This window comes from Candidatus Eremiobacteraceae bacterium (assembly GCA_035295225.1).
Taxonomy (GTDB): domain Bacteria; phylum Vulcanimicrobiota; class Vulcanimicrobiia; order Eremiobacterales; family Eremiobacteraceae; genus JABCYQ01.
Map to the genome: position 1 here is coordinate 56823 of DATGJI010000059.1, position 47669 is coordinate 104491.

A 47669-nucleotide genomic window follows, 5' to 3' on the forward strand; every position below is an offset into this window, starting at 1 on the left:
ACGACCAGCGTCAAAACGACAGTTCCAACGGAATCAGCTCATGGAGAATAGTCCCCGCGCCGGGGGCACCGCCTCGCTGCTCGACCGGGCGGAGCTGCTCGCGCTCGCCACCAAGCTCGGATACGCGGAATTCTTCCGCGCGCTGTGCGATGCGTTGCGCGCCCGGTTCGAGGCCGAATACGTCGGCGTCGCGGTCGCCGACGACGGCGAGATCACGCGCTTTCGGATGATCCACGAATCCGGCGGACCTGCGAACGGCACGGTCGCGCCGGTCAGCTCCGGGCTCTTTGCGCGCGCATGCGATGCACCGACGGATCTTGTGATCACGGCTGATTCGATCGATGCCGGACGCCTGCCGTTTCCCGGCGGATCGATGGCGCTCGCTCCGCTCGGCGCGACGGGCCGGCGTTTCGGCGTACTGGCGATCGCGAGCCGCTTGCCGGACGCGTTCGGCGGCGCGGCGGACGACATCGCGGCGGCCGCCGACATCACGGCATTGGTCGCTGGAGCGCTCGTCGCCGCCGGCGAGGCGCAAGATCGTGCGGAGGAACTCGCGCTGCTCCTCGACGCGACTCGCGCGCTCTCGACCGAGCGCGATCTTCCGAAACTCTTCGCGCAGTTCCACGAGCTCGTCGGGGGTGTGATGGATGCGCGCACGTTCCTCATCGCGCTCGGCGCGCCCGACGGCGAACGGATCGAATATCCATACGCTGTGAGCGACGGCAACCCGATCGTCATACCGACTTCTCCGCGCAGCGACACGCTGTGCGGCCACGTCTTCTCGCGAGGCCGGCCGCTGCTGATGCGCACGCTCGAGGACTTCGCAGGCTATCCCGCATCCGCAGCGGGCGAGGGCGACGACGTCCGGTCGGCCGTCTACGTGCCGATGCGGATCAACGACCGGACGATCGGCGTGATCTCGGTGCAGAGCGAACACGACGCCGCATTCACCGAACGAGATCTCGAATTGCTGGTCGCGATCGCGGAACAAGGTGCGATCGCCGTCGAAAATTCTCAATATCTCCAGCGCGCGGAGCAGCGCGCTCGCGAGCTGAAGCTGCTCTCGGAAGTCTCGCGTGCTCTTTCCGCTCAGCTCTCTCTTCGCACGCTCTGTCAGACGGTGTGCCGCGAGGTGCGCCGCGTGATGGATGCGCCGATCTTCCTCGTCAGCCTGCTCGCGGGCGATCGCGACACCATGCACATCGAATTCATCGCTGAAGGCGATGAGGAGATCGAGCTCGCCGATTACCCGCTCGCCGGCACGCTCGCTGAAAAGGTCATCACCTCAAACGAGGCGATCGTCTTGCAGAACCGCGCGGAGCTCACCATTGGGCCGAGCCACATCCTCAAGACCGGCGGTCCGACCGTCCGCTCTCTTGCGATGGCGCCGCTCCGATTGGCCGATCGCTGCATCGGAATATTGACCGCGCAATCATACGCGGAAGGTGCATATAAAGATTCGGATGTCCGTCTGCTCAACGCGATCGCAGAGCAGATGGCGCTCGCCGTGCAGAACGCACAGATGTTCCGCGAGGCGCAGAATCGCGCCGACCGCGATCCCCTCACGAATCTCTACCACCACCGCTATCTCAAGACGCGCCTCGACGAAGAGATCGAGCGGGCGCGCGCCGACGAAAGCGAAGTCGCCGTGCTCATGCTCGACCTCGACGACTTCAAGCTCGTCAACGACACCCACGGGCACCCGGCTGGCGACGAAGCGCTGCGCGTCCTCACCGGCGTTCTCCACGCGACATGCCGAAGCGCGGACATCGTGGGCCGCTACGGCGGGGACGAATTCCTCGTGATCCTGCCCGCCACGGGCGCCGATCGAGCGCACGTCATCGGCGCGCGTATCCGCGACGCCGTGAGCAGCCGTCGCCTACGGCTTCCGAGCGGTGCCGCGGTGCCGCTGCGCGCATCCATCGGCATCGCGACCTACCCCGCCGACGGCGCGAGCGCATCGGATCTGATCCAACGCGCCGATGCTGCGCTCTATCACAGCAAGCGACACGGCCGGCCGGTCCCCGCACTGCAGCGGATCGGCACGACCGAATTGCGGCTCGAGGGCAACTTCTCTCCCGTCGCTGAGCTGCTCGCCGCGCTCCTGACGCGCGATCCGGACTCTCGTATCCGGCTCGAGAACGCGAATCGCCTCGCGAAAGACGTGGCCGCCGCATTTGCGCTTTCGGTTCCAGACGCCGAGGGGCTGTTGCTCGCGAGCGTCCTGCGCGATGTGGGCAAGATCGCGATCCCCGAGCACGTCCTGAGAAAGCCGGGGCCGCTCACGCCCGCCGAATACGAACTGGTCAAGCGCCACGCGACGATCGGCGCCATGCTCGTCGAAAATATTCCGGCGTTTGAAGCGGTGGCTCTCGCCATCCGGCACCATCACGAGCGCTTCGACGGCAGCGGCTACCCTGACGGACTTGCGGGCAGTTCCATACCGCTTCTCGCCAAACTGCTGGCGCTGCTGGACGCTTTCTTGGCGATGACCTGTGACCGTCCTCACATGCCTCGCGTCACGGCGGCCGAAGCTGCGGTTGCCGTGCGCCGCGCTGCGGGCACGCAATTCGATCCGGATCTCGTCGAGCGATTCCTCGGAGTCGCGACCGTGGGGCGCCGTTGAGACACCGATAACTCAACCTAGTGGATACAAACGCCGCCCGTGTCACCCCGTACTATTCGTCCCTGCTCGCGCTGGCGGTCGAGCAGCCGCGTTCGGATTTCTTTCCTGCGCTGAAAGCTGCGCTCGCCGAGCGCATGCCGGTCGATATCTTCGAGCTGACAGCCGTTGACGCGGACGGCGCCCGCCAAGTCATATATCGCCATACTCCCCTTCGCGATGCCGCGGTGGACGAATCGCTCGTCGCGGCCGCTCTAAAAAGCGGCGTCGCGCAGGTGTTTTCGCCTGACCGCCGGGCGCACGGGCATCTCCATGTCGCCGCTTCAAGCCCAGCGTCGTACGTCGTCGCGCCGCTTCGAACCGAATCGGGCATCCGCGGTTACTTGACCGTCGGCGCTCACGTCCAGCAGCCATTCGACCGACTTGGAATCGATGACATCATCGCCGCGGCAGATGTGGCTTCGCTCGTTCTCAATGCGGTGACCTCATCCGAAGCGGCGTCGGCACGCGACGAGGAGCTTCGCGTGCTACTCGACACCGCGCGCGCGCTTTCGTCCGAGCGCGACCTCAAGCGCTTGTTCGAACGTGTCCACGGTCTGGTCGGCGGCATCATGGACGCTTCAACGTTTTTTATCGCGTTGGCGGAATGGGAAAAGTCGACGGTCTCTATTCCGTACTGCGTTGACGGCGGCAAGGTCGTCGAAGCAGGCGAATATCCCATTGACGGCTCGGCGTCTGGTTCGGCACTGCGTCTAGGGCGGCCGCTCATCCTACGCACGGCCGATGACTGGCAGAGCATGCCGTCCGTGCTCTGGGGCGACGGGGATCCGGTGGAAGCCGCGCTCTTCGCGCCGTTGCGGATCGGCGATCGCTTGATCGGCGTCATCTCGGTGCAGAGCGCGATGCAGGACGCGTATAGCGACCGAGACCTCACTCTCCTCGTTGCGATCGCAGAACAGGCCGCGATCGCCGTCGAGCATTCGTATCAGCTCATGCACGCCGAACAGCAGACCCGGGAGCTCACCTTGCTGGCCGAGGTCTCGCGCGCGCTCTCCACACAGCTCAGCCTGCGATCGCTGTATCAGACGGTCTGCCGCGAAGTCCGGCGGGCGATGGACGCGACGGTTTTCTTCGTCGGATTGATCTCATCCGATGGCGTCATGCTGTCTATGGAATATTGCGTGCAGGGCGACGTGGAATTCAGCGTGGATCCCGTGCCGCTTGCGCAATCCATCGCGTTCCGCGTGGTCAGCGCGAGCGCGCCGCTCGTGCTTCAGACGCAGCCCGAGATCTATGCCGCTCCGTTCCGCCGCCTCCACTACGACGGGAAATTCGTCCATTCGATCGCGATGGCGCCGCTGCGTCTCGGCAACCGCTGCTTGGGTGTCCTGTCGGCACAGTCGTACCGCGAGCGAGCATACGATGAAACCGCCGTGCGACTCTTGTCGGCGATCGCGGAACAGATGGCGCTCGCGATACAAAATGCGCAGCTGTTCACCGAAGCGCAAAACCGCGCCGATCGCGACCCATTGACCGGCATCTACCACCATCGCTATCTCAAGACGCGGCTGGATGAAGAGATAAAACGCGCGGAGCGAGCCGGAACCAATCTCTGCGTGCTGATGCTCGACATCGATCGCTTCAAGCTCGTCAACGACAACTATGGCCATCCCGCCGGCGATGAGGCGCTTCGCACCCTCACATCCGTGCTCGTCGCGACGTGCCGTGCGTCGGATATCGTCGGCCGCTACGGCGGCGACGAGTTCCTCATCATTCTCCCCGATGGCGATGAGGCACAGGCGCTGCGCGCCGCGCAGCGCATCCGCGAAGGGCTGAACTCCCGGGTGCTGCAGCTGCGCGGGATGAGCATCCCGCTGACCGCGTCTATCGGCGTCGCCGAATATCCGCGCGACGGGTTACGTGGCAGCGATCTCATCGCGCGTGCGGATGCCGCGCTCTATCAGAGCAAACGTGCCGGCGTGCCGATCGGCAGCGGAAGTGCCGTTTCGCGCAGGACCGTCCATCTGCAGGGCGACTTTGCGCCGGTCCATGAGCTTCTCGAAGCGCTTCTCGCTCGCGACCCGTCGACGCGCGCGCATCTCGAACAGGTGAACCACCTTGCCGCGCTATTCGCCGCGAAGGCCGCACTGTCGTCCGCGCAGACGCAAGCTCTGCTTCGCGCGAGCGTCCTGCACGACGTCGGCAAGATCGCGATTCCGGATCACGTGCTCTGCAAGCCGACGAGCCTCACCCCAGAAGAGCGGCAGCTCGTGCGCCGTCATCCGGAGATCGGGGCCATGCTGCTCGAACATATCCCCGGTTTTGCAGATGTCGCGCAAGCAGTGCTTCACCACCACGAGCGCTACGATGGGCGCGGCTATCCGCGCGGACTCGCCGGCGAAGAGATACCCGCGCTCTCGCGCGCCGTCAGTATCATCGATGCGTTCTCAGCCATGACGGATGACCGGCCGTATCACAAAGGGATGGACAAGCAAGCCGCGCTTGCCGAACTGAGAAAACATGCCGGGCAACAATTCGATCCGGTGATGGTGGACCTGTTCGCATCGTTGGTTTCCTGATTTCTTGATCTGCCGTGGACGCGGCGAACCGACTGCCGCGCGGCATGCCCCGCGAGGACGTTTCTTCGCTCGCATCCGGCTCGCTTCGTCACTCGGTTCACTCGTCGCTCTCGCCATCCATGGCTTCGCTCCTCGCTCAACGCCTCGCTTGGGCATGCCGCGCGGCCGTAGTCGACGCGACTTCGACCGAGCAAAAATAAGAAGGGCCGACTAGCGTCGGCCCCTTCAGAAACGATCTTGCCGATCAGCTCAGTCGGATTCAATGATCCCGTCGCATGAGATGCCGAGCTGGGTCAGCGATACTTGGAAAAAGCGCCGCGTGAGATCGAGCGCTGCAACGCGCATGCGTTCGAATGCTGCGACGTCGCCAGGCGCGTGCAATTCGCCTTCGACCACCAATTCGAAGTACTCTCGTACGCTTTGAACGGCCGCAGTCACCGGACGTTGGTCTGCATCCCACGAACTGACGTCGGACGGCAGGCGCAGTGCCGGCGGCGGAGCGGGGGCGGCGTATGAGAACGCGTAGTCGAGCCGCGCTAAATTGAAGCGATCGGCGGCTTGATTGTATGTGTCAACGAGCGTCTGCAACTGGATCTCCATCTGACATATCTCCGTGAATTCTACCCATATTCGTTATCGGTCAAGCGAGCAGCCGACGTCTCTATCCCGTGCCGCGAAGCGCCTGGAAAGTGATATGAAGCACGCGGTTGGCGGCTCCGCGCTTTGTTATATGGCATTCAGATGAACATTCTGGGTAGTGGTGCCGTTCGGCACGATAAGCAGCTGGCCGCTCCACTGACCGTAGCCATCGCGCGACACAGTGAGTTGCGCGGCGCCTGCGGCGACTTTATCGATTTCGAAATAGCCGTCAGATCCCGAAGTTGTTGCGGACTGCGTTCCATCGCTTGAGACTATGGAGACGGCGGCGCCGGCGATCGGCCCGCTCTGCGATGTGACGACGCCGGTCACCGTACCCGAAGCGGTATTTGGCCCGGGCTCCGTCTTGCCGCCGCAACCGTTTAACGTCAACAGCGCCGCTACAAGCATGCACGCGGCTGCGCCAAACGCGCGGTAACGGCTATCTCGTAAACTGATCACATGCCATCTCCCCTGTGGAACGCTTAACGTTACAATCGGCCGATTCGGCGCACCGAGGCACAAGAGGCCCGCCTCGCAAAGACTAGCGCGTGGACATGCACTTCGCTGTCGAGGCGCTGGCTACAGCGTTCACGATCATCGACCCGTTCGGCATGGCACCGCTTGCCTTGTCGATGACGTCCACCATGCCGCCGGATGTCAGGCCGAGGGTCATCAACCGCGCGGTCTTGGTCGCGGGCTGCATCATCGTCTTCATGGCGGCCGTGGGTCGCCAGCTTCTCGGTTACCTCGGCATCACGCTGCCGGCGTTTTCAATCGCCGGCGGCATATTGCTCTTGCTCGTCTCGATCGATATGCTCTTCGCGCGTCCCCCCGCGGTGAAAAAATCACCCGACGATGACCGCGATATCCGGGAGCACGAGAACGTCGCCGTTTTTCCGCTCGCGATTCCGATGATCTCGGGTCCGGGAACGATCGCGACCGTGCTGCTCCTCGTCGGGCTTGCGAACGGCGACCCGAAACGCCTGGCGATCGTGTATGGAGCCTACGGACTGGCGCTCTTGGTGACGTGGGGCTGCATGCGCGGCGCCGACAAGCTGCTGCGTTTTGCGGGCCGCACCGGCATCCAAGTGGTCACGCGCGTTCTCGGCATCATCCTGTCGGCGCTCGCCGTGCAATTCATGATCAACGGCCTCCTCCAGTCCCCGCTCTTCCATGCCGTCAGGCCTGCCTGAGGTGACCGCGTGATCAACCCGATCTTCGTCCATTTCGTGGTCGCACTCATCGTCATCGCTGCGCTGATCGTCGCCGTGATCACGCCGCTCGGCAGGCGCGTTGCGATGTGGTCTCTTGCGTTGCAGCTGCTCGTCGGACTCTGGCTGATATTTCTGGGCTTTCGCGTGAGCCCATGGCATCCGGCGCTCTGGTTGCTCGCTGCGCTCTTCACGCAGGCTGCGATTTTCGCCGGTAAACGGGAGCGCAAAGCGGGCGCTTTGATCCTCACGCTGCTCGCGCTTGCGAGCGCAGCCGGCGCATTCTATGTCGGGTTGGTCGACCAACCCGCGGATTATTATCTCCGGCGCCCCGTCCAGAAGCCCTCGGGATCGCAATCGCGAACGATTCTCAACTCCTCTGCCGTCGGCGAGATGGTGGTCGAGCACGCCGATCCGATCTGAAGGTCCCAACCCGTCTGCGCGACGACATCCTCCACGGCGAAACCATCGTGCACGGAGGCTAGATACGCCTCACACGTCGCGCTGTCGAAACGAAGCGTCGCACGATCGGTGATGATGGCGCTCGGTCCGCCGCGCGGCAGTCCGACGCTCGCGCGCCAGCCCGGCCCGTCGCCAAAGCCTGGCGACGTCACGTATCCCACGCGACTCGGAAGCCGGCGGGGTGCGTGGTCGATCACGACGACGAATCGTTTGGCGAGCGATGCGATATCGGCGGCACCTCCGCTGCCGGGCAGTTTGACATCGGGATGCTTCGGATCGCCGATGTACGACGTGTTGATGTTGCCGAAGCGGTCTACTTCCGCGCCGCCGAGGAAACCGAGATCGACGTCGCCGCGCTGCAAGAGGCCCATCACCGTCGTCATCCGGCAGCACATGCGCGCGCCCTCGATGTTCGGCGGATCTCCCATCGTGTGCAGCATCGCGCTCGACGGCGTTTCGCGGATGATGCCGTTCTCGAACAAGCCGACGGCGCGCGGCGCGTGCGTGCGTTTCGCGAGCGCGAAAGCGAGCAGCGGTAACCGCATGCCGACGAAGACCACTTCGCCGTCGTGGATCTCCCGCGACGCCGCGGCGATCATCACTTCAGCCGGCGTGGGCGCGAGCGTCACGATGCGCTGTAATTCACGGGCGCGGCCGCGCGTGTCTGTTTGACCGAGAGACCGTCGACCCGCGCCGCACCGAGCTGCGTCAGATAGGAAGCGCGATCGGCGACGCCGTCGATCCATCGCGCGCGCCATCCTTCGAACCCCTCGCGCGAACGGGTCGCGCTGGAGTACTCGAGAAAGAAATCGTGGTCGCGCTGCCAGCAGCCTTGGACTGGCGACGGATGCGCTCCGCCGCGTTCGTGCACCACGGCTGAGATCTTGATCGGCGGCGCGAGCACTCGGTTTGGATCGCTCTCGATCACGGACTGCGCAACGATCTCTTCTGCGACGGCGATGACGCTGCGCGCGGCGAGCGACGCCTCCTCCATCACGCCGAGATTGCCCCACGCGTGACAGCCGCCGAATTCATCTGCCCGCTGCACGTGGACGATCGCGACGTCCGGCGTCAGCGCCGGCACGAACACGAGCGGCTCGTCGGCGAGCGGCGACCGTCCTACAACAAGATGCGAGCCGTCTGCGCGCGCTGCGATGTCGCTCCCCAAGAGCGTGCGCGTGGGGATGAACGGCGCGCCGATCGCACCGCCGAGCAGCGCGAGCGCGATGCTGAAGTTCGAATGATCGGCGATCTCGATCACGCGCGGTACGCCGGATTCAGCGGCTCGGCGATAACAATGCCCGAGTCCCGCACTGACGTTGCCCGCCCAGGCGGCGGCAACACGAGCGACGCAGCCCGCTCCGATCAGTTGATCGAACAGGATGTCTGAGATCGGCCCGATCAGCGTCAGGTCGCGGCGGCGCTGCCGGACGATCTCGTGACCGGCGGCGAACGGGATGAGCGCTTCGAGTCCGAGCCCGAGCGCGACCGACGACCCATCGGGGACAAATCGTCCGATCGCATCGTGCATCGTCATCAATTTGGACTGCATGATATCGGAAGGGCCGGCGTTACGCCGGCCCGCATCCAAGGGCGATCACCGATCTATTCGGCGCTGAACTTCGCCATGCGCTTTTCAACGTACGCGTTGAGGCCTTCTTTCGCGTCCTTGCTCTGGAAGAGCAACTGCTGCAGTTCGCGTTCGATCGCGAGCGCCTCCGAGAACGGCACCTCCGCTCCGGACTGGACGGACCGCTTGATGTTGCCGACTGCTTTCGCGGCTTTGTTCGGCGTGCAGAACTGCTTGGCGTACGTCAGCACGTCGTTCATGAACGATGCTCCATCGCCGTCGTAGATCTCGTTGACGATGCCCATCTCTTGCGCTTCTTCGAACGAGAACGTGCGGCCGGTGACCATGAGCTCGATGGCTTTTGCCTTGCCGACCATGCGCGCGAGGCGCTGCGTTCCGCCGGTTCCGGGCAGCACGCCCAGCGCCACTTCCGGCAGGCCGATCTTGCCGGCGCTGCGCCGCGCGACGCGGATGTCGCAGGCCATCGCGATCTCGAGGCCGCCGCCGACCGTATGCCCGTTGAGCGCGGCGATGACGAGTTTCGGTGTCTGCTCGAATCGAGTCAGCGTCTCGTTGGCATGCAGGCAGAAATAGTATTTGAACGTGGGATCCACCGTCTGCAGCATCCCGATGTTCGCGCCTGCGCAGAAGAACTTCTCACCCGAGCCGGTGAGCACGATGACTTGGACGTCTTTGTCGAAACGCGCTTTCAGGATCGCGTCGTCCAACTGACGCATCATCTCGTGCGTGTACGTGTTCGCCGGCGGGTCCACGAGCGTGATGACGGCGACGTGGCCGGCTTCGACGCGGTACTCGACGAGGGTCTTGGTCTCAACAGCGGTTGCCATGGATTCTCCTTTAGATGCGGCTCAGGCCGCTTTTGGTGCGACCCAGTCGTCGCGCTTGCAATACTCCATCACGAGCTTCTCGTCTTCCTCGGTTGGGAGCGTCTCGCGCAGGTGTTCGAGGTACTGATCGCTGTCGAGCACGCGGCCGTCGACCGAATAGTGCTTGCCCGCGTATTCGCCGATCTGGCGGTTGAAGCGGATGTCGGGCGCGTAGAGCTTCTCATCGCCCGGAATGATCGTGTTGATCTGGTCGATGATCTTCTTGCATTCCTCGTAGTAAAGCTCGCGCGCGTAGACGTTGAGGCGCTCCTTATCCGGCTCGCCCATCTCTTTGTCTTCGAGCGGCCGCCCTTTGATGCCCCAGATGTAGGCCCAAACCGCGCTCGACGAGTGGTCGTTGCCGAACAGATCGAGCGAACCGGAGAACCACTTGTTGTGGTATTTCTGTTGGAGCCAGACCGGGATGACGTTTGCTTTGGCGACTCGCCGCAGCCCGGTGACGCCGGTGCCCAGATGGAACGACTCTTCGCGCAACATGGGTCCCATGCTGCGTGAGAGCGGCGCAAAGCCGGAGTGCGAAAGCATCTGCAGCTGGTATTTGCCGTCGCGATCCATGTAGTTCTGATAGGCGTACAGGTCCAGCCAGCTCTTCACCGTGTTGTTGAAAGCGTTGAGCAGGCGCGTGCCCTGGTCGGCGCGCCGCGAGAGCATCTTTTCCGCCTCGATGCGTCCGTCGTTGCCGAAGTGGTTCACGAGCAAGTGGCACATCTGGTATCCGTGGCGCGTCTCTTCGATGAAGACGCGGCAGATCGAATAGAGGTCGTACTCCGACGGCGCGTTCCCCAGCAGCAGCTTCTGCTGTTCGTTCGAAGCGAACTCGGTGTCGCCTTGATAGATGATCATGTTGAGCACCGCATCGCGCATGCGCTGGTCGGGAATCTCGAGCACTTTCTCCCACTTGCGCTGACCGGCAAACTCGCCGAACTGGATCTCGTCGGACTTCAGATCGCCGTACTTGGCTTCGAGTTCGTATCCGCCGAGCACGCGTTTGAAGATCTCGGGATCCACGTCGATCCCTTTCTGCCACTCGCGCATGACCTCGACCCAATCGTCGAACGTCTTGATGCGTGCCATCGCTTGGAGCCTCCGCCGTTGTATGTTATAATTCGCACGGTCGTGCAAATTTTGACGTACTCGATTGTACCAGGTCTGGCTAGGTGACGCAAGGCGGCGAGCAGCGGCCTGCGCTCGCGCCCTTGCGGCCGCGATCCATGCTCTTTACCCTCTACGGCGACTACGCCTATCCGAGCGGACGGGCTATCGGGCTGCAAGCGATCGTCGCGATGGCAGCGCAGCTCGGGATCGGCGAGGTCGCCGTGCGCTCGGCCGTCGCTCGCCTCGCTCACCAGGGATGGCTGCGAGCGGAGCGAGACGGGCGCCGCGCACAATACGGGCTCACGGATGTCGGTCGACGACTGATCGATGAAGGCACGCGTCGCATCTATCGCTCCTCGCCAGCAAAATGGAATGGCGCGTGGTGTCTGCTCACCTATTCCATCCCCGAAACCAGACGGTCGCTCCGAGATCGCATGCGGCGGCAACTCGCGTGGCTTGGGTTCGGGGCGATGGGCGGCGGAGCGTATGCGAGCCCGCGCGCCGTGTCCGATGAAGCCAAGGAACTCCTTCGCATGCAGGGCGTCGAATCGTTCGCCAGGATCTTTCACGCAGAGTTTCGCGGTCCGGGTTCCGACGCCGATCTGGTCCGCGCTTGCTGGGACCTCGCATCGATCGGACGCCGCTATCGCGCGTTCGAATCGCATTACGCGCCGATGTTCGCGCGTGACCGGCGCCGCATCCGCTCGGGGCAATTGCCGGACGCCGACGCATTCGTCGTACGCTTCGCGCTCACACACGACTTCCGGCGCTTTCCTTTCATCGACCCGGACCTGCCGAAAGAACTCGTGCCGCGCGGCTGGCCTGGGTTTCGAGCGCGTTCGCTGTTCGAACGTTATCACGCGCTGCTGACCGACGGAGCGTGGCGCTACTTCGGATCGGTCGCAGATGGCGACTGAGTCGACCGTGCAGATCGCGCCCGACATCTGGCGCATCACGCTCCCTCTGCCGTTCCGGCTTCGCGCCGTGCATCTATATCTCGTCCGCGGCGCAGACGGCTACTCGCTCATCGACGCGGGTTTGGATACGCCGGCCGCTCGTTCGTCATTCGATGAGGCGTTGCGGCGATTGGGGATTCAGCCTTCGCAGATAACGCGGCTGTACGTGACGCACATGCACCCCGATCACATCGGCATGTCCGGCCGTCACGCTCGCGCCGGCGCCCGTGCGTTCATCATGAAGGACGAAGAGCGCCGCGCGCGTTACGTGTGGGGCAGCGCCCCGCTCGAATGGGCCGAGTATTTGCGCAGCCATGGTATGCCGGAAGCAGCAGCGGCCGGCGCGACGGGCGCTGCTGCAGATCTGCGCGCGTGCGTCACGCTGCCGCCGGTTTTCGAGCATCTCGCCGACGGCGACATCGTACCGCTCGGCGATCGCTCGGTCCGCGTCGCCTGGACGCCGGGGCATAGCGACTATCATTACATGCTGATCGACGATGCGGCGAAAGTGATCTTCGCGGGCGATCATCTTCTGCCGACCATCACTCCCAACATCGGGCTCTATCCCGAGTGCAGGCCCGATCCGCTCGGCGATTATCTTGATTCCCTCGGCAGGTTCGACGAAGAGTCGACGTATCGCGTGCTGCCCGCGCACGGCGAACCTTATGGTGAGCTCCCTGTAAGAATCGCACAGCTCAAGGCTCACCACGACGAGCGGCTCGCGGGCGTGCGCGAGCGGGTCGTCTCGGGCGGTGCTGGCGGTGTCACATCGTTCGATGTCTTGCGACACTTCTGGGGCGACCGGCTCTCGCCGCACGAAGTCCGTTTTGCGATCGTCGAGATCGCCGCGCATTTGGAATATCTCCGCTTGCGCGGCATGATTGCACGCGAATCGGCCGGCGCGATGCACCGCTACCGGATGTAGGGCGGACCTTTATGGTCCGCCGGTGCGGATGTAGGGCGGACCTTCATGCTCCGCCGGCGCGGATGTAGGGCGGACCTTCATGGTCCGCCGGTGCGGATGTAGGGCGGACCTTCATGGTCCGCCGGCGCGGATGTAGGGCGGACCTTCATGGTCCGCCGGCGCGGATGTAGGGCGGACCTTCATGGTCCGCCGGTGCGGATGCAGGGCGGACCTTCATGGTCCGCCGGTGCGGATGTAGGGCGGACCTTCATGGTCCGCCGGTGCGGATGTAGGGCGGACCTTCATGGTCCGCCGGTGCGGATGTAGGGCGGACCTTCATGGTCCGCCGGCGCGCCATAAAGGCGCGCCCTACAATTTCCGGTGGCGCGCCATAAAGGCGCGCCCTACAGTTTCCGGTAGTCGTACACACCTCGGCCGACTTTGCGGCCGAGGCGCCCGGCTTTGACGTACTTCACGAGCAGCGGGCAAGGCCGGAATCGGTCGCCCAAAGCGCCGTGCAGATACTCCAGAATCCGCAGACGTGTGTCGAGTCCGACCAGATCGACGAGTTCGAAGGGCCCCATCGGATGGTTGAGCCCTAGCTTGAGCGCTTTATCGATATCGCGAGCCGACGCGACGCCTTCCATCAGCATGTAGAACGCCTCGTTGCCTATGAGCGCGTTGATGCGGCTTGTGGCAAAACCGGGCGCCTCGTTCACGAGAACGGTCTCTTTACCGCAGGCGGCGGCGACTTGGGCAGCGATTTCGTACGCCCGATCGGATGTCTCGAGCCCGCGCACGATCTCCACGAGCTTCATGATGTGCGCGGGGTTGAAGTAATGCATGCCGATGACGCGAGACGGATCGGCGAGGGCCGCCGCAATCTCGGTGACGGAGAGCGCCGACGTATTGGTGGCGAAAATCGCATCCGGCGTGCATGCCGCCTCGATCTCGCGCATGACCGCGTGCTTCAGCTCCATCACTTCGGGAACGGCCTCGATCACGAGTTCGGCCGCAGCGGCGTCGCGCAGCGTGCTGGAAGCCGTGATGCGCGCACGCATCGCGCGTGCGTCGGCTTCTGTCGTCTTCCCACGCGCGACACCGGTCGCGAGATTCTCCTCGATCTTGCTCAAGCCGGCGGCGACCGCTTCCGGCGACGCATCGATCAGGCGGACCTGAAATCCGCCGGCGGCGAGACTGTGCGCGATTCCGTTGCCCATGACGCCGGCGCCCAAGACGGCGCACGTCTTGATCACGGCGAAACGTCGTCGCGCTTTGAATGCATGCTGGTCTGCAGCCAGTCGATGCCGCTCGCGTACTGCGCCATCTGGCGCACCGAAAAGGCAAGGCGCTCCCAGACTTCGTCGCGGCGAACGCAGATGTCGCCGCGCTCGACCGCGCCGACGAACGCCTGTGCTTCGCGAACTTGGCTGCGGGCGCGCGGCCACGAATTGCGAAGCCCCTCATCCAAAGGCAGATACGCACCGAGGCGCGCGACGAGCGGCGCCGTCGCCGCGTCGGGATCGGCAAACGAGAACTCGAGCCGCGCGAGCACGTATTCAGCGATCGCCTTGTTGAAACTCGTGAACAACAGCCGAAGTCTTACCCGCATCGCGACGAATCGCTCCTCTTGCTTCAGGATGTGCGCCCCGCGGTGGCGAACGGCGCGGCCAAACCGCACCGTTTCTTCGAGCGAACACGTCATGCATCATGCTCGGTCCAATCCCGTTGAAATCACGACGCGCCGCGCTCGCTCGCGCGACGCTGATGCCGTCGTTCGAATCGCGGTCGCGGCTTACGAAACCACTGCGTGGCTCGCTCCGCTGCCGCCGCTGACGGCGGCGGAAGTTCAGGCGTTTATCGCGCAGCGCGGTAACGCGGCATTCATCGCGAGCTGCGACGGGCGTGATGTCGGCACGATATCGAGCGCGCGCGAGGGCGTGGTCACCCAACTGTTCAGACTGGGTGTTGTCGAGCCGTATCGCCGCCGGGGGATCGGTGAACGGCTCGTTCGCGAAGTAGAAGAGACGGCTCGAGCTGAAGGCGCGGCCGTCGTCTATCTCCAGACGTACCGCGAGCTCGGCCTGATCGACTACTACGAACGGCTCGGCTATCATATGGACGGGGAACAGACGGACCCCTTCCAGAGCACGGGCTTGGTCCGCATCGATATGTTAAAGGTTTTCTAATTTTCCGAGGCCGACTCCGACAATTCGTTTGTGATGAATTCGAGGACGTCTGCAAGGCCCGATACGTAGAGCCGGCGCCCGGACGGTACGTGCTGGACCGAGCCGCGCCAAGCGTGTCTTTCGCTCGGCAGTCGCGCCGGCCACATCCGGACCAGGAAGACCTGATCGCGAGAATCCCGGTCATCATCCATACTTAGAGACTACCAGACGGCTGTGCGGCTCACGTGCGAGCGGAGGCCAGGATATCGCGGTTTATGTCGATGGCTAAGAACGCCTCGCGCATCGCCGGTTGGCCGATCTTCGCGGCGAATTCCTCGAGGGCGCTCACCGCAAGAGCGCCCGCCTCCTCCGCGCGCCGGCGGTCACCGCAGGCCTTATAGACCTGCGATAGCACCCAGTGGATGTATTGGGGCCAGAACGCCCCATCCAACGACCTCGAGGCGATCTTCGACAACTCGTCGGCCGCGGAGCGGGCGTCGTCGAGCTTCCCGGCCTGGAGATATGCGAGCCCAAGGTCGGACAGATCGTCGGCGAAGTCGCCGGGCTCTTGCACGTGACGGCGAATCGTGATTCCAGCGTTCATGTGCGCGATCGCCTCTTCGTGAGCGCCAAGCACGCGCTCCGCGTTTCCTAGATTCGCAAGAGCGGCCGCCTCGAAGACCGGGAAATCGATCTCGCGCGCTTCGGCAAGCGCGCGAGCGGCGAACTCTCGTGCCGCGCGCGCGTCGCCGAGATGCAGATTGATGAAGCTCATATTCACGGCGTTCGCCACGATCGTCCGCCGTTCTCGCACGACCTCGAGCAACTCGTTCGAGCGAGCGATGAGGTTCTTCGCTTCTTCGAAGAGCCCGAGACGCATGGCCAATATCGTTTTGTTCGTCAGCGTCGTCGCAAGGCCGCGGCGATGCCCGATCAAAGCGTACGTGTCCAACGCGGAGGAGAACTCGGCGACGGCCTCTTCGTAGAGTCCCAGCCACGCTGCCGTGACCGCGATCCGTGCGCGCGATGCCGCCTCCGCTTCTCGGTCGCCGAGTTCGACATTGAGCGCGAGAGCCTCGCGCGTGAAATCATAGCATTCGCGGTAGCGCTGATGCAGCAGCGCTTCTGTGGCGATGACGGCGAGCGCGCGTGCTTGCGCCGCGCGGTCGCCAGACTCCGCAGCCAATGTGCGCAGGAGGGCCAGGGACTTGTGCGCGGCTTTGTAGTCGCCAAGGTTGGTCGCGGCATCGACGAGCAGCCAAAGGCACTCGATTTGTTTCGCGACTTGGCCGCTCGACTCGTAGAGTTTGAAAGCGCGGCGCGCGTGCGGCACGGAGTCTCGCGAGCGGCTTTGTAAGAGCAAGTGCGTCGCTTGCTGCAGCGCGGCATCCGCACGCTCAGCGGCGTCGCCCGATTTGCGCGCCGCACTGCACAGCTCGTCGATAAGCTTCGTCTCTTCGTCCGACGCACCGAGGCTGCGTGCCAGTTTGATGCGCCTGCGCAGGATATCGGCGCGCAGCTTCGCCGCCGTTCGTGCGTCGCAGTTGCTTTCATCGACGAGCCGCTCCAGCATATCGATATCCCGGCGTTGACCCTCCCGATCGCCGCGCCGGCTTCGCAAGTCTTCGGCGAGCTGGACGAGCGGTATGCGAGCGGCGGCATCGGGCGTGCCCGCGATCGCCTTTTCCGCAAATTCCAACGCTTCTTCGTTGGCGAAGAGGTTTGCCGACCTGCGCGCGGCGATCGCGTACCACCCCGTCGCTTGCTCCGGAAGGCCGCCCAGTTCGAAATGAAACGCGAGGTCGCGCGCGATCTCGTCGCGGCTCTCGCCGACCGATCGTTCGAGCACGACCGCCGCCCGGGCGTGGCGTCGCGTGCGCGCCGGCGCGTCGATAGATTGATAGATCGCATCGGCGATGAGGTGATGGGAAAACGCGTAGTCGAACCGGCTTCGCGAACCTGCATCTCTGATGATCGCACGATCGAGCAGTTCGTTCATTCCGTCGCTTACGAGAGACGGGTCGAGACCGCTCACCTGGCGCACGACCTCGATGTTGAACGCCTGGCCGGCGACGGCGGCGATTTCAGCGACAGCGCGAGCGTTTGGGGAGAGCCGCGCGATGCGCGACGCGACGACCGCCGTGCTCGAAGACGGGCGCGCTCGCCCCGTCTCGACATTGCCGGCGCGGCGCTCCGCTAGTTCTGCGATCGCTTCGTTCAAGAAAAACGGGTTGCCCTCGCTTGCGCCGTAGAGATCGTCGGCGCTATCCTCTGAAGGGGCAAGCGATGCGGCCGGCATCGTCTGGAGCAGCCCGCGGATTTCGTCGCGACCCAATCTCCCAAGCGTGAGGTGGCTTGCCAAGCGCTGACCCGTCAAATCGCGGATCGCCGCGCGTAACGGGTGCCCGCTCTCGATGTCCTCGTCGCGGAATGTGGCGATCACGAGCAAAGCCGATCGAGATGCGCGACGAGCTATCGCGATCAAGGAATCGATCGTGGAATTTCCGGCCCAATGAAGATCTTCTAGTCCCAACATCGCGGGCCTAACGCGCGCGAACTCGATCGCGTAGCGGGCAAGCGCGTCGAGCAGGCGAGTCGCTTCACGCTCGGGCGCCAACGGAGGCGGGACCCCGAGGCCCGGAATTTGCGCGCCAAGTTCCGGGAGGACTTGCGCGAGAACGGCGAGGGAAGCCCGATCGGCGGGATCCATCTTCAGCGCCGGTAACGCACCGCGCAACGCATCCACAACACACTGATACGGTGCCGCCTCCGGATAGGAGGTCGATCCGACGGCCACGCGACCGCCTTCGGAATCGACGATCAGCGCGAATTCGGACAGCAGCCGCGTCTTGCCGATTCCAGCCTCGCCGCCGACGAAGACGACCGATCCGGCGCCGCGTGCGGCACGGCCCCACATCATCCGCAAGTGGTCGAGTTGCTGTCCTCGTCCGACGAATGGCAACCCTCGAAACGCTTGTCTGTGGTTGGAATCTTGCGCTACGGGTGCGTCGAGCGCGCCGGGAAGCACGGCGTTGCGTAGAATGGCGTCGCGCACTGCCACGGTCTCCGGCATGGGTTCGACGCGCATTTCGGCGCGGAGTTTTTCGGCGAATCGATCGAACTCCGCGAGCGCGCCCGATGCGTCAGCCGACCCGTAACGAGCGGCCATGAGTTGGCGGAGCGCATCTTCGCGGAAAGGTTCTGCGGCGAGCAACCGCTGCGCGTACCGGACCGCATCCGAGAATTCGCGCCGGCTTCGATGCAGCAAGATCAATCTGCCGAGCGCGGCGAGATACGTGGAGCGCAGCCGCTCCCGAATCGTGACAACCCAATCATCGTACGAGTTGTCCATGAAATCGCCGCGGTAGAGGTCCACTGCCTGCGGGAGCGATTCTGGTTCCTTTGCGAGCCGCTCGAATTCGGCCACGTCGACGAAGCATTCGGCAGCTGGGTTCCAGCTCACGCTGTCGGCGTCCGACGCGATCCAAAGTCCGCCGTCCGGTAACTTTGGGAGGGCCTTGTTCATCAATGAGAGGTAGCGGCGCAGTTCGGCGAGCGCTGTTTCTTCGGGCTCGTCGGGGAAGAGCGTGAAGGCTAAGAACGGCCGCGAAACCGACTCGCCTCGGTGCACGACCAAGTACGCCAAGAGCGAAAGCGACAGCTGATGCTTCGCGAATTTCAGCACGTGGTCGCCGGCGAGCACGCGCGGTTGACCGAAGAGGAACACTTCCAATTGCGAAGCCGCGGGCATCGCCGCACTTTCAATCAGCCGCGAGGTCGGCCCTCGTAACCGCGGCTGCTATCCGTCACGGCAACACTTGATAGCGAGCCTCCATGCCCAACGACGCGTGATCGTCTTTGCTGCACATCAGGAGCCAAACACCTGGATTGTCCGGGATCATGTCCACGACGTCCTGATGGAATACCAACGGCACCGCGTCGGCCCTATTGCCTTGGAAGACAACCGTCTCACCGCTCCATGTCGGGGTGTGGCCGTCGAAGCCGTTCATCGTTGTAAGCAGATACCAGCGGACTCTCGCGCGAGCGTGAATCGCCGGCATCGGCATGTTGCCGTAGACGTATCCGTTGATCGACGGGAACGCGTTGTCGCCGGTAAAGGTCTTCGCGTGAGAGCTGATACCTCGAGCATTGACGACCCGATCTTGGAGATTCTGGGTGACGAGCGGGCTTTGATCTTCGAGTTGCGACGAGAACAACGTGACGATTTCTTGGTCGACGTCAACCGGCGACCCATCGGCACGAGCGTCTCCGCGGCGCGTGACGATCAGCGGACCGATGAGCGCGGCGCTATCGACCGTGGCTTGTTGGACGTCGGAGATATACGCCCAGACAATCGAACTTGTATCCATCGCGGTGGGCCCGTCGGCAGCGGTGACGGACCAGCGATACGTGCGCGTGGCACCCGGTTTCACCGCCGTAGGTTTTGGTGTGGAGACCGCACCGCCTGGTGCGATGTCCACCGAAAGGTTCGTGTTATTGCGAAACACGATGACGATCGTATCGCCGACTTCGGCGTGAATCGTCGGTCCCGTGAGACCGAGATAGCGATCGGATATCGGAACGGGCAAGAGCTGGGTGAATGACCCATCCGTGTACTCACGATAGATCGCTTTGTGATAGACCCAGCCTAGTTGTGCGGAGCGGAGGGCACGGAGCGGCTTCCCCGAGATGATGTTCCGGTTCTGCGGTGCGTAGTTCCAGAGCACATCATCGGCTGCGATGTAGTGAACGCGGTCACGCGCAGCGGCCGGCGCGACAAAAAAGAGCATGCCCGCGACGAAGACGACGGCAAGAGCTATGAGCTTCTTCATGGCTGCACCCGGTAACGGGCTACCATCCCTCCGGCGAGATGGATGTTGACATGGCAGTGGAACAGCCACGTGCCCGCATTGTCCGGAGTCATGTCGGCGACGGTCATCGCCATCGGCCCCAGCTGCGCCATATCGGTGCGCATGCCGTTCACCACGACGGTGTTCCCATGCCAATGCGGCGCGTGAAAATCGAAGTCGCTCATGGTCGAAAGCAGATACCAGCGGACCCGCTCGCCGATGCGCATGCTCGGAACCGGCATGTTGCCGAATGAATATCCGTTGATCGTCCACATGTCGTCGTCGCTGGTGGCGAAGTTCCCGGGCGGTTTGACATGGCGCGGATTGATGTGCGGGTCGCTGATGTTGGCCTGGAAATAGCGGCTCGAGCTCTCATCGAATTGGGCGAACATGGCAAATATCTCGCGATCGACGTCCTTCGGCGATCCATCGGGTTTCGCCATGCCCTTCGCCGTCACCACGATGGGCCCGATCGGCCCCGTGTTGACGTCGCCCACCTCATCTTGGTGCGAGTGGTACATCCACACGACCGAACTGCCGTCACCAGCGGCCGGTCCCGCGCGCTCCGGCACTTGCCAGGTGTACGTGAACGTCTGACCTTGCGGCACGCTGTCGCCGTTTTTGTTCCAGCCGGAAACGCCGTCCTGATACGGCGCTCCCTCGGAAGATTTCGTGTAGAACAGTCCGTGCGCGTGCACCGTCAACGGGAATCTTGCATTGTTGCGAAACACCACGACGACCGTATCGCCGACTTCTGCGTGGATGACGGGCCCCAGCAGACCGAGATACGCATCCTCGGGAGATCGCGGCTTCAATGTGCGGAACGTGCCGTCGACGTACTCCCTGTAGATCGCCTTGTGGAAGGACCATCCGAGCTGCATCGGTGCGAGCGGCGGCAGCGGTTTTTGCGCGATGAGGTCCTCTCCGCTCGGAGCGTAATTCCAGACGACCTCATCGGCCGCGATGTAGTACGTCCGCGTGCGCGCCTGTGACGGGCTCGCGCATGTCAGAAATACGGTGCTTCCGACGATCGCCGCAAACGCGGCAGCCCAAGTCAATCTCAACACTCGTTCCTCCGGCTTTCGCGATATCAGGCGTGCGCTAAACGCTGCGAGGACGGCCGCGAAATGATGGTGGACATCGGCAGTCGCGGTGCGCGCTCGCCGTAGCGTTTTGCGACGATCCGGTACTCAAAGGTCAATGTATCTCGCCCGTTTCGCAGCTCGCGGACGGCAAAGCCGCTCGGCGTGCGCTGCGCGACATAGAGACCGTTGCAGTCGCCTTCGGGTGTCACGGAGACGAGGTACGAAGCGCTTGCGTCTATGACGTTTGAGAATTTCGGATCGAGAGGTACGTACGCAAATCCGTTGGCCAGCGTCCCTTCGCCGTTATCCTCTATTGTGGGCTCGGACTCAGACGGCGTGTATTCGGTGACCGCATGTAAGCGCTTGCCTCCCGCGATGCAACCGGCTTGGCAGCCGCCGTATACGATGAGAAACCCGCTGACATACATGTCGCCTTTGTCGTCCACCACAAGTTCCTCGGCACCGCTGTTGTCTCTCACCGCAAACACCTCACTCCCGGTGCCCACGCCGCCGCCGTAGAGTGCGAGTGCGTCGTTCGAACTTATCGTGTTGACGATTTTGCTGCCGGTCCCGGATATATTGAGATTGCCGCTCAGGCTCGTGCTGCCGAGCGTCGCCGAACCGAAATGACCGCTGGACGCCGTAAGACTGCTGGCGATGCTGACATTGCCATGCGAGTCGAGATCGAGCGCGTCTCCAGACGGACCAACCGCTTGGATGATCTTGTTGTTCGAACTCGACGTGTCTTGAAGGTATAACTCGGGTGCTGAGGTGTTCGGGCCTTGATTCGCAAACAGCGCGGTTCCGGTCTGCGCAAACGCATAGACCGCGTTTGCTGCCGCCGAGGTCACATGCAGACCGTCGTTCGCCGGCCCGCCATCGGCGAGAACGCCGGCGGCTCCATTGTTATGCCCAGTCGCGGTGCTGCGGCCGGCGACACCAAACCCCGTCGAACTGTTCTGACCGTACACGCCGCTCCCGAAAGTGCTCGATGAAAGGCCGGCAACGCCGTTCTGGCCGGACGAGCCCGTGGTTCCGGTGACGCCCGTGCCGTTGACCGACGTGCCGGTGACGCCGCTATCGAGTTGTCCGCTCGTGCTCGCATCTACACCCAGCACCCCGGACTTGCCGCTGGTCTTACCGGTGCTGCCGAACTGCGTTCGGCCTTCGAGCGCCGTGCCGTTCGAGGAAACGCCTTTGATCGCGTCTCCGTTCTTGCTGTTCACCCATTGCAGGCACGGCGCCGAAGATGCGCACGAAAGAATCGACTCCATGGCCGCGCGCGCGGGCCCGATGGATGCCACCGCGGCAGTCACCGTGAGGCCGACAGCCAGGCACAGCGCGAACCGAACTCTCCAACCTTGCATGATCTCTTCTCCGTTGCGACGTCGATGGCTCTGAACTGTCTTGAGGCTATCACGAGTGCGTTCGAGCGGCGTACGAACCCGCCGAGCGGGCCTCCGAGGCGATGCACGGCGGCCGCACGGCGCGCTGGTAGACTCGCGTCGTGGATGCAGCGCACCGCTTCGTTGTGCGCGCGGCTTCGGGGAGAATGGCAATGCGAAGAGCTTTTTGGATGTTCCTGATCGTGGCGGCGGCGCTTGGCGCCGGCGCGCAGCGGTCTTCAGCCGCGGAAGGTACCTCTACGCCTATGCCGGGCGGCGCCTATCAATTGAGCGGACTCAGCGGCACGATGTCGTCGACGCTCTTCAACGGCAAGATCCGGATCAAGAAGATGTCGTTTCGGACGGCGACGCCGCAGGAGCTGATCCTGACGGCAGGCCAGACGGGCGTCGTGTTCTCCTGCATCGTGTCGAATGGCACGAACGAACGCCGCTCCGGCTATCTCGGCGCGTCGCTCGTCGACTCGGACGGCATCGTGGTGGATTCTTATGGCGGTCCCATGGAATCGCTCTACGGCTTGGAACCGGGCGCGGCCGCACGGCAGTCGTTCCGATTTCTTCTCAATGACGGGTTCAAACCAGTAAAGCTGGTCTTGATTGAACTTGGAAACGGGCCGCAGCCGGTGTTTCGGATCGCGTTGAAACCAAGCGATCTACCGTGACCTCGGAACCTCAACCTCAGTGAAGTGGCTGCAGGACAAGCGTGTGGCGCGTCGCCCGGGCGACGGCGTCGTCGGAGAATGGGGTGCGCCGGTAGACGTTGTTGACCCAGTCCTGCATCTGGTCGTCGTAATGCTCGTCGCTGTAGTGACCTGACTCGCCGACGGTCAAGACCATCGACGAGTTATCCCAGTCGTGGGTATCGGCGACCAGACGCATGGACGGGCCGAAATCGGGCTTGGCCTGGAAGATCGTGAATGGATCACCGGGCTGGGGCAGCGGTTTGAAATTCAGCAACGCATTCAGGGGCCACACCGCGCCGAGCGGATGGTCGAAGATCGCGGCGTCGACGTCGCCCCACGGACGGAGAGAGTCGATGCCTTGCCCGGGTTTCAATTTAAGATCGACGACGGCTTCGCGAACAGCCTTGGGGATGGCGGCGACGACGCTCGCGCGGGTCACGCCGAGCGGCGCGAGCGAGCGATCGCCGCTCAGCGCTCGGGCGACAGCCGTGATCGGATGGAAATGCGCTTTGTATTGCGTGTAGAGCGATCCGAGCTTCGGTTCGAGGAGATCGCGAGTCAGGTCGTCACGCTCGACGGTGAGAAACGTGACGTTTCGATCCTGGATCTCTGCGCGGCCGTTCCAGTTGGCAAGCTCGGTCCGAATCAGTGAAAGTTCTGCATCCTGTGATTCTTTGAGGGCCGAGATCGTCAGCGCCGCGAGTTCTGCATCCGGAATGTCGATCGAGTTCGACTGCATCGCGCCGTACTCGCTCGGTCTGCGAAAGGGCGTCATGGCCATGAGGCGCGTGATCTCTTGAACGCGATACGGCGGCGCGTAGAGCGCGGTCGAAAGCTGCGGCGAATACGCGGGCGACGTCAGCGCATTGTTAGCGCTTGCGAGAAATCCGTCCGGCGGGTCAAACGCGTGCGGCAACTTTGCGAACGGCACGTCGCCGGACCAGCGAAAGCGCGGATCGGATCCATCGGCCGGCAGCCATCCGTCGAAGCCTTGCCGCACCGGAAGACGACCCGCGTCCTGGTAGCCGATATGGCCGTCGACGTCCGCATAGACAAAATTGAGATTCGGGCCCACGAGTTCGGAGACGGCTGCGCGGAATTGCGCCCAATCCGACGCTCGATCCAGATCGCCCTGACCGCGCGAAGGATCGGAGTCGCGCAGGGCGGTCCAAGAAAGCGCGTACGCCTTTGCACCTTCGCGCTTGACGATCGGACCGTGGATCGTCTCCAGCACGTCGAGCGTCGCGTCCGGCTTGCCTTTGACCGGGATGTGTTCGACGCGATGCACCGCGCGCAGCCATGATGAACCGACGCGGTATTCGTCGGAAGTCGGCCCGCGAAATCTTTCGGCGAACAGATCTTGCGCGGCGCCGTATGCGCTCGTCACGCCGAACGCGATTCGTTCGTTGTGGCCAAGCGTCACGCCGGGCAGACCCGGAATCGTGAATCCTTCCACGTCGAAGCCTGCGCCTTTGAGCTGGACGACCCACCATGTGCTGGGCACAGAATGCTCGAGATGCGTGTCGTTCGAGAGAACGGGCAAACCGGTCGTGGTCCGCTTTCCGGAGACGGTCCAGCCGTTTGAACCCGAATCGGGCACGCGCTCGGCACCGGCCGGCGCGGCAAATGCCGGAGTCCACGCGGTGACGTCGCGTGGCGCGGCGCTTTGCGTCCGCCCCGACGTCCTGCGGCTGACAGATCCGTAGCCCGGCACGGGGCGCTCGAGTTCGGGCACGCTGTCGTTCGTCAGCGAGCGCATCGCTGCGTCGCCGATCTTGGCCGCAAGTTTTGCTCGAACCGCTATCGTATCGGCTTCGTCGTCGAGCCGCTGCTCCATGAGCTTCACGATCGCGAGACTGTCTGCGGCGGTCCACGGCGCCGGTCGATAGCCGAGCAGGCGGAATTCCAAAGCGGGCTCGCTCCCCGCTGCGTAGGCATTGACTCCTGCGGCATATGCGTCGAAGTCGGCGCGCGTGCGCGCGTCGAGATGCGCGGCATCGGACGTCGCCTTTGCCGCGAGGCCCAATGTCAAGTAGTAACGGTCGAGCGGCAGCGCGATCGAACCGAATATCTGTGAAAGACGCCCCTCGGATTCGCGGCGCAAGACATCCATCTGCCAGAGACGGTCCTGCGCACTCGCGTACCCGTCGCCGAAGAAGATATCCGTTTCGGTCTGTGCGGTGACGTGCGGTATGCCGCGGTCGTCGCGGCGAATGGTGACCGGCGCAGAGATGCCTGCGACGGCTATCGACCCGTCGACCTTAGGAAGCGGCGCGCGGACGACCCAGACGAATGCGACGAAGGCAACGACGATGACGGCCGCGAGGAACGCGGCCACAATCCTAACTGCGATACGAACGGTCCGCGACCAGCGCCGGCGAGTTCCGCTGCTCATTGATGTAGGGCCGCACGTTCAGTAGCGGCCGAGCAGCGCCCTACGTGTCGTGGTCCACGTAGTATCCGCCGCGCAACTCCTGGATAATCGCGATCGCCACGCGCGCCCCGTCCCCCGCAGCGACCACAGCCTGACTCGGTTTACCGGTGATCCGGCCGGCCGCAAAGCACCCCGGCACCGCCGTGCGGCCGTCTTCATCTACCGATACAAAGCGCCCGCCGTGGCCGCCGAGCGCAAGGCCGAGTCCGCTTGCGAGATCGGTCCGCTTGTTCGAGGCTAGGATCATGAACCGGCATCGGATATCGTGCGTGCCGGTTCTCACCGCAAAGCCCGGCGAATCGAGCGCGATTGACGCGACGTTTGCGTCGAGGACGCGGACGCCGAAACGCACTGCCTGTTCTCGACCGCGCTCGAGCAGTTCCGCTCCGCCGATGCCGTCCGGAAAACCGATATAGTTGTTCACGCGCTCGACTCGGCGCAAGCTCGACTCGCTTGCGTCAAGCAGGCAGGTCCGCACGCCGGCCCGCCCCAGGAATACGCCGGCGGAGAGGCCGGCCATTCCGCCTCCGACAACCACCGCATCGAATTCTTCCATTGATGAGACCTTCATGAGAGCCAAGGTGCGCCGCGTGTGACCTTCCAACTGCTATCGGTACCATGCGCGCAAGACCGCCGCTCGCTCTGCTTGGTTGCGTCATCGCATTCGCGGCGACGCTCGTCGCTCCCGCATTGGGCCGCGACCCTGGAACTGCGTCGCCGTCACCCGCGCCGTCGCGCTCTTCGCCGTCACCTGCGCCTTCACCGACAGCGACGAGTCCGCTTGCGCCCGTCAGCCTCGACTCCACTCCCGATCCTCAATCCACCGGACCGTATCCGCGATTGATCGGCAAGGTGACGGCAAGCGCCGCATGCACGCGTTTCGTTGAACACTACAATATCGCCGTCGTCACGATCGCGGCAAACGACGACCGGATCAGTTCTTCGAACGTGTCGCTCAACGATATCCAAAATGACTACTATCGGCGAGATGGCGCGCTCACCGCGTACGATCATCGCGTGCAGCTGATCAGCTACGTACAAAAGATGCTCGACTCGATCCCGGTGGAACAAGGCGCCGTGAACGACATGTTGGCGCAGGCCAAGCAGACCACGGATCCGGTTCGGCAGAAATCGCTCCAAGAGAGCGCATCGCAGTTGCAGAAATCCGTCGACCGGCAACGAGCGCTTGCGAACGATCTATCGAGCGTTGTGCGTGTGCTCATGGACAAGCACGGGTCGGAAGACACGCTTGCAACCCGTATCGGCGCGACCTTGCCTTTGGGCGAGACCTTCAATGGCAATCCGGGCGATGATCCCGTGCCGCAGCCCGGCGATGGCGGCATCATCACGAGCAGCGGCCCGCGGCCATCGCAGACGACCGTGCAGGACGTGATGCAATTCAGCCGTCAGCAGAGCATCATTCGCACCGCGGAGACTCGTGCGGTCACGGCGGCGTCGCGCGTCGTCAAGTCGTGCACGCAGACCTCCGATGGCGCCGCGCCGGCCGATCAGCCGACGCCGGCAAATCCGGCGAGTCCCCAGCCTTAGAAAAGCCGCGGCGCCGTGGACTCGGGCGGGACTTCTTCGCCAAGCCGCGCCGCTAACGCCCGGATCGTTGCAGGCGAATGCCCCTGGTAGTGATTGTTCACATAGCCGTAGATGTCGCGCACGGTGCGACGTAGACGCGCGATGAGCCGTTGCCACACGTCGAGGGATTCAGTGCGCTCGATCTGCACGCGATCGAAGACCGTGAGCGCACGATCGCCGAGCCATCGAAGATAGGCGAACGGCGCAGGAGGATCGCGCACGAGTTCGTCCGCGATCTGTGTGGCAAGCGACAGTGTGGCGTGTTTGCCTTCCGTCGCGGCGATCGCAAACCCGTGGCGGCGAGCAAGTGTGAAGAGATCGTCATCGTACCAGCGCCCGTCGCGCAGTTCGAGCGCGATCGGGCAATCCTTGGGGAGTTTGTGCGCCATGAAATGGAAGAGCGCGCCGCGATTCTCCGGGGTCGGGTCGAAGTCTGGCGGACACTGCACGAGAATGGCGCCGAGTTTGTCTCCGAGCAAACGCGCGCGATCGACGAATTCGTCGAACTGCGCGTCCGCGTCGCGAAACCTGCGGACGTGCGTGATCTCGGACGGCGTCTTCAGTCCGAACTTGAACGACTGGGGCGTTCGCCTGCGCCAGCCTTCGACCGAGCGGGCCGGCGGCGTCGCGTAGTAGGTCGAATCGACTTCGGTCGTCGAGAGCGCGCGGCCGTATTCGGTCAGCATGTCTCTTGCCTGGGTGCCGAACGGATAGAAGTTGCCGACCCAGTCTTTGTAATGCCAGCCCTGAGTCCCGAGCCAGACGCGCGCTTCCACGCGGCTGGGATTCGCGCCGCCGGGTTTGAATCGCTTCCGGTGTGAGGCTCAAGACAGATTCGAGGGTGCTCGCGTTTCGGGCGGCGGTCCTGGGCTGGTACCGGCGCAACGCGCGCGACCTTCCGTGGCGGCGGCGCTGCGATCCGTATTCCGTGCTGGTATCGGAGACGATGCTGCAGCAGACGCAAGCCGCTCGCGTGATCCCGAAGTTCGAGGCGTTTCTCGCGACCTTTCCTTCTATCACATCGCTGGCCTGCGCAGCGCTCGCCGACGTGCTGCGCGCGTGGTCGGGACTCGGCTACAATTCGCGCGCGAGGCGCTTGCACAAAACCGCGCGGATGATCGTCAGAGATTTCAAGGGCCACGTGCCGCGCGAGCTCACCGAACTTCGGACGCTACCGGGTGTGGGACGTTACACCGCGGGAGCGATCGCCTCTTTTGCGCACGGCGCTGATGAGGCAGCCGTGGACGTGAATGTCGGCCGCGTTTTGTCGCGTGCGCTCCTCGGTCAAGAGCGCTCCGCAGGCTCCGATATCTGGGAACTGGCATCGCGCGTGTTGCCGCGCGGACGCGCAGGTATGTGGAATCACGCGCTGATGGACATCGGTGCTCTCTTCTGCCGGACGAACCCGGATTGCGCCGCGTGCCCTGCCCGGCGCGTCTGTGCGTTCTCCAAGAATGGAAAACCGCAGCGCGCGACCGCTGCCCGACGCGATCGAGGCCGTGCAGCGCAGGCTCCTTTCATCGGCTCGCGACGCTATTATCGCGGACGCGTCGTCCGCGCGCTGACCAACGCTGCGCGCTTGAGCCTCCTTGCGCTCGGTGAGCAGGTGAAGGAAGACTTTGCGGCAACCGATGTCGCGTGGCTGCGCGACTTGGTGGCGGAACTCGAACGCGACGGGCTCGTAGCGATGGACGCGGTGCGCGGACTCGTGAACTTGCCGCAAGACGCGCTGCGATCTTAAAAATCCTGCGCGCCACGTATGCCGGCGCGCGAACCGCTCTGCGCTTTCGGTCGGACTTCCAGCTGCTTGTAGCGGTCATGCTCTCCGCGCAGTGCACGGACGCGCGCGTGAACATGGTGACGCCGAAGCTATTCGAACGGTATCCGAACGCCGAAGCCATGGCGGCGCTCAATCCGTCGGACATCGAACCGCTCATCATGACGTGCGGCTTGTTCAAATCGAAGGCGCGGAATATCATCGCAGCAAGTCGGCTGATCGTGGAACGTCATGGCGGTCGCGTGCCGAAGACCATGGACGAACTGATCGCGCTCCCCGGCGTAGGGCGAAAGACCGCGAACGTCGTGCTTTCGGTGGCCTTCGACACGCCGGCGATCGCCGTCGATACGCATGTGTTCCGCGTCGCCAACCGGCTGGGTCTCACGCGCGCACGCACGCCGGTGCAGACCGAGACGCAGTTGATGCGCGTGATTCCCGAAAGCGATTGGTCTGACGCGCATCACTGGCTCATCCATCACGGGCGAGAGATCTGCCATGCGCGCAATCCGGAATGTGCCCGTTGCCCGCTCCTCGCGCTCTGCCCCAGCGCGAAAAAATTCCGGTAGGGCGGACCTTTATGGTCCGCTTGTGTAGGGCGGATCTTTATGATCCGCCGGCGCGCCGTAAAGGCGCGCCCCACATCATCGGAAAAATGCAGGCTGAAAAAGCACGCGCCGCATCACGCCGCGCAGCGCGATGCCTCGGTCGATCGTGCCGATGCCGTAACCGATCGCGCGGCTGGCGTGTTCGGGATTTTCTCCAGCGCGGCGCACGACGACGTTGAACAGCCATGCGCTCTTGGCGAGGTTCTTCAGCACGCGTCCGGCGCCCAAGTACCCGCCGACCTTCTCGCGCCATTCTCGTTCGTGGCTGCGGAGTGCGTACGCCGAGACATCGCCGTCTCGCAAGGCCGCAAGCGCAGATCGCGCAGCGCTCCGCCCTGAGACAAGCGCAGTGTAGATACCCTCTCCGGTCAACGGATCCACGAGCGATGCCGCGTCGCCCGCAAGCATGACGCCGTCGAAGACCGTCCGCCGGCGCGCGCTTGAAACGGGCAGCGGCCAACCGATGGCCCGACCGACCGGCCGCGCATGACGGAAGCGCGCGGCGACCGCCGGGGCAGAACCGATAAAATCATTCAGAATGTCGCGCAGTTTGCGTCCGGTTCGACGAAGCTCCCCAAAATAGACGCCGACGCCGACGTTGGCCGATCGCTCGCCGGTGGGGAAGACCCAGCCATACCCTGGCAGCAGCTCACGATCGTAATAATGGATCTCCATGTCGTCGCGCAATCCGTCTACGTCGTCGAAATAGCCGCGCAGCGCGTAACCGATGTGGCGCGGCCCGTTTTCGCGCAACCCGAGCGACTTCGCGATGACAGAGTGCGCGCCGTCCGCGCCGATGACGACGCGCGCAGGCACGTGCGAGGTGCCGGCACCATCTTGGATTTCAACACCGCCTACTCGGCCTCGCTCGCGGAGCAGCCCGGTGACGGTCACGCCTTCGCGCAGACTGGCGCCCGCGCGAACCGCTGCGCGTGCTACGTGCGCATCGAGCTCAGCACGTGGAACGATCCACGATTCGAGTCGCGCTCCGTCGGACCCAAGCGGCGGTTCGGCGCGAAACGACCGCCCGTCCGGCCCCGATATCAGACCACCGTATGTCTTGCGCGCCGGACCCGCGAACTGATCGAAGGAGACGCCCATGTCGCGCAACATGTCGACCGCGTGCGGCGCGACGCCGTCGCCGCACGATTTGTCGCGCGGAAACACGCATCGGTCCAGTAACAGAACTTCAGCGCCGGCTGTCGCGAGCGCGTGTGCCGCGGCGGAACCGGCGGGCCCCGCTCCGACTACGACGACGTCAGCCGGCATCGCGAATCGCGACGATCTCGGCGATCACCGCGTCGACTTCCTCGATCGTGTTGTAGAAGTGCGGCCCGATGCGAATGCCTGCGCCCGGCCGAAAATCGACGATGAACTTTCTGCGGATCAGCTCCGCGCACGCCGCCTCCGCGCCTTTGAAATCCACCGTGACATGCCCGCCGCGCCGGGCAGGATCGAGCGGCGAATTGACGCGCAGACCGGCTTCTTGCGCTCGCTCGACGGCTCGCGCCGTCAGAATCATGCTGCGCGCGCGAATCGAAGGCACGCCGAGGTCGGCGATCATCGAGTACCCGGTAAGCGCGGCATACAATGCTGCGGGATTCGGCGTGCCGCCCGCGTAGCGCCAGACGTCGTCGGCCAGATCAGGATCCATTGAGAAATCGAACGGACGGCGCTGGCCGAACCAGCCGACAACCGTCGGGGTCAAGCGCTTGACGAGATCGGAACGCACGTAGAGATAAGCGGCCCCCGGACCGCCGCACAGCCATTTGACGCCGCCTCCTACGATCACGTCGACGTTCCAGCCAAGCGCGTCGATCGGCACCGTTCCCGCGGACTGATACGTGTCCAGCACGACCAGCGCCCCGACGCGATGCGCCTTCTCGATGATGGCCGCCGCGTCTTGGATGTAGGCGGATTTGAAGATCACATGCGAGATGGGCACGGCGAGCGTGCGCTCGTCGATCGCGTCGCACATAGCCTGCGTATCGATCGTGACGCCATCGCGGCTCTTGACCAGACAGATCTCCGCGCCGCGGGCTTGCTGCGCCGCCCAGTTATAGTGCACGGTGGGGAAGTTCAGTTCCGAGTAGACGACTTTGTTGCGCTTACCCGAGAAATCAAGACACGAAATGATCACGCTTTCGGCGATCGAGACGTTTTGCAGCATCGTGATGCTGCCGGCCGGCGCGTTGATTATCCGCGCCACGACGTCGCCGACGCGCGTGACAAGCGGCAGCCATTTCTCCCACGCGACGACGCCTTGCGTCGCCCAGTCGTCGGCGAATTCCGCGACGCGCTCGCGCACCCCGGCCGGCATGGCGCCGAGCGAATTCGAGACGAGGTACGTGCAGGTGGAGAGGATGGGGAAGTCCGCGCGCCTCGCGAGCAGCGGATCTAAGGCGGTCTTCATGCGCTGCGATGTTCGCGTTGCCGGTAGGCTGCGACCTTGGTCGAATATGGACTAGTCGAAGCGGGGATGAATGCCGCTCGTTCCGCTGCGCTTCGCCTGGAAGAGCGCGGCGTCGGCGGCGCGCAGCAGCATGTTGACCTGCGAACCCGCTTCCGGAAACGATGCGCATCCCATCGAAACAGTGACCGCCTCTTCCCCGAGTTGCTCGGGCCAGTCGGCATCGGCGATGGCTACCGCAAGCCGATCGGCGAGCATGAGCGCTTCGCCGAGCTGCGTCTCCGGGAGCACGACGATGAACTCGTCGCCGCCGTATCGGGCGACTACATCCGAACCGCGCACGCTTGCCGAGAGACTGTTCGCGACTTGGCGCAGCACTTCGTCGCCGATGCTACGGCCGAGCCGTTCGTTGACCGACTGCAGCCGGTCCACGTCCGCCATGATGATCGAGAACGGACGTTTGCGGCGGCGCGCTTCGTGCAGCCGCTTTTTCAGGAAGTCTTGGGTGAAGCGGTAGTTGTACAGACCCGTCAGCGGATCTGTTATGGCGAGCCGCGACGCTTCTTCGAGAAGCTGCGCGTTGTGAATCGCAAAGCCGAGCTCATCCGCCACGGCGTGGAACATGCTCTGTTCCTCGAAGTCCGCGACGCGTCCGCCGAAGCCCACCACTTGGATGGCTCCGACGACGGTGTCGCCGACGAGCAACGGTTTGGAGAGGGCGACGGAGAGCTCATCCACATCGTGCTGCTCGAAGGTCGGCGATTCTATCCGCCGCACGTCTTTCTGTCCGAGCACAACCGTCTGTTTATAGATCACGCTGAACGCAGCTGCCCCTTCTTCACCCGTGGGCGAAGCCGGTACGCTGATCGGCGCCGCGGACGCGTCCACAAAACCGCGCGAGGCGAGCGGCATGAGCTGCCGCTCTTCGGGCGCGAAAAGGTAGACCCGGCCGGCTTCGAATCCCAGCACTTCCAGCACTTTGTCGAGACCCTTGTGGACGATCGCCGCGAGTCCGACCTCGCGCGCAAACGTGCGCGCGACGTCGCGCATGACGCCGAGCGCGTGGTTCTGCCGTCGAAGATGATCGACGGTGACGCGCGACGCGGGCGCGTCGCGGCCGAATGCGACCAGCCCGAATCCGTCGCCGCGGGAATCGCCGGATGGAATGGGCGTGAATAGGAGTTCGATCGGCTGACCATCGCGATTGCGCCCCTTGACCTCCGCCGATCGCGTGCTCTCGCCGCGCGACAATCGCGACAGCATCTCGCGGACATCTTCGCGCCGGTCGTCGGGCACGATCGTCGAGTCGACGAACGGCGTGCCGATCGCTGCACCGGCGCTCACGCCGAACATCCGCTCGGCGCCTTCGTTCCAACGCCTGATTATGCCGCGTTCGTCCGATTCGACGACTGCGTCCGAGGTGACGCCGAGCAGACGTTCCAGCAAGCCGGCCGCGAGCGACGTGCGCCCGTAGCGGCGCGCTGCCATAAGCGCCTCGGCACCTTGAAAACCGAGCCGCAACAGGACGTCATCGTCCGCTTCCGCCTCCGGCGGTATTCCGAAGAACATCGCGACCGCGCCGACAGTGGTCGCACCGGCGACGAGCGGAATCGCGACAATTTCGGAAAAGCCATGCGCGAGGGCCTGGCGTTCCCAGCCGTGGCGCAGCCAGATGGGGTCGTTCACGACGTCGGCATCGCGCACCACGCGCTGTTCGCGCGCAGCCCATACCGGCGGATACATATTCACGGACGGATCCGTCATGCTATAGCTCGCGGAACCTAGTTCTCCCGGTTCCTTCCAGCCGCCGACGGCGGTGAGCGTGTCTCGCTCGAGCACGTATGCTATCGCAAAGGCCGCTCCGGCAAACTCGCCGCTCGCCTGCGCGATACTGCGCGCGACTTCTCGCGGATCGAGGCTCCGAGAGATCCGCGGTGAGTCCGGGCGCCGGCGTTCGGCGCGGGCGGCGGACAGTTCTCTCCGGCGTACCACCTCGGAGGCCACCGATCGCGCGAACCACTGCATGGCGTCCGTCTGCCGGATATCAAACGCCGAAAGATCGTCGCTGTACAAGACGAGCGCGCCGATCGTCTCCGCTCCGGCCATGAGGGGCACGGCGGCTGCGCTGCGGACCGACTCCCAATCACTGAGCAGGCGGAGCATCGCATCCGGACTGCCGAAGCCGGGTTCGCGCTCGACGACGACTGAAGCGCCGTCGATCGCGCTGCGCAGCATCGGGTCAGCGGATAGTTCCGGCCACTCCGCGCCGATCGCGTCAGCCGGCAACGAGCGTGGTCCGGCGCAAGAGACGATGCGAAGGCCTTCACCGCCGGGCGGCGCGACGATCATGACACATGTGGCACGCAGCAGCTCCGCCACTCCCTCGGCAGCCGTGCGCAGTATCCCATTCTCGTCAGCCGAGCGCGCGGCGACGTGAATGAGCTTCAAAAGCCCGGCCTCGACGTCTGCTAACGCTCCGCCGTCGCCATTGTCGGGAGTCACCCGCATGCTTGTCTTCCCGCTAGGAGTCGTGGTCGCCGAAAGTCATGGCGACGATGTCATCGTGACCGTCGTGTAGGACTACTTTAGCGAAAATGAACCTTTGCTTCGTGAGCCGAGCGACCTCTTGGGCCGGGAAGCCCGTTAGCGCTCGCAGGACAAACGACCCAAACGCGATGTTCGAACGGGACGTGATGCGGTCGAACACCATATGGAATCAGCGATGCGAAGGGGCAAGCGAAGCGAAGGGCAAGCGACGCTTGCCCGACTACAGACGAACGTCGGAAAAGCCGGGTGGAAGAACGATGGGCGCGCGCCCGAACGGATCGACGGGCACGCTCGCGGCCGCGTGCGGCGGCAAAGGCCTGTGATCGACGCGGTGTTTCGGCGGCGCCGGCTCGCGAACAAGCCGGTCGTTGACGACCGTGGCGAGATAGTAGCCGTCCGGGCGATGGACGCGATCCTCGCGCAGGAATCCGATGTACGAGCCGTTCGCGGCATAGACGTTCCAGCGGTCGACGAAGGCGATGAACTGACCGCGCGAACCGAATAGATGTTTCCCGTTCATATCCCGACGATTGGCCTTGCGGCCGTCGCAGTCCCTGCGCGGCCGGTGCCGGAAGTGGTAGAAGCAGCAGGCAGCGAACCCGCGGAGCATGACTGAATTTGAAAAGCGGCGACAGGCCTTCACCCAATCCATGGGCGACGGGGTCGCCGTGTTTTTCGGCGCGCCGGCCGCATATCGGACTAACGACTTGAACTGGGAGTACCGCCAGGATAGCGACTTGTACTATCTCTCCGGATTCGAAGAGCCGGAAAGCGTGCTTGTCATCGCTCCCGGACACGCCACCGAGAAGAGCGTGCTGTTCGTCCGGCCGCGCGATCGCGCCAAAGAGACCTGGAACGGCTACCGCTGCGGCCCGGAACGCGCCGCGGCAACGTACCACGTCGATGCGTCCTATCCCATCGAAGAATTGGCGAAGCGGCTTCCCGAATATCTCGAGACCTCCGATACGCTCTACTACGCATTCGGCGCCAACGATCAGGCGAACGCGCTGATCACGGACGAGCTCAAACGCATGTCCACGGCGCGCCGGCGCGGCGACAAGGGCGGGATGACGGTCAAGAATCCCGCGATGATCCTGCACGAGATGCGCACGATCAAGACTCCGTACGACATCGAGGGCATGGAACGCGCGGTGCGTATCTCGGGCGAGGGGCACATCGCCGCCATGCGTTATGCGCGCTCGGGCATGCACGAATATGAGATCGAAGCGATCATCGAGTTCATCTTCCTCAGCCGCGGCGCTCAGTTTCCGTCCTATCCTTCCATCGTCGCGAGCGGCGCAAACGCGACCGTTTTGCACTACACGACCAATCGCGACCGCGTTCCCGACAATGCGCTGGTGCTCGTCGATGCCGGCGCGGAAGTGGACTACTACAACGGCGACATCACGCGCACGTGGCCCATGTCGGGCCGCTTCTCTCCGGAGCAGCGCGCCATCTACGACATCGTGCTCGCGGCCAACGAGAAGGCGATCGGCATGTGCCGGCCCGGCGTGCGCTACAACACCGATGTGCACGATGAGACCGTCAAGATTCTCGTTTCCGGCATGATCGATCTCGGTATCCTAAAGGGTTCGCTCGACGAGAATCTCACCAACGAGAACTACAAGCAGTTCTACATGCACCGGACCGGACACTATTTGGGCCTCGACACGCACGACGTCGGCTTCTACAAAGTTGAGGGTCAATGGCGCGAGCTCGTTCCGGGGATGGTGGTGACGATCGAACCCGGCCTCTATTTCGCGAGCGACGCCGATGTCGATCCGCGCTTCCGGGGAATCGGGGTCCGCATCGAGGACGACATCTTGATCCGCAAGGACGGCTGCAAGAACCTCTCCGAGGAAGTGCCGAAATCCGTGGCCGAGATCGAAGCGGTCATCGCCGAGGGCAGAGCGACGCGCGAACCGCTGTTCGCGTGAACGACGCCGTGCCGGCGGACATCCTCAGCGATGTCGTGCGCTGGCGCCGTGCTATCCACCGGCACCCCGAGCTTGGATTCGAAGAGGAGCGCACGGCCGCGCTGATCGAGTCGGAGTTGGCGCGCGCCGGCGTTGATGCCGTGCGGGTCGCCAAGACGGGAATCATCGCGACGCTGCGTGGTGGGAAACCTGGCAAGACGGTGGCCCTGCGCGCCGACATGGACGCGCTGCCGATCCACGAGCGCAGCGGCGAATCGTTCGAGTCCGAAGTGCCGGGCAAGATGCACGCGTGCGGCCACGATGGTCATTCGGCGATGCTGCTCGGCGCAGCGGTGGCGCTTGCGCGCGAGCGCGCGTCGTTGAGTGGGACTATCAAATTCTTCTTTCAGCCGGCCGAGGAAGGTCCGGGAGGCGCGCTGCCGCTGATCGAGGCCGGCGCGATGCGCGGCGTCGACGCTGTGGTCATGATCCACGTATGGCCGACGCTTCCGGCCGGGACTGTCGGGATTCGTCGAGGCCCCGCGATGGCGTCGTGTGACGATTTCGACATCGAGATCCGCGGGCGCGGCGGTCATGGCGGTTATCCGCATAGCGCGGTCGACACGATACCGATCGCTGCGGAACTCGTCGGCGCGCTTCAGCGCATTGCGAGCCGTGAGATCGATCCGCTGGAATCGATCGTCGTGGCCATCGGCAGAATAGACGGCGGCTATCGCCGCAACGTCATCGCGGACACGACGCGCATCGCCGGTACCGTGCGCTGTTTGGACGAGCGCGTACGCGCCACGATTTCGGAGCGGATCGAACGCATCACGCGCGGCGTCTGCGAAGCGCACCGCGCCGCAGGCTTGGTCACGTTCGTGCGCGGTTATCCGTCCGTGCACAATGACCCGGCGATCGCGGAACGGATCGCAGTGATCGCGCGCTCCACGGATGGCATTCCGGCTGTCGTCGATCTCGACCGGCCGACGATGGGCGCAGAAGACTTCTCATATTATACGCACGAAGCTCCCGGATGCATGATCCGGCTTGGATCCAGCGCGCCCGGCAAAGCCGACCCGCCCATGCTGCATTCCGCCGAATTCCGACTGGACGAGAGCGCGCTGCCCGTAGGGGTACGGCTGTTCCGTGCCCTGGCCCACAGGCTGCCCGCCGAACTCTAATCCCGGCGGCGCGCGACGACGATAACTCTCCTATAGATAGTGCGATTCGGCCGGCTGTCACAAACGGCGTCGCCGAGTGTCTATCTTTCCGGAGGCGACCCGTACGTGAGCAACATCAATCCTCAGCAACCACTGCGAAGAACGCTCAAACCGCGTGATGGCGGCGGTCCCGGCGCGCCGCTGGCACTCGTCGCCACCGTCGCCGGCGTACTCGTCGTCGGCGGCGGCATCGCGTATGCCGTGACCGTCGGTCATCACGGATCGGCCGCGCCTGCACCGCAAGCATCAGCTATCGCCTACCAGCCGCTGCCCGCTCAATTGAGCGATGTGACTGCTGTCACACACGCCGCGAAGCCGAAGAAACCGGCAAAGCATGGCGCGACACCCACGGCCACGGCAACGCCCGGTGCGACGCCGACTCCGGCGGCAACGCCGACGACTGCAGCCACCACGAACCCGCTCACGCAGAAGGTTGCCGTGAAGCACGCAGTCCACCACGTGAAGTCTGTGTCGTCAAGCTCGCTCGCATTCGAACCGAACGCGGCGACGCAGTCAAGTTCGATAACACCGGTCTCGAATACGGTACCCGCGACGCTCCCGCCGTCGACATCATCCGCACCGGCGCCCACGCCGACGCCCGACGCGACGCCGATCTACGAACCTGCGGTCGTTGTCGAAGCGCGTTTCATCAGCCAGATTCAACCGATCTATCCAGAGATCGCCAAGCAACAAGGCATCCAGGGAACGGCGATCATACTCGCGACCGTCGGCCCGCATGGCAATGTCATCGATGAGACGGTCGGACAGTCCACCGGGAACAGACTGCTCGATGCGGCCGCGCTCGACGCCGCCCGCGCCAGCAAGTTCGAAGCGCCTGAAGTGGACGGTCATCCTGCGACCGAGACGTATCGGATCGTCTACACGTTCGCGCTGAACAACTAGGATTATGTGGGGCGGGCCTTTATGGTCCGCCTCGTTTTTGTAGGGCGGACCTTTATGGTCCGCCTGTTTTTTTGTAGGGCGGACCTTTATGGTCCGCCTGTTTTTTGTGGGGCGGACCTTTATGGTCCGCCTCGTTTTTTGTAGGGCGGACCTTTATGGTCCGCCTCTCGTTTTTGTAGGGCGGACCTTTATGGTCCGCCTCGTTTTTGTAGGGCGGACCTTTATGGTCCGCCTCATTCTATTGTAGGGCGGACCTTTATGGTCCGCCTGTTTTTTGTGGGGCGGACCTTTATGGTCCGCCTCGCCTTTGGGGGCACTTTCAATGTGAACTTCGACGCGTGAATCCTGCGCATGCCGAAGCACAAAAAGTTGACTCGCCTCTCGGGATTCGACTATTCCGCCCCGCGATCATATTTCGTGACCATGTGCGTTCTTGGCCGCCAAAAGATATTTGGAAAGCCCAAAGCGGCGGGGATCGCACTCGAAGAGGTTATAGCGCACCGCAACGCCGGCTGGTACTGGCTCCATACGTATGCGATCATGCCAGACCATGTGCATCTATTGATCAAGTTGAATAATACTTGCCGCAGCCTAGGACGAGTCGTTGGGGTACTGAAGTCGGCAATTCTCCACAAAGTGCGTCGAAGCGGCGAAGACTTCCAGTGGCAAGAATCGTTTTATGATCATATTCTTCGCGAAGGCGAAGACAGCGGCAAGATCGCTGATTACATCCTCGCAAATCCCGAACGTGCGGGTCTCGTTGCCTCCGGAGAATCGTATCCATTTTGTGGAATGGTCGATCGCCGTTGGTGATGGCGGACCATAAAGGTCCGCCCTACATAAGTTACGAGGCGGACCATAAAGGTCCGCCCTACATTTGTGGCGAGCGGACCATAAAGGTCCGCCCCACATTACCGGCCGACCGACTCCGGACGGCCCAGCGCGACGAGCAGCTCGCTGCGGCGATCGCCGAAATTCGAATCGGGCGCGACGGAACTCATGCGGTCGATGACCGCTAGCGCGCCTTCCAGATCGCCCGCGTCGGCCTTTTCATTGACCAGCTCCACGCCGATGCGCAGCGCATCCTGAGTTCTGTTCAACGCGAGGTAACAGTCGAGAGCGCCTTCGAGCGACTCGATATCCGAGCCGGTACGCAGCAGCCGCTCGTAACATAACACCGCGCCCTGATGATCGCCGCTCGCACTGAGTTCCTTCGCCTTGCGGCGCGTGAACGCGGCAAGCGCGTTGGATGCCGGGGTTGTGCGAGCGGGCGCAGCCGACGGCGATTCCGGAGTAGGCGCCGTGACTTGCGGAGCTTGCGAGGCGGCGGCGGGTGCCGGCGGCGGCGGTAAGACTTCTGCTACTGCGGGAGCGGGCACGCTTGCGACCAGTTCCTCGACTGTAGGCGGAGGCGGAGCAGCCGCCGGCTGCGGTTCAGCTGCAACGGCGGTCGCTTGCAACTGCGCAAGCCCACGGGCTGCTGCTTCGTCCGTGGGATCCACGTGCACGAGCCGCTCGTAGAGTGTTTTCAGCTGCTCTCGAGCCTTTTCGGTTTGATCGGCATCCAGCACGCCTGCGTGTTCGACTCGGTGCGCGAGTTCATCGAGCAGAAACGCGCGTCCGGTCAAGGCTCCGCCCGGCGCCGGTGAGAGCAGTTCTATCAGGTCGCCGATTGCGGCAGGACGCAACTCCAAAAATGATTCCGCATGCGCGGCCAGCTCCGAAAATGCACCGTCTTTCGCGTACAGCGTGAGCGCCTGCAGCAAGTAGACCGCCGCATCGTCAGGGCGCCCGACGGCTGCGTAAAGATCGGCGATGCGCTGACTGACCTCCGCGTCTGCAGTGTGGGCGGCGCAATAACGGTACTCGTCGATGGCGTCGGCGGCATATCCGGCCTGACGCAGTGCGTCGGCATTCGCGCGCCTGATGGTGATCTCGTCGGGGAAATCCAGCGCGAGATACCCGAGCTGGTCGAGAGCGTCTTCCGTCGGCGGCGCGGTTTTGGTGAGCTCAGCGAATTTCAGCCCGACCGTGAGCCGCTCCGGGCCGAGCGGGTTCTTTTCGGTGCGAGCGAACAGGCCTTTTTTCTTCTCCTGCGCCTTGAGCAGATCGATCATCACTGTGATCGCGTTCGCAATACGCTTCTCGGCGATGAGCGCGTCGATCGCTGCGATGTACGCCGGCACCGCGTTACGCAAACCGTCGCGCGCGCCCGCCTCTTGCGCCGTCGTCAAAAGTTGGTCGGCGTTTTGCACTACTTCATTTCGCTCCGTTGCGGCTTCCAGGCCCTGCGAGCACGGCTTTGATCTTCTCTACGCGCGCAGCCGCATCGGAAAAGCCGGGATCCCCCGAAACGATCTCCTCATACGACCACAACGCAAGTCCGAGCGAATCGGGGTCGCCTTTGCTCTCGTGGAGCGCGGCTAAAGCATAGAGCGCGTGACGATATTGGTCTTCCGGATAGCCGGTTAATTCGAGTGCCTGTGAAAGGCAAGCTTCGGCGCCGTCCACGTCGCCGCCGGCACGCATCGCGTTCGCGAGCGCTGTGCGTGCGAGCACGCCGTATGATTTGTCGCTCTCTAACGGACGAAGCGCGACGATTGCGTCGGCGGGCTTGCCCAACTCGCTCAACGCGAGCCCCAATCCGTAGCGCGCGCTCACGTTTGTCGCGTCGAGCGCGAGAGCTCCCTTGTATTTGTCTACGGCTGCCGCGAAGTTGCGCGATGCACGCAACGCGTCGGCCTCGGATGCGAGCCCGCCTTGAGGAGCGACTGCGGTTGCGGTACCGTTCGTTTTCTTTGCCGACTCCGCCGGAGCCGGGGCCGCAGCGGCCGCGGCAGGCTTTGCCGGTGCAGCTTGCGCAGGTCGCGGAGCCGGTGACGCAGCGGGCGCCGCTTGTCCCAATCGCGCGGCGCGGATCGCTTCGACTCGCTGCAGCGCGGCCACCGCTTCTGCATGCTTCACTTCGACTGATTTCGCGTCGGCCTCGAGGCGCGAACGCGCGCTTGAAAGTTCCGCCGCCATCGCCTTCAGGGCGGTGACGTCCGCTTGGATCACCGTGGCTTGATCGGCAGCCGTCTTTGCGGCGGCGTGCACGCCCCGGGTCTGCTCCAGCAGACCGATAAGCTGTTTCTCGACGGCGTCTGCCCCCTGGCGCGCAGCCGCGAACTTGTTCTGCAGATCCTTGACGTTAGTTTCGACCGCACCGGTCTCGGCCATGACCTGTTCGGCGCGCGCCTGCGAGGCCGCAAGCGTCTCGTTCGCTTTGCCGACCTGGCCGGCGACAGCATCGATCTTCGCGCGGATCGCCGCCACGTCGTTCGGCAATGCGGCAAGCGCGGCCAGTTCGTCGCGCACTTTCTGCACGTCGGCGGCGAGTTTGGCGAGCGAGGCGTCCTCAGCGGCTTTGGCTTGCGAGGCCGCTTCGATTTCGGCCTTCAACTGTCCGAGGCGGCCTTCGACGGTGCCGCGTTCGCGTTCGAGCGCTTCGAGCGCCGCTTTGGCAGCCTTGATCTCTTCTTCGACCGCAAGTCGCTTCTTGAAGGCTTGCGCGACTTCCGATTTCGCCTGCGCCAGGCGCGACATCGCTTCAGATTGCTGCTCGAGGAGAAAAACTTCTGCGGGCAGCGTCGAGCTTAGTGTGGCGCTCTCGTCGACCGGTCGTGCCGGAGGCGGCGCGGCTGCTGCCGGTGTTGGCGCAGCTGGTGCCGCAGGCGCGGCTGCTTGCGGTTGTGCCGGTGCTGCGGCTGGTTGTGCGGTCGCGGCGCTGGCGGGCGCAGCTGCCGGAGCTGGCGCAGCTGCGGCGGGAGCGGGCGCAGCGGCGGCCGGCTTCTGCTGCGGTTTTGCCGCAGGCGCAGCTTCCGGCGCGGGCGCGGCCTTGATCGACGCGACCATGCCTTTCGCTTTTGCGTTCTCGGGTTCAAGCGCGAGACTTGCGTTTGCACATCGGCGCGCATCGGCCGTTCGTCCGGCCGCGAACGCGGCGTCGGCTGCCAAATTGTAATAGGAAACCGCTTCGGTTTTTAGATTCTTCGCTTGATGGACGCGGCCGAGATGATCGAGTCCGTCAACATGGGTCTTGTCGCGTTCCACGATTCGCTTGAACGCGAGAATCGCTTCATCGTACTTGCCGAGTGATTCGTACAAGCAGCCGGTTTCGAACAGCGCGGGCATGTGCCGGAGACTCGTCTTGCGCAGCACCTCGACGAATTTGGCCAGTGCGTCGTCGCGTTTGCCGTCGGCGAGATCGGCTCGGCCGATCTCGAAGAGCGCGTCGTAGTTCTTCGGCTCGAGCGCCGCGGCGCGGACGAAGCACGAGCGCGCATTGTCGATGTCGCCCGCGTCCATGAAGTCTCGGCCTGCATTCAAAAACGCCGGCACGGCTTCGGCAACCGAACCGGCCTCGGCGAGAAGTTCTGCCGCGGCCATTCGATCCGCCGGATCCGTAGCGCCGTCACCTGCGGCTTCTCGCAGCTTTGCGAGTTCCTGATCGTTCTGTTTTGAATCCATGGTTATAGCGGACGTCCTCGGCTACAAGCTCAAGCGATTGGTAGGGCGCGGCCTCACGGCTGAACGAAAATCGAACGCGCGTCCACGGCAGATGCCGATTGCGTGCGGCCATACGCTTCCTACTTCAAAATATCGGCGTTTTTCTTCGGGAGCGCAGAGTTCTCAGCGAACGGCCGCCTCCTTCGCCTCCTGGGCCTCGAGATATTGTTCGGCGCGCATGGCCGCCCGGCAACCCAATCCGGCCGCCGTGATCGCCTGGCGATAGTGGCGATCCTGAACGTCGCCGCCGACGAAGACGCCTGGGGAACTCGTGGATACGCCGTCGGGCGATTCGATGTAGCCGCGCGAATCGAGAATCAATTGTCCCGCAAAGACGGACGTGTTCGGCTGGTGCCCGATCGCAACAAAAACCGCGTCGGTTGGATGCTCCATCAGAGCGCCGGTGCGCGTGTCTTCCACTATCACGCCTTCGACGTGGCGATCGCCGACGATTTCCCGGACGCGCGCATTCCACAAGAAGTGGATCTTTGGGTGAGCTTGGCCGCGCGCTTGCATGATCTTCGATGCGCGGAGATGGTCGCGCCGATGCACGATCGTCACGCGCTTGCCGAAGCGAGTCAAGAAAAGCGCTTCCTCGAGCGCCGTGTCGCCGCCGCCGACGACCGTGATGTCTTTCTCCTTGAAGAACGCACCGTCGCACGTCGCGCACGTGGAAACGCCTTTGCCGCGAAGCCGCGTTTCGCTTTCGAGTCCGAGCCAGAGCGCCGATGCCCCGGTCGCGACCACGACGGTCGACGCGCGGAAATCGCCGGCGTCGGTCGAGACGCGTTTGACATCGTGTTTGAAATCGACCGAGACGACGTCTTCGTTGATGATCTCGGCGCCGAACCGTTCGGCTTGTGCGCGAAAACGCTCCATGAGTTCGGGGCCTTGGATGCCCTCGGGAAATCCCGGATAGTTCTCAACATCGGTCGTGAGCATCAACTGCCCGCCATAAAGTCCGCCTGCGAAGACGAGCGGCGACAACTCCGCGCGCGCGGCATAGATCGCGGCGGTCAAACCGGCAGGGCCGGACCCGATGATGATGACTTTTCGTATCTCGTCGGACACGCGCGAGGTATTCCCCGGTTCGGAAGTGTAGCCTTTCGTCAAGCCATGCGCAACGATCTGTTTGAAACCGTGGGCGGCACGCCGCTCGTGCGGCTGACATCGCTATCCAATGCTCTCGGCCGGACGATTCTCGGCAAGGCTGAATTCCTGAATCCCGGCGGGTCAGTCAAGGATCGAGCGGCGAAGGCGATCATCGAGGACGCCGAGCGGAGCGGCCGTCTCCAGTCGGGCGGCACGATCGTAGAAGGAACCGCGGGCAACACGGGCATCGCGCTCGCGCTTCTCGGCAATGCGCGCGGTTACCGCACGGTCATCGTCATCCCGGACGATCAGTCACACGAGAAGATCGACCTCTTGCGGGCACTGGGCGCCGACGTTCGCGTCGTTCCCTCGGCGCCGTTCACGGACGACGCCAACTATTATCACGTCGCGCGCCGCGCGGCCGAAGCGATTTCCGGCGCCGTGTGGGCAGATCAATTCAACAATGCCGCGAATTGGCGCGGGCACTACGCGACTACCGGGCCGGAGATCTACGAAGAGACCGGTGGCCGGCTCCAGACCTTCGTGTGTGCGTGCGGCACGGGCGGCACCTTCGCGGGAGTTTCGAAGTATCTCAAGGAGAAAGATCCGTCGATTCAAGCGATCGTCGCCGACCCGATGGGTTCGGCGCTTTACGCGTACGTTCGATGCGGCGCGTTGGACGTCGTCGGCGATTCGGTCAGCGAAGGCATCGGCATCAAGCGGATCACCGACAACTTCAAAGCCGCGGTTCCCGACGGCGCATGCCGGATCGACGATCGAACGATGGTTGAGATGGCACACTATCTCGTCCGCTCGGAAGGCTTGCTGCTCGGCGGCTCGGCGGCGCTGAACGTCGCGGCTGCGGCGCGCTTGAGCCGGGACCTGCCGCGCGGCAGCGTTGTCGTGACCGTTTTGTGCGACGGCGGCGCGCGCTATATGTCGCGCCTCTACAACCCCGCATGGCTCGCGGAAAACGACCTCCTTCCGGTCTGTCAGGACCTGGACTTTCTCTAAGCCGGCCGGCAACGGATAGCGCACTCCGACCGTAGGTTTTCCCGGCGTCGGGGCGAACCCGGGACTTTGGGATAAATTTCACAAGGTCATCGGGAGCGTCCATTTCACGTGCTATTCTCGCCTTGGGCGATCGTCGCCGTATTCTTCGTCGTCGCGCTAGTCGTCGCGTTCGCCATCTCTGCCGTGCCGGGTATTTTCACGAGCAAGCGGCCGAACAGAGCGAAGGCCGAAGCCTACGAATGCGGCGTCCCGCCGACATCTGCGATGATCGGCCGGTTCCCGGTCCGCTTCTATCTCGTCGCGATGCTGTTCGTCATCTTCGACGTCGAAGCGGCTTCGTTTTACCCGTGGGCTGTCCGGCTGCGCGATCTCGGCGCGTTCGGGCTCGTGGAAATGGTGACGTTCATCGTCGTGCTGGGCGTCGGCTACGCATATGTATGGAAGAAAGGCGGTTTCTCATGGAGATGAGCCCGCACCAGCCGTACATCACGACCAAGCTCGACGAGTTCACGGCTTGGGCGCGGACGTCCGCGATCTGGCCCATGACGATGGGCCTTGCGTGCTGTGCCATCGAGATGATGTCGATCGTCTCGCCGCGCTACGACACGTCGCGGTTCGGCGCCGAAGTGTTCCGTTCGTCCCCGCGTCAGAGCGACCTCATGATCGTCTCCGGCCGCGTCTCGAACAAGATGGCCCCGATCCTGCGCCAGCTTTACGATCAGATGCCCGATCCGAAGTGGGTCATCTCGATGGGGGCGTGTGCGTCCTCCGGCGGCATCTTCGATAACTATGCGGTCTTGCCGGGTGTCGACCGAATCCTCCCGGTTGACGTCTACGTGCCCGGCTGCCCGCCAAGCCCCGATGCCGTGATCTTCGCGATCATGCAGCTGCGTAAACAGATCGAAGCCGGCGGCAAAGCGCTGGTACTTGCCAAGAATGCCTGAGCAGCCGCCCGTTCGGGCCGAACGCACCCGCACCGCGGCGTTGCTTGACACATTGCGGTCAGCGCTGGGCGAAGATCTTCTGGAAGCGGTTTCCGCGGCCGACATGGACGAAGCCGCGATCGGCCCTAGCGCACTGCTGCGCGCGGTGGAGATCCTGCGCAGCGCCGGCTTCAACATGCTCGCCGACATCGGCGTGGTTGATCATCTCCCGCTCTCGCCGCGGTTTGAAGTCGCCTATCACCTCCAGATCATCGATGCGGCGGCCAAGCCGGTCGTGCCCGCGCGGTTTCGGCTGCGCGTCTTCCCGGACGATGCAGATCCCGTCGTGCCCTCGCTCGTATCGATCTGGCCGAACGCGAACTGGGCCGAGCGCGAGGCCTTCGACCTCTTCGGTATCAAGTTCGAAGGTCACATCAATCTCAAGCGCATCTTGATGCCGGATGATTGGGTCGGCTACCCGCTGCGCAAAGACTACCCGCTTCGCGGGACCGATCGCGGCTTCGTCGCCGGCGGCCGCCAGGGGAGCGTCCCTCCGGTGGACCTGCAGCAATGAGCACGCTCGACCTATCCAGATTGGAAAGCAGCCCCGACCTTCTGATCTCGCAAGGCGACGACAGAGATTCGCTTGTCATCAGCATGGGGCCGCAGCATCCGAGCACGCACGGCGTGCTGCGAGTCATGCTCAAGCTCGACGGCGAGACGGTGATCTCGTCGGAGTCTGAGATCGGCTTCCTCCACACCGGCATCGAAAAGCAGGCGGAGAATCTCTTCTGGCAACAGACCGTCACGGTCGTCGACCGGGCAGATTACCTGGCGCCGCTTTCCAACAGCCTCTGCTACGTGCTCGCGGCCGAAAAATTGCTCGGCATCGACGGGCAGATCCCGGTTCGCGCACAAGTGCTGCGTGTGATATTCACGGAGTTGACGCGCATCGCGAGCCACTTGGTCCAGCTCGGCACGCACGCGATGGATCTGGGCGCGCAATCCATTTTCATGTATGCGTTCGAGATGCGCGAGCAGATCTTGCGCATCATGGAGTTCGTCACGGGCGCACGCATGCACCAGTCGTGGTTCCGCATCGGCGGCCTCGCGCTCGATGTGCCGGTCGGCTTCATCGACTTGCTCGATAAGTTCATCGAGTCGTTTCCCGAGCGGCTCAGCGACATGCGCGCGATTCTCGAAAAGAACGTCATCATCATGGATCGGTTGATCGGCGTCGGCCGGATCTCTGCCGAAGATGCGATCGCGTGGGGATTGACGGGCCCGAATCTGCGCGGCAGCGGCGTGGCGTACGATGTGCGCAAAGCACTGCCGTATAGCGGATACGAGAATTACGATTTCGACATCTGCGTCCACGACGGCGGCGACTGCTACAGCCGCTTCGTCGTCCGGCTCAACGAGATGTATCAGGCGTGGCGCATCATCAAGCAAGGCCGCGACCGGTTCCCGGGCGGCCCGGTGGTGATCGACGATCCCAAGATCGTGCCGCCGGCGAAAACCGTCATCCAGCATTCGATGGAAGCGCTGATCCAC

General features: G+C 63.8%; 42 protein-coding genes. 20 read left to right on the forward strand and 22 right to left on the reverse strand.

Annotated elements, in window-relative coordinates; genetic code table 11:
- Positions 1-40 precede the first annotated feature (40 nt).
- Positions 41-2626, forward strand: a complete 2586-nt coding sequence (locus VKT51_12685) for a diguanylate cyclase (GenBank protein HLJ85022.1) — start codon at positions 41-43, stop codon at positions 2624-2626.
- A gap of 20 nt (positions 2627-2646) precedes the next feature.
- A complete protein-coding gene (locus tag VKT51_12690) occupies positions 2647-5202 on the forward strand; it encodes a diguanylate cyclase (GenBank protein HLJ85023.1) in 2556 nt (851 codons plus the stop codon).
- A gap of 249 nt (positions 5203-5451) precedes the next feature.
- On the opposite strand, the gene VKT51_12695 is transcribed toward VKT51_12690, so the two are convergent.
- Positions 5452-5802 (reverse strand): hypothetical protein, encoded by a 351-nt coding sequence (locus tag VKT51_12695; protein ID HLJ85024.1) that lies wholly within the window; start codon positions 5800-5802, stop codon positions 5452-5454.
- A 126-nt stretch (positions 5803-5928) separates the two neighbouring features.
- Entirely contained in the window at positions 5929-6300 is a 372-nt protein-coding gene (locus VKT51_12700) for a carboxypeptidase-like regulatory domain-containing protein (protein ID HLJ85025.1), read from the reverse strand.
- Between the two features lie 95 nt (positions 6301-6395).
- Between VKT51_12700 and VKT51_12705 the strand changes: the two genes are divergently transcribed.
- Together VKT51_12705 and VKT51_12710 are read left to right on the forward strand one after the other, a co-directional pair.
- Positions 6396-7034, forward strand: a complete 639-nt coding sequence (locus tag VKT51_12705) for a MarC family protein (protein HLJ85026.1) — start codon at positions 6396-6398, stop codon at positions 7032-7034.
- 9 nt (positions 7035-7043) lie between these two features.
- Positions 7044-7475, forward strand: a complete 432-nt coding sequence (locus tag VKT51_12710) for a hypothetical protein (protein HLJ85027.1) — start codon at positions 7044-7046, stop codon at positions 7473-7475.
- Here the strand turns inward: VKT51_12710 and VKT51_12715 are convergent.
- Genes VKT51_12715 through VKT51_12730 form a run of 4 tightly spaced genes read right to left on the reverse strand, consistent with a single transcriptional unit; the run spans position 7370 to position 11066 of the window.
- A complete protein-coding gene (locus tag VKT51_12715) occupies positions 7370-8143 on the reverse strand; it encodes a CoA-transferase (protein ID HLJ85028.1) in 774 nt (257 codons plus the stop codon). The genes VKT51_12710 and VKT51_12715 overlap by 106 nt on opposite strands.
- Positions 8140-9066, reverse strand: a complete 927-nt coding sequence (locus tag VKT51_12720; GenBank protein HLJ85029.1) for a CoA-transferase — start codon at positions 9064-9066, stop codon at positions 8140-8142. The genes VKT51_12715 and VKT51_12720 overlap by 4 nt, the downstream gene beginning before the upstream one ends.
- Positions 9067-9119: 53 nt before the next feature.
- Positions 9120-9932 carry an enoyl-CoA hydratase/isomerase family protein gene (locus tag VKT51_12725; GenBank protein ID HLJ85030.1) on the reverse strand — a complete coding sequence of 271 codons (813 nt, stop codon included), beginning with the start codon at positions 9930-9932 and terminating at the stop codon, positions 9120-9122.
- 21 nt (positions 9933-9953) lie between these two features.
- Complete coding sequence (locus VKT51_12730) at positions 9954-11066, reverse strand: Phenylacetic acid catabolic protein (GenBank protein ID HLJ85031.1); 1113 nt, start codon at positions 11064-11066, stop codon at positions 9954-9956.
- 83 nt (positions 11067-11149) lie between these two features.
- Between VKT51_12730 and VKT51_12735 the strand changes: the two genes are divergently transcribed.
- Together VKT51_12735 and VKT51_12740 are read left to right on the forward strand one after the other, a co-directional pair.
- Positions 11150-12004: a PaaX family transcriptional regulator C-terminal domain-containing protein gene (locus VKT51_12735; GenBank protein HLJ85032.1), complete on the forward strand. Its 855-nt coding sequence runs from the start codon at positions 11150-11152 to the stop codon at positions 12002-12004.
- Positions 11994-12968, forward strand: a complete 975-nt coding sequence (locus VKT51_12740) for an MBL fold metallo-hydrolase (protein ID HLJ85033.1) — start codon at positions 11994-11996, stop codon at positions 12966-12968. Before VKT51_12735 ends, VKT51_12740 begins: the two co-directional genes overlap by 11 nt.
- A gap of 383 nt (positions 12969-13351) precedes the next feature.
- On the opposite strand, the gene VKT51_12745 is transcribed toward VKT51_12740, so the two are convergent.
- On the reverse strand, positions 13352-14203 hold the full coding sequence (locus VKT51_12745) for a 3-hydroxyacyl-CoA dehydrogenase NAD-binding domain-containing protein (protein HLJ85034.1): 852 nt from the start codon (positions 14201-14203) through the stop codon (positions 13352-13354).
- On the reverse strand, positions 14200-14652 hold the full coding sequence (locus VKT51_12750; protein ID HLJ85035.1) for a hypothetical protein: 453 nt from the start codon (positions 14650-14652) through the stop codon (positions 14200-14202). Before VKT51_12750 ends, VKT51_12745 begins: the two co-directional genes overlap by 4 nt.
- On the opposite strand from VKT51_12750, the gene VKT51_12755 reads away from it, so the two are divergent.
- Entirely contained in the window at positions 14651-15136 is a 486-nt protein-coding gene (locus VKT51_12755) for a GNAT family N-acetyltransferase (GenBank protein ID HLJ85036.1), read from the forward strand. The two genes, VKT51_12750 and VKT51_12755, sit on opposite strands and share 2 nt — an antisense overlap.
- Before the next feature lie 220 nt (positions 15137-15356).
- Here the strand turns inward: VKT51_12755 and VKT51_12760 are convergent, their stop codons facing one another.
- From VKT51_12760 to VKT51_12775, 4 genes are read right to left on the reverse strand one after another with little or no spacing between them, the layout of a single operon-like run.
- On the reverse strand, positions 15357-18866 hold the full coding sequence (locus VKT51_12760; GenBank protein ID HLJ85037.1) for an AAA family ATPase: 3510 nt from the start codon (positions 18864-18866) through the stop codon (positions 15357-15359).
- 55 nt (positions 18867-18921) lie between these two features.
- A complete protein-coding gene (locus VKT51_12765) occupies positions 18922-19947 on the reverse strand; it encodes a multicopper oxidase domain-containing protein (protein ID HLJ85038.1) in 1026 nt (341 codons plus the stop codon).
- The gene (locus tag VKT51_12770) at positions 19944-21029 is read right to left on the reverse strand and encodes a multicopper oxidase domain-containing protein (GenBank protein ID HLJ85039.1); all 1086 of its coding nucleotides are present in this window, start codon (positions 21027-21029) and stop codon (positions 19944-19946) included. The genes VKT51_12765 and VKT51_12770 overlap by 4 nt, the downstream gene beginning before the upstream one ends.
- A 26-nt stretch (positions 21030-21055) precedes the next feature.
- The gene (locus VKT51_12775; GenBank protein ID HLJ85040.1) at positions 21056-22417 is read right to left on the reverse strand and encodes a hypothetical protein; all 1362 of its coding nucleotides are present in this window, start codon (positions 22415-22417) and stop codon (positions 21056-21058) included.
- A gap of 191 nt (positions 22418-22608) precedes the next feature.
- On the opposite strand from VKT51_12775, the gene VKT51_12780 reads away from it, so the two are divergent.
- Positions 22609-23115: a hypothetical protein gene (locus VKT51_12780; protein ID HLJ85041.1), complete on the forward strand. Its 507-nt coding sequence runs from the start codon at positions 22609-22611 to the stop codon at positions 23113-23115.
- Positions 23116-23131: 16 nt separating this feature from the next.
- On the opposite strand, the gene VKT51_12785 is transcribed toward VKT51_12780, so the two are convergent.
- Both VKT51_12785 and VKT51_12790 read right to left on the reverse strand, forming a co-directional pair.
- Positions 23132-25474 carry a penicillin acylase family protein gene (locus VKT51_12785; protein ID HLJ85042.1) on the reverse strand — a complete coding sequence of 781 codons (2343 nt, stop codon included), beginning with the start codon at positions 25472-25474 and terminating at the stop codon, positions 23132-23134.
- 97 nt (positions 25475-25571) lie between these two features.
- Complete coding sequence (locus tag VKT51_12790) at positions 25572-26141, reverse strand: FAD-dependent monooxygenase (protein HLJ85043.1); 570 nt, start codon at positions 26139-26141, stop codon at positions 25572-25574.
- A gap of 47 nt (positions 26142-26188) precedes the next feature.
- Between VKT51_12790 and VKT51_12795 the strand changes: the two genes are divergently transcribed.
- Positions 26189-27118, forward strand: coding sequence for a hypothetical protein (locus tag VKT51_12795; protein HLJ85044.1), 930 nt, complete (start codon positions 26189-26191; stop codon positions 27116-27118).
- Here VKT51_12795 and VKT51_12800 read toward each other — a convergent pair.
- Positions 27115-27933: a DUF72 domain-containing protein gene (locus VKT51_12800; protein HLJ85045.1), complete on the reverse strand. Its 819-nt coding sequence runs from the start codon at positions 27931-27933 to the stop codon at positions 27115-27117. The genes VKT51_12795 and VKT51_12800 overlap by 4 nt on opposite strands.
- A 65-nt stretch (positions 27934-27998) precedes the next feature.
- Here VKT51_12800 and VKT51_12805 point away from each other — a divergent pair, with 65 nt between their 5' ends.
- A complete protein-coding gene (locus tag VKT51_12805; GenBank protein ID HLJ85046.1) occupies positions 27999-28898 on the forward strand; it encodes a hypothetical protein in 900 nt (299 codons plus the stop codon).
- The gene (gene nth / locus VKT51_12810) at positions 28796-29500 is read left to right on the forward strand and encodes an endonuclease III (protein ID HLJ85047.1); all 705 of its coding nucleotides are present in this window, start codon (positions 28796-28798) and stop codon (positions 29498-29500) included. Before VKT51_12805 ends, nth begins: the two co-directional genes overlap by 103 nt.
- Positions 29501-29575: 75 nt before the next feature.
- On the opposite strand, the gene VKT51_12815 is transcribed toward nth, so the two are convergent.
- The 4 genes from VKT51_12815 to VKT51_12830 all read right to left on the reverse strand — a co-directional run bounded on the left by VKT51_12815 (position 29576) and on the right by VKT51_12830 (position 35016).
- Positions 29576-30808: a geranylgeranyl reductase family protein gene (locus tag VKT51_12815; protein HLJ85048.1), complete on the reverse strand. Its 1233-nt coding sequence runs from the start codon at positions 30806-30808 to the stop codon at positions 29576-29578.
- Positions 30798-31952: an aminotransferase class V-fold PLP-dependent enzyme gene (locus tag VKT51_12820; GenBank protein HLJ85049.1), complete on the reverse strand. Its 1155-nt coding sequence runs from the start codon at positions 31950-31952 to the stop codon at positions 30798-30800. Before VKT51_12820 ends, VKT51_12815 begins: the two co-directional genes overlap by 11 nt.
- Positions 31953-32003: 51 nt before the next feature.
- A complete protein-coding gene (locus tag VKT51_12825; GenBank protein ID HLJ85050.1) occupies positions 32004-34451 on the reverse strand; it encodes a diguanylate cyclase in 2448 nt (815 codons plus the stop codon).
- A gap of 265 nt (positions 34452-34716) precedes the next feature.
- Positions 34717-35016, reverse strand: coding sequence for a hypothetical protein (locus tag VKT51_12830; GenBank protein ID HLJ85051.1), 300 nt, complete (start codon positions 35014-35016; stop codon positions 34717-34719).
- An 88-nt stretch (positions 35017-35104) separates the two neighbouring features.
- Between VKT51_12830 and VKT51_12835 the strand changes: the two genes are divergently transcribed.
- The 4 genes from VKT51_12835 to VKT51_12850 all read left to right on the forward strand — a co-directional run bounded on the left by VKT51_12835 (position 35105) and on the right by VKT51_12850 (position 39351).
- A complete protein-coding gene (locus VKT51_12835; protein HLJ85052.1) occupies positions 35105-36433 on the forward strand; it encodes an aminopeptidase P N-terminal domain-containing protein in 1329 nt (442 codons plus the stop codon).
- Positions 36430-37596 carry an amidohydrolase gene (locus VKT51_12840; protein HLJ85053.1) on the forward strand — a complete coding sequence of 389 codons (1167 nt, stop codon included), beginning with the start codon at positions 36430-36432 and terminating at the stop codon, positions 37594-37596. The genes VKT51_12835 and VKT51_12840 overlap by 4 nt, the downstream gene beginning before the upstream one ends.
- Before the next feature lie 105 nt (positions 37597-37701).
- A complete protein-coding gene (locus VKT51_12845; GenBank protein ID HLJ85054.1) occupies positions 37702-38538 on the forward strand; it encodes a TonB family protein in 837 nt (278 codons plus the stop codon).
- Between the two features lie 351 nt (positions 38539-38889).
- Positions 38890-39351 (forward strand): transposase, encoded by a 462-nt coding sequence (locus VKT51_12850; protein HLJ85055.1) that lies wholly within the window; start codon positions 38890-38892, stop codon positions 39349-39351.
- A gap of 98 nt (positions 39352-39449) precedes the next feature.
- Here VKT51_12850 and VKT51_12855 read toward each other — a convergent pair whose 3' ends face one another.
- From VKT51_12855 to trxB, 3 genes are all read right to left on the reverse strand, one after another.
- Entirely contained in the window at positions 39450-40793 is a 1344-nt protein-coding gene (locus tag VKT51_12855) for a hypothetical protein (protein HLJ85056.1), read from the reverse strand.
- A gap of 4 nt (positions 40794-40797) precedes the next feature.
- Positions 40798-43047 (reverse strand): tetratricopeptide repeat protein, encoded by a 2250-nt coding sequence (locus tag VKT51_12860; GenBank protein ID HLJ85057.1) that lies wholly within the window; start codon positions 43045-43047, stop codon positions 40798-40800.
- Positions 43048-43209: 162 nt separating this feature from the next.
- Positions 43210-44157, reverse strand: a complete 948-nt coding sequence (gene trxB / locus VKT51_12865; protein ID HLJ85058.1) for a thioredoxin-disulfide reductase — start codon at positions 44155-44157, stop codon at positions 43210-43212.
- A gap of 45 nt (positions 44158-44202) precedes the next feature.
- Between trxB and VKT51_12870 the strand changes: the two genes are divergently transcribed.
- The 5 genes from VKT51_12870 to VKT51_12890 form a co-directional block, all read left to right on the forward strand.
- Positions 44203-45192: a cysteine synthase A gene (locus VKT51_12870; protein ID HLJ85059.1), complete on the forward strand. Its 990-nt coding sequence runs from the start codon at positions 44203-44205 to the stop codon at positions 45190-45192.
- Positions 45193-45300: 108 nt separating this feature from the next.
- Positions 45301-45660 (forward strand): NADH-quinone oxidoreductase subunit A, encoded by a 360-nt coding sequence (locus VKT51_12875; GenBank protein ID HLJ85060.1) that lies wholly within the window; start codon positions 45301-45303, stop codon positions 45658-45660.
- On the forward strand, positions 45651-46136 hold the full coding sequence (locus VKT51_12880) for an NADH-quinone oxidoreductase subunit B family protein (GenBank protein ID HLJ85061.1): 486 nt from the start codon (positions 45651-45653) through the stop codon (positions 46134-46136). The genes VKT51_12875 and VKT51_12880 overlap by 10 nt, the downstream gene beginning before the upstream one ends.
- Complete coding sequence (locus tag VKT51_12885; GenBank protein ID HLJ85062.1) at positions 46129-46689, forward strand: NADH-quinone oxidoreductase subunit C; 561 nt, start codon at positions 46129-46131, stop codon at positions 46687-46689. The genes VKT51_12880 and VKT51_12885 overlap by 8 nt, the downstream gene beginning before the upstream one ends.
- On the forward strand, positions 46686-47669 hold a 984-nt coding region (locus tag VKT51_12890; GenBank protein ID HLJ85063.1), incomplete at its 3' end, for an NADH-quinone oxidoreductase subunit D. The genes VKT51_12885 and VKT51_12890, both read left to right, overlap by 4 nt.

Coding starts and splice junctions, on each gene's coding strand:
- VKT51_12695 (HLJ85024.1), bottom strand. CDS start 5,802: ATGGAGATCCAGTTGCAGACGCTCGTTGACACATACAATCAAGCCGCC.
- VKT51_12885 (HLJ85062.1), top strand. CDS start 46,129: ATGCCTGAGCAGCCGCCCGTTCGGGCCGAACGCACCCGCACCGCGGCG.
- VKT51_12850 (HLJ85055.1), top strand. CDS start 38,890: ATGCCGAAGCACAAAAAGTTGACTCGCCTCTCGGGATTCGACTATTCC.
- VKT51_12880 (HLJ85061.1), top strand. CDS start 45,651: ATGGAGATGAGCCCGCACCAGCCGTACATCACGACCAAGCTCGACGAG.
- VKT51_12740 (HLJ85033.1), top strand. CDS start 11,994: ATGGCGACTGAGTCGACCGTGCAGATCGCGCCCGACATCTGGCGCATC.
- VKT51_12795 (HLJ85044.1), top strand. CDS start 26,189: ATGCGCGCAAGACCGCCGCTCGCTCTGCTTGGTTGCGTCATCGCATTC.
- VKT51_12860 (HLJ85057.1), bottom strand. CDS start 43,047: ATGGATTCAAAACAGAACGATCAGGAACTCGCAAAGCTGCGAGAAGCC.
- VKT51_12720 (HLJ85029.1), bottom strand. CDS start 9,066: ATGCAGTCCAAATTGATGACGATGCACGATGCGATCGGACGATTTGTC.
- VKT51_12705 (HLJ85026.1), top strand. CDS start 6,396: ATGCACTTCGCTGTCGAGGCGCTGGCTACAGCGTTCACGATCATCGAC.
- VKT51_12760 (HLJ85037.1), bottom strand. CDS start 18,866: ATGCCCGCGGCTTCGCAATTGGAAGTGTTCCTCTTCGGTCAACCGCGC.
- VKT51_12830 (HLJ85051.1), bottom strand. CDS start 35,016: ATGAACGGGAAACATCTATTCGGTTCGCGCGGTCAGTTCATCGCCTTC.
- VKT51_12815 (HLJ85048.1), bottom strand. CDS start 30,808: ATGCCGGCTGACGTCGTCGTAGTCGGAGCGGGGCCCGCCGGTTCCGCC.
- VKT51_12835 (HLJ85052.1), top strand. CDS start 35,105: ATGACTGAATTTGAAAAGCGGCGACAGGCCTTCACCCAATCCATGGGC.
- VKT51_12685 (HLJ85022.1), top strand. CDS start 41: ATGGAGAATAGTCCCCGCGCCGGGGGCACCGCCTCGCTGCTCGACCGG.
- VKT51_12725 (HLJ85030.1), bottom strand. CDS start 9,932: ATGGCAACCGCTGTTGAGACCAAGACCCTCGTCGAGTACCGCGTCGAA.
- VKT51_12775 (HLJ85040.1), bottom strand. CDS start 22,417: ATGCAAGGTTGGAGAGTTCGGTTCGCGCTGTGCCTGGCTGTCGGCCTC.
- VKT51_12755 (HLJ85036.1), top strand. CDS start 14,651: ATGCATCATGCTCGGTCCAATCCCGTTGAAATCACGACGCGCCGCGCT.
- VKT51_12730 (HLJ85031.1), bottom strand. CDS start 11,066: ATGGCACGCATCAAGACGTTCGACGATTGGGTCGAGGTCATGCGCGAG.
- VKT51_12765 (HLJ85038.1), bottom strand. CDS start 19,947: ATGAAGAAGCTCATAGCTCTTGCCGTCGTCTTCGTCGCGGGCATGCTC.
- VKT51_12790 (HLJ85043.1), bottom strand. CDS start 26,141: ATGAAGGTCTCATCAATGGAAGAATTCGATGCGGTGGTTGTCGGAGGC.
- VKT51_12780 (HLJ85041.1), top strand. CDS start 22,609: ATGCGAAGAGCTTTTTGGATGTTCCTGATCGTGGCGGCGGCGCTTGGC.
- VKT51_12750 (HLJ85035.1), bottom strand. CDS start 14,652: ATGACGTGTTCGCTCGAAGAAACGGTGCGGTTTGGCCGCGCCGTTCGC.
- VKT51_12870 (HLJ85059.1), top strand. CDS start 44,203: ATGCGCAACGATCTGTTTGAAACCGTGGGCGGCACGCCGCTCGTGCGG.
- VKT51_12820 (HLJ85049.1), bottom strand. CDS start 31,952: ATGAAGACCGCCTTAGATCCGCTGCTCGCGAGGCGCGCGGACTTCCCC.